At 62.8% G+C, this 56,372-nt stretch carries 53 protein-coding genes and 1 pseudogene (2 of these 54 running past the window's edge); 25 read left to right on the top strand and 29 right to left on the bottom strand.

Annotation, left to right across the window (positions count from 1 at the left end):
• The 3 genes in view from lptC to HU738_RS15800 are tightly spaced (at most 14 nt apart) and all read right to left on the bottom strand, a layout consistent with a single transcriptional unit that may run on beyond the window.
• Positions 1-160, bottom strand: partial view of an LPS export ABC transporter periplasmic protein LptC gene (lptC, locus tag HU738_RS15810; RefSeq protein ID WP_176508697.1) — the start only. 413 nt of this gene lie to the left of the window's left edge; only the first 160 of its 573 coding nucleotides appear in the window; its start codon is at positions 158-160; its stop codon lies off the left edge, out of view.
• Between the two features lie 8 nt (positions 161-168).
• The gene (locus HU738_RS15805; protein ID WP_176508696.1) at positions 169-693 is read right to left on the bottom strand and encodes a KdsC family phosphatase; all 525 of its coding nucleotides are present in this window, start codon (positions 691-693) and stop codon (positions 169-171) included.
• Positions 694-707: 14 nt separating this feature from the next.
• The gene (locus tag HU738_RS15800; RefSeq protein WP_176508695.1) at positions 708-1,682 is read right to left on the bottom strand and encodes a KpsF/GutQ family sugar-phosphate isomerase; all 975 of its coding nucleotides are present in this window, start codon (positions 1,680-1,682) and stop codon (positions 708-710) included.
• A gap of 247 nt (positions 1,683-1,929) precedes the next feature.
• Here HU738_RS15800 and HU738_RS15795 point away from each other — a divergent pair, with 247 nt between their 5' ends.
• From HU738_RS15795 to hisC, 10 genes are all read left to right on the top strand, one after another.
• A complete protein-coding gene (locus HU738_RS15795) occupies positions 1,930-2,739 on the top strand; it encodes an ATP-binding cassette domain-containing protein (RefSeq protein WP_043213285.1) in 810 nt (269 codons plus the stop codon).
• Positions 2,739-3,536 (top strand): lipid asymmetry maintenance ABC transporter permease subunit MlaE, encoded by a 798-nt coding sequence (gene mlaE / locus HU738_RS15790; RefSeq protein ID WP_054885955.1) that lies wholly within the window; start codon positions 2,739-2,741, stop codon positions 3,534-3,536. The genes HU738_RS15795 and mlaE overlap by 1 nt, the downstream gene beginning before the upstream one ends.
• A complete protein-coding gene (mlaD, locus tag HU738_RS15785) occupies positions 3,536-4,021 on the top strand; it encodes an outer membrane lipid asymmetry maintenance protein MlaD (RefSeq protein ID WP_054885956.1) in 486 nt (161 codons plus the stop codon). Before mlaE ends, mlaD begins: the two co-directional genes overlap by 1 nt.
• A 9-nt stretch (positions 4,022-4,030) precedes the next feature.
• Entirely contained in the window at positions 4,031-4,678 is a 648-nt protein-coding gene (locus HU738_RS15780) for an MlaC/ttg2D family ABC transporter substrate-binding protein (RefSeq protein ID WP_176508694.1), read from the top strand.
• Positions 4,675-4,977 carry an STAS domain-containing protein gene (locus HU738_RS15775; RefSeq protein ID WP_176508693.1) on the top strand — a complete coding sequence of 101 codons (303 nt, stop codon included), beginning with the start codon at positions 4,675-4,677 and terminating at the stop codon, positions 4,975-4,977. Before HU738_RS15780 ends, HU738_RS15775 begins: the two co-directional genes overlap by 4 nt.
• Positions 4,978-5,095: 118 nt before the next feature.
• Positions 5,096-5,335, top strand: coding sequence for a BolA family protein (locus HU738_RS15770; RefSeq protein ID WP_003255121.1), 240 nt, complete (start codon positions 5,096-5,098; stop codon positions 5,333-5,335).
• 23 nt (positions 5,336-5,358) lie between these two features.
• A complete protein-coding gene (gene murA / locus HU738_RS15765) occupies positions 5,359-6,624 on the top strand; it encodes a UDP-N-acetylglucosamine 1-carboxyvinyltransferase (RefSeq protein ID WP_054885959.1) in 1,266 nt (421 codons plus the stop codon).
• Positions 6,625-6,786: 162 nt separating this feature from the next.
• A complete protein-coding gene (gene hisG / locus HU738_RS15760; RefSeq protein ID WP_054885960.1) occupies positions 6,787-7,422 on the top strand; it encodes an ATP phosphoribosyltransferase in 636 nt (211 codons plus the stop codon).
• Positions 7,423-7,556: 134 nt separating this feature from the next.
• On the top strand, positions 7,557-8,882 hold the full coding sequence (gene hisD / locus HU738_RS15755) for a histidinol dehydrogenase (RefSeq protein WP_054885961.1): 1,326 nt from the start codon (positions 7,557-7,559) through the stop codon (positions 8,880-8,882).
• A gap of 2 nt (positions 8,883-8,884) precedes the next feature.
• Positions 8,885-9,934: a histidinol-phosphate transaminase gene (hisC, locus tag HU738_RS15750; protein ID WP_186603600.1), complete on the top strand. Its 1,050-nt coding sequence runs from the start codon at positions 8,885-8,887 to the stop codon at positions 9,932-9,934.
• Positions 9,935-9,987: 53 nt separating this feature from the next.
• Here hisC and HU738_RS15745 read toward each other — a convergent pair whose 3' ends face one another.
• Positions 9,988-11,151 (bottom strand): alkaline phosphatase family protein, encoded by a 1,164-nt coding sequence (locus HU738_RS15745; protein WP_437182031.1) that lies wholly within the window; start codon positions 11,149-11,151, stop codon positions 9,988-9,990.
• Positions 11,152-11,323: 172 nt separating this feature from the next.
• On the opposite strand from HU738_RS15745, the gene HU738_RS15740 reads away from it, so the two are divergent.
• From HU738_RS15740 to HU738_RS15725, 4 genes are all read left to right on the top strand, one after another.
• Positions 11,324-11,974: a FadR/GntR family transcriptional regulator gene (locus HU738_RS15740; protein ID WP_186603602.1), complete on the top strand. Its 651-nt coding sequence runs from the start codon at positions 11,324-11,326 to the stop codon at positions 11,972-11,974.
• 13 nt (positions 11,975-11,987) lie between these two features.
• A complete protein-coding gene (locus HU738_RS15735; RefSeq protein WP_186603603.1) occupies positions 11,988-13,268 on the top strand; it encodes a CynX/NimT family MFS transporter in 1,281 nt (426 codons plus the stop codon).
• Positions 13,269-13,377: 109 nt separating this feature from the next.
• Complete coding sequence (locus HU738_RS15730) at positions 13,378-13,848, top strand: nuclear transport factor 2 family protein (RefSeq protein ID WP_186603604.1); 471 nt, start codon at positions 13,378-13,380, stop codon at positions 13,846-13,848.
• Between the two features lie 18 nt (positions 13,849-13,866).
• On the top strand, positions 13,867-14,160 hold the full coding sequence (locus HU738_RS15725) for a GIY-YIG nuclease family protein (protein WP_186603605.1): 294 nt from the start codon (positions 13,867-13,869) through the stop codon (positions 14,158-14,160).
• Here HU738_RS15725 and yejK read toward each other — a convergent pair whose 3' ends face one another.
• Complete coding sequence (gene yejK / locus HU738_RS15720; protein WP_176508685.1) at positions 14,161-15,168, bottom strand: nucleoid-associated protein YejK; 1,008 nt, start codon at positions 15,166-15,168, stop codon at positions 14,161-14,163. It lies immediately after the preceding gene.
• A 391-nt stretch (positions 15,169-15,559) separates the two neighbouring features.
• Here yejK and HU738_RS15715 point away from each other — a divergent pair, with 391 nt between their 5' ends.
• Complete coding sequence (locus HU738_RS15715; RefSeq protein WP_176508684.1) at positions 15,560-15,841, top strand: HU family DNA-binding protein; 282 nt, start codon at positions 15,560-15,562, stop codon at positions 15,839-15,841.
• Between the two features lie 51 nt (positions 15,842-15,892).
• On the opposite strand, the gene rlmF is transcribed toward HU738_RS15715, so the two are convergent.
• From rlmF to HU738_RS15690, 5 genes are all read right to left on the bottom strand, one after another.
• On the bottom strand, positions 15,893-16,846 hold the full coding sequence (gene rlmF, locus HU738_RS15710) for a 23S rRNA (adenine(1618)-N(6))-methyltransferase RlmF (RefSeq protein WP_186603606.1): 954 nt from the start codon (positions 16,844-16,846) through the stop codon (positions 15,893-15,895).
• 157 nt (positions 16,847-17,003) lie between these two features.
• A complete protein-coding gene (locus HU738_RS15705) occupies positions 17,004-19,850 on the bottom strand; it encodes a valine--tRNA ligase (protein WP_186603607.1) in 2,847 nt (948 codons plus the stop codon).
• A 188-nt stretch (positions 19,851-20,038) separates the two neighbouring features.
• Complete coding sequence (locus tag HU738_RS15700) at positions 20,039-20,410, bottom strand: DNA polymerase III subunit chi (protein ID WP_176508681.1); 372 nt, start codon at positions 20,408-20,410, stop codon at positions 20,039-20,041.
• 5 nt (positions 20,411-20,415) lie between these two features.
• Entirely contained in the window at positions 20,416-20,844 is a 429-nt protein-coding gene (locus tag HU738_RS15695; RefSeq protein ID WP_176508680.1) for a DNA polymerase III subunit chi, read from the bottom strand.
• A 50-nt stretch (positions 20,845-20,894) separates the two neighbouring features.
• Positions 20,895-22,388, bottom strand: coding sequence for a leucyl aminopeptidase (locus tag HU738_RS15690; protein ID WP_186603608.1), 1,494 nt, complete (start codon positions 22,386-22,388; stop codon positions 20,895-20,897).
• A 289-nt stretch (positions 22,389-22,677) separates the two neighbouring features.
• Here HU738_RS15690 and lptF point away from each other — a divergent pair, with 289 nt between their 5' ends.
• Complete coding sequence (gene lptF / locus HU738_RS15685; protein ID WP_176508678.1) at positions 22,678-23,793, top strand: LPS export ABC transporter permease LptF; 1,116 nt, start codon at positions 22,678-22,680, stop codon at positions 23,791-23,793.
• A complete protein-coding gene (gene lptG, locus HU738_RS15680; protein WP_176508677.1) occupies positions 23,786-24,847 on the top strand; it encodes an LPS export ABC transporter permease LptG in 1,062 nt (353 codons plus the stop codon). Before lptF ends, lptG begins: the two co-directional genes overlap by 8 nt.
• A gap of 48 nt (positions 24,848-24,895) precedes the next feature.
• On the opposite strand, the gene HU738_RS15675 is transcribed toward lptG, so the two are convergent.
• From HU738_RS15675 to gcvH, 6 genes are all read right to left on the bottom strand, one after another.
• The gene (locus tag HU738_RS15675; protein ID WP_186603609.1) at positions 24,896-25,384 is read right to left on the bottom strand and encodes an RDD family protein; all 489 of its coding nucleotides are present in this window, start codon (positions 25,382-25,384) and stop codon (positions 24,896-24,898) included.
• A gap of 91 nt (positions 25,385-25,475) precedes the next feature.
• Positions 25,476-25,685, bottom strand: a complete 210-nt coding sequence (locus tag HU738_RS15670) for a cold-shock protein (protein WP_054885976.1) — start codon at positions 25,683-25,685, stop codon at positions 25,476-25,478.
• A gap of 356 nt (positions 25,686-26,041) precedes the next feature.
• Positions 26,042-27,163, bottom strand: coding sequence for a glycine cleavage system aminomethyltransferase GcvT (gene gcvT / locus HU738_RS15665; protein WP_186603610.1), 1,122 nt, complete (start codon positions 27,161-27,163; stop codon positions 26,042-26,044).
• A gap of 27 nt (positions 27,164-27,190) precedes the next feature.
• Positions 27,191-28,567, bottom strand: coding sequence for an L-serine ammonia-lyase (locus HU738_RS15660; RefSeq protein ID WP_186603611.1), 1,377 nt, complete (start codon positions 28,565-28,567; stop codon positions 27,191-27,193).
• A gap of 94 nt (positions 28,568-28,661) precedes the next feature.
• Complete coding sequence (gcvP, locus tag HU738_RS15655) at positions 28,662-31,517, bottom strand: aminomethyl-transferring glycine dehydrogenase (protein WP_186603612.1); 2,856 nt, start codon at positions 31,515-31,517, stop codon at positions 28,662-28,664.
• An 11-nt stretch (positions 31,518-31,528) separates the two neighbouring features.
• Positions 31,529-31,912, bottom strand: a complete 384-nt coding sequence (gene gcvH / locus HU738_RS15650; RefSeq protein WP_176508672.1) for a glycine cleavage system protein GcvH — start codon at positions 31,910-31,912, stop codon at positions 31,529-31,531.
• A gap of 348 nt (positions 31,913-32,260) precedes the next feature.
• Here gcvH and HU738_RS15645 point away from each other — a divergent pair, with 348 nt between their 5' ends.
• The gene (locus tag HU738_RS15645) at positions 32,261-32,650 is read left to right on the top strand and encodes a c-type cytochrome (protein WP_186603613.1); all 390 of its coding nucleotides are present in this window, start codon (positions 32,261-32,263) and stop codon (positions 32,648-32,650) included.
• A gap of 23 nt (positions 32,651-32,673) precedes the next feature.
• Here the strand turns inward: HU738_RS15645 and HU738_RS15640 are convergent.
• Positions 32,674-32,961, bottom strand: a pseudogene (locus HU738_RS15640) (sodium/glutamate symporter); the annotation flags it as partial.
• Positions 32,962-33,402: 441 nt separating this feature from the next.
• Between HU738_RS15640 and HU738_RS15635 the strand changes: the two are divergent.
• A complete protein-coding gene (locus HU738_RS15635) occupies positions 33,403-36,225 on the top strand; it encodes a pyocin-S2/colicin E7-DNase domain-containing protein (RefSeq protein WP_217871466.1) in 2,823 nt (940 codons plus the stop codon).
• Positions 36,222-36,497: a bacteriocin immunity protein gene (locus HU738_RS15630; RefSeq protein ID WP_186603929.1), complete on the top strand. Its 276-nt coding sequence runs from the start codon at positions 36,222-36,224 to the stop codon at positions 36,495-36,497. Before HU738_RS15635 ends, HU738_RS15630 begins: the two co-directional genes overlap by 4 nt.
• An 80-nt stretch (positions 36,498-36,577) precedes the next feature.
• Here HU738_RS15630 and gcsR read toward each other — a convergent pair whose 3' ends face one another.
• The 6 genes from gcsR to arcD (HU738_RS15600) form a co-directional block, all read right to left on the bottom strand.
• Entirely contained in the window at positions 36,578-38,089 is a 1,512-nt protein-coding gene (gene gcsR, locus HU738_RS15625; protein ID WP_186603930.1) for a transcriptional regulator GcsR, read from the bottom strand.
• An 84-nt stretch (positions 38,090-38,173) separates the two neighbouring features.
• On the bottom strand, positions 38,174-38,542 hold the full coding sequence (locus tag HU738_RS15620) for a DUF5064 family protein (protein WP_176508670.1): 369 nt from the start codon (positions 38,540-38,542) through the stop codon (positions 38,174-38,176).
• A gap of 53 nt (positions 38,543-38,595) precedes the next feature.
• Positions 38,596-39,525: a carbamate kinase gene (gene arcC, locus HU738_RS15615; RefSeq protein WP_054885982.1), complete on the bottom strand. Its 930-nt coding sequence runs from the start codon at positions 39,523-39,525 to the stop codon at positions 38,596-38,598.
• A gap of 61 nt (positions 39,526-39,586) precedes the next feature.
• Positions 39,587-40,597: an ornithine carbamoyltransferase gene (locus HU738_RS15610; RefSeq protein WP_176508669.1), complete on the bottom strand. Its 1,011-nt coding sequence runs from the start codon at positions 40,595-40,597 to the stop codon at positions 39,587-39,589.
• A 228-nt stretch (positions 40,598-40,825) separates the two neighbouring features.
• Positions 40,826-42,079 (bottom strand): arginine deiminase, encoded by a 1,254-nt coding sequence (arcA, locus tag HU738_RS15605; RefSeq protein WP_176508668.1) that lies wholly within the window; start codon positions 42,077-42,079, stop codon positions 40,826-40,828.
• Positions 42,080-42,112: 33 nt separating this feature from the next.
• Positions 42,113-43,540 carry an arginine-ornithine antiporter gene (gene arcD / locus HU738_RS15600; protein WP_176508667.1) on the bottom strand — a complete coding sequence of 476 codons (1,428 nt, stop codon included), beginning with the start codon at positions 43,538-43,540 and terminating at the stop codon, positions 42,113-42,115.
• A gap of 432 nt (positions 43,541-43,972) precedes the next feature.
• Here arcD (HU738_RS15600) and arcD (HU738_RS15595) point away from each other — a divergent pair, with 432 nt between their 5' ends.
• Positions 43,973-45,400, top strand: a complete 1,428-nt coding sequence (arcD, locus tag HU738_RS15595; RefSeq protein WP_186603931.1) for an arginine-ornithine antiporter — start codon at positions 43,973-43,975, stop codon at positions 45,398-45,400.
• On the opposite strand, the gene HU738_RS15590 is transcribed toward arcD (HU738_RS15595), so the two are convergent.
• From HU738_RS15590 to gap, 6 genes are all read right to left on the bottom strand, one after another.
• Positions 45,380-45,793 carry a YbaN family protein gene (locus tag HU738_RS15590; protein WP_054885987.1) on the bottom strand — a complete coding sequence of 138 codons (414 nt, stop codon included), beginning with the start codon at positions 45,791-45,793 and terminating at the stop codon, positions 45,380-45,382. The genes arcD (HU738_RS15595) and HU738_RS15590 overlap by 21 nt on opposite strands.
• Before the next feature lie 52 nt (positions 45,794-45,845).
• Positions 45,846-46,439, bottom strand: coding sequence for a biliverdin-producing heme oxygenase (locus tag HU738_RS15585; protein ID WP_176508665.1), 594 nt, complete (start codon positions 46,437-46,439; stop codon positions 45,846-45,848).
• Positions 46,440-46,603: 164 nt separating this feature from the next.
• Complete coding sequence (locus HU738_RS15580; protein WP_186603932.1) at positions 46,604-49,189, bottom strand: TonB-dependent receptor; 2,586 nt, start codon at positions 49,187-49,189, stop codon at positions 46,604-46,606.
• Between the two features lie 125 nt (positions 49,190-49,314).
• Positions 49,315-50,277 (bottom strand): FecR family protein, encoded by a 963-nt coding sequence (locus HU738_RS15575; RefSeq protein ID WP_186603933.1) that lies wholly within the window; start codon positions 50,275-50,277, stop codon positions 49,315-49,317.
• A gap of 90 nt (positions 50,278-50,367) precedes the next feature.
• A complete protein-coding gene (locus HU738_RS15570; protein ID WP_176508662.1) occupies positions 50,368-50,880 on the bottom strand; it encodes an RNA polymerase sigma factor in 513 nt (170 codons plus the stop codon).
• 196 nt (positions 50,881-51,076) lie between these two features.
• Positions 51,077-52,078, bottom strand: a complete 1,002-nt coding sequence (gene gap / locus HU738_RS15565) for a type I glyceraldehyde-3-phosphate dehydrogenase (protein WP_099814325.1) — start codon at positions 52,076-52,078, stop codon at positions 51,077-51,079.
• A 265-nt stretch (positions 52,079-52,343) separates the two neighbouring features.
• Between gap and edd the strand changes: the two genes are divergently transcribed.
• From edd to HU738_RS15545, 4 genes are all read left to right on the top strand, one after another.
• A complete protein-coding gene (gene edd / locus HU738_RS15560; protein WP_186603934.1) occupies positions 52,344-54,170 on the top strand; it encodes a phosphogluconate dehydratase in 1,827 nt (608 codons plus the stop codon).
• Positions 54,167-55,126, top strand: a complete 960-nt coding sequence (locus tag HU738_RS15555; protein WP_186603935.1) for a glucokinase — start codon at positions 54,167-54,169, stop codon at positions 55,124-55,126. The genes edd and HU738_RS15555 overlap by 4 nt, the downstream gene beginning before the upstream one ends.
• 64 nt (positions 55,127-55,190) lie before the next feature.
• Positions 55,191-55,916, top strand: coding sequence for a two-component system response regulator GltR (gene gltR / locus HU738_RS15550; protein ID WP_186603936.1), 726 nt, complete (start codon positions 55,191-55,193; stop codon positions 55,914-55,916).
• Positions 55,897-56,372 carry the 5' end (the start) of an ATP-binding protein gene (locus HU738_RS15545; RefSeq protein ID WP_176510219.1) on the top strand. 979 nt of this gene lie beyond the right edge of the window, so 476 of the gene's 1,455 nt are visible here — the first part of the coding sequence; its start codon is at positions 55,897-55,899; the stop codon falls past the right edge of the window. Before gltR ends, HU738_RS15545 begins: the two co-directional genes overlap by 20 nt.

The following is a 56,372-nucleotide window of genomic DNA, read 5'->3' as shown; positions in this document are numbered from 1 at the left end:
TATGAGCGTTGATCGCGTAATAGTCGATGGCGCTTTCGTCAACCTGGGCGACTGGCTTGTCGAGGAAGCTTTCAGGGCTGACATTCCAGTAGCCGATTGCCGCAAGCAGGGCGGCAATCACCGCGAGCAGCGCAATATTGCGGGCTTTCTTGCTGAACATGGGCAGCCTTAAAGGTAGTTGGCGTTGGCAGCGTCCAGGGTGCCCTGGGCGTGCATGATCAGTTCACAGAACTCGCGTGCAGCACCTTCGCCACCGCGTGCCCGGGTGACGCCGTGGGCGTGCTGGCGAACGAACGGTGCGGCGTTGGCTACGGCAATCCCCAGGCCTACCCGGCGGATTACCGGCAGGTCGGGCAGGTCGTCGCCCAGATAGGCGACCTGTTCATAGCTTAGGCCCAGTTCGGCGAGCAGGCCGTCGAGCACGACCAATTTGTCTTCACGGCCCTGGTAAAGATGAGGGATACCGAGGTTTTTCGCCCGGCGCTCGACGACCGGGGTCTTGCGTCCGCTGATGATCGCCGTGGTTACGCCCGAGGCCATGAGCATCTTGATGCCTTGGCCATCCAGGGTATTGAAGGTCTTGAATTCGCTGCCATCTTCAAGAAAGTACAGGCGGCCATCGGTCAGTACGCCGTCGACGTCGAAAACGGCCAGTTTGATCGCCTTGCCGCGTTGCATGAGATCTTCAGTCATCGGTTCGTTCTCCTTTACATCACGCCGGCGCGCAGCAGGTCGTGCATGTTCAGGGCGCCGGTCGGGCGCTCGTCCTTGTCCACGACCACCAGGGCGCTGATCTTGTGGTCCTCCATGATCTTCAGGGCCTCTGCCGCCAGCATCTCGGCGCGAGCCGTCTTGCCGTGCACGGTCATGACCTGGTCGATCAGTGTGGTGTGCACATCAATGTTGCGGTCCAGGCTGCGGCGCAGGTCGCCATCGGTGAAGATCCCGGCCAGCTTGCCATCGCTGCCCACGATAACAGTCATGCCCAAACCTTTGCGGGACATTTCAAGGAGCGCGTCCTTGAGCAGTGTGCCGCACTGTACCTGGGGCAATTCGTCACCGGCATGCATGACATTCTCGACCTTGAGCAGCAGGCGGCGACCCAGGGCGCCGCCAGGGTGCGAAAAGGCGAAGTCCTCGGCGGTGAAGCCACGCGCTTCGAGCAGGGCGATCGCCAGCGCATCACCCAGTACCAGTGCGGCAGTGGTAGAGGAGGTGGGGGCGAGGTTCAGCGGGCAGGCTTCCTGAGTGACGCTGGCGTCGAGATTCACCTCGGCGGCCTGGGCCAGGGGCGAGTCCGGGTTGCCGGTCATGCTGATCAGCTGGATCCCAAGGCGCTTGATCAGCGGCAGCAGGGTCACGATCTCGGCAGTGCTGCCAGAGTTGGACAGGGCCAGGATGACGTCGTCGCGGGTGATCATGCCCATGTCGCCATGGCTGGCTTCGGCCGGATGCACGAAGAATGCTGGCGTGCCGGTGCTGGCCAGGGTGGCGGCGATCTTGTTGCCGATATGCCCCGATTTGCCCATGCCGACCACCACGACCCGGCCCTTGCTCGCCAGGATCAGCTCGCAGGCCTTGACGAAATTGGCGTCGATGCGGGCCACCAGGCCTTGAACGGCCTCGAGTTCCAGGCGCAGGGTGCGCTGGGCGGAGTGGATCAGCTCGCTGGATTGGCTCATGTCGAAAAGCAATGCCTGATTAAAAGGCGGCGATTATAGCCGCAATACAAAAAAGCCTCATCCTTTCGATTGCTTTCTCAAATGTCGTCAATGCCTGTCGATGGCCTGAACGACCTGTTCCATGCCCTTGGGGGCGTGAGGTCAGCAGTGCTATAGTTCGCCGCTATTCGGCCTGCCAGGGGCGCGTGTGCCTTCACGATGAGGGCCAGCGTCCATAAGTGCGAGGCTGCATCAGCAAGGAGTCCAGATGAGTGTGGATAGCGCCTACGCGGTCGAGTTGAAGGGAGTCACCTTCAAGCGCGGTTCGCGCAGCATTTTCAGCAATGTCGACATCCGTATCCCGCGTGGCAAGGTCACCGGGATCATGGGGCCGTCGGGTTGCGGCAAGACCACGCTGCTGCGCCTGATGGGCGCGCAGCTACGGCCGTCGAGCGGAGAAGTGTGGGTGGCCGGGCAGAACCTGCCGAGCCTCTCGCGCAGCGACCTGTTCGACGCCCGCAAGCAGATGGGCGTACTGTTCCAGAGCGGTGCGTTGTTCACCGATCTCGATGTGTTCGAGAACGTCGCCTTTCCTTTGCGCGTGCATACCCAGCTTTCGGACGAAATGATCCGTGACATCGTGTTGATGAAGCTGCAGGCGGTTGGCCTGCGCGGTGCCATCGACCTGATGCCGGACGAATTGTCCGGCGGCATGAAGCGTCGGGTGGCGCTGGCCCGGGCGATTGCCCTGGACCCGCAGATCCTCATGTACGACGAACCATTCGTCGGCCAGGACCCGATCGCCATGGGTGTGCTCGTGCGGTTGATCCGTCTGCTCAATGATGCCTTGGGCATCACCAGCATCGTGGTCTCCCATGACCTCGCCGAAACCGCGAGTATCGCCGATTACATCTATGTGGTCGGTGATGGCCAGGTGCTGGGCCAGGGGACGCCTGACGAGCTGATGGGCTCGGACAACCCGCGCATTCGCCAGTTCATGAAAGGCGACCCGGACGGCCCGGTGCCATTCCACTTTCCCGCGCCTGACTACCGCGCCGATTTGCTGGGGGCGCGGTGATGCGCAGAAAATCCTTACTCGAACGTATTCGCCTGCTCGGGCGCTCGGCGATCGACGTGCTGGCCGTGCTCGGGCGCTCGTGCCTGTTCCTGTTCCATGCACTGATCGGCCGTGGCGGCATTGGTGGCGGTTTCCAGTTGCTGACCAAGCAGCTCTACTCGGTGGGTGTGCTGTCGCTGGCGATCATTGTCGTTTCCGGCGTGTTCATCGGCATGGTGCTTGCCCTGCAGGGCTACAGCATCCTGACCAAGTACGGTTCCGAGCAGGCGGTCGGGCAAATGGTCGCCCTGACCCTGCTGCGTGAGCTCGGCCCGGTGGTCACTGCGCTGCTGTTCGCTGGCCGCGCCGGTTCCGCGCTGACCGCCGAAATCGGCAACATGAAGTCCACCGAGCAGTTGTCGAGCCTGGAAATGATCGGCGTCGACCCGCTCAAGTACATTGTTGCGCCACGCCTGTGGGCCGGTTTCATCTCGCTGCCGCTGCTGGCGCTGATCTTCAGCGTGGTCGGCATCTGGGGCGGTTCGTGGGTCGCGGTCGACTGGCTGGGCGTCTACGAAGGCTCGTTCTGGGGCAACATGCAGAACAGTGTTTCCTTTACCGACGACGTGCTCAACGGGCTGATCAAGAGCCTGGTGTTTGCCTTCGTCACGACCTGGATTGCCGTATTCCAGGGGTACGACTGCGAACCCACCTCAGAGGGGATCAGCCGCGCCACCACCAAGACCGTGGTCTATGCCTCATTGGCAGTACTGGGTCTGGACTTTATTTTGACCGCCTTGATGTTTGGAGATTTCTGATGCAAAACCGCACCCTGGAAATCGGTGTCGGCCTGTTCCTCCTGGCCGGGATCCTGGCGCTGCTGCTGCTGGCCCTGCGTGTCAGCGGGCTGTCGGCCAGCCCGAGCAGCGATACCTATAAAGTTTATGCGTACTTCGACAATATCGCGGGTTTGACGGTCAGAGCTAAAGTGACCATGGCCGGTGTCACCATCGGCAAGGTCACCGCCATCGATCTGGACCGTGATTCCTACACCGGTCGTGTGACGCTGCAGCTGGACAAGGCGGTCAACAACTTGCCGACCGACTCCACTGCTTCGATCCTGACCGCCGGCTTGCTTGGCGAGAAGTACATCGGTATCAGCGTGGGCGGTGAAGAAGACGTGCTCAAGGATGGCTCGACCATCCATGACACACAGTCGGCGCTGGTGCTGGAAGATCTGATTGGCAAGTTCCTGCTCAACTCCGTTGGCAAGGAACCAAAAGAAGCGCAACCGGCTAATTAAGGAGTTTCCATGATTTCGATCCTGCGACGTGGCCTGCTGGTGCTGCTGGCGGCCTTCCCCCTGATGGCCCTGGCCGCGCAGTCGCCGCACGACGTGGTTCAGAGCACCACCACTGAGCTGCTCAGCGACCTCAAAGCCAACAAAGAGCAGTACAAGACCAACCCGAATGCCTTCTACGATGCGCTCAACCGCATTCTCGGTCCGGTAGTGGATGCCGAAGGCATCTCGAAAAGCATCATGACCGTCAAGTACTCGCGCAAGGCCACCCCTGCGCAGATTCAGCGCTTCCAGGAGAACTTCAAGCGCAGCCTGTTCCAGTTCTATGGCAACGCGCTGCTGGAATACAACAACCAGGGCATCAGCGTCGACCCGGCCAAGGCTGACGACGGCAAGCGCGCCAGTGTGGGCATGAAGGTGACCGGCAACAACGGTGCGGTCTATCCGGTGCAGTACACCCTGGAGAACCTGGGCGGCGAGTGGAAGGTACGCAACGTCATCGTCAACGGCATCAACATCGGCAAGCTGTTCCGCGACCAGTTCGCCGATGCCATGCAGCGTAATGGCAACGATCTGGACAAGACCATCGACGGCTGGGCCGGCGAAGTGGCCAAGGCCAAGGAAGCTGCCGACAACTCGCCAGAGAAGACCGTCAAATGAGCGAGGCCGCTGTAACCATGGCCGAGCCGGGCGTGCTATGCCTGGCCGGCGAACTGGATTACCGCAGCGGGCCAGCCCTGCGCAAGCAGGGTAAGGCGCTGATCGGCGCCTGCCGTGAATCGCGTCTGCTGCTGGACTGCTCGGCCGTGGCGCGCTCCACCAGCGTTGGCCTGTCGCTGCTGCTGGCGTTCATTCGTGACGCCCAGGCTGCCGGCAAGGCCGTCGAGGTGCGCGGCATGCCTGACGACATGCGGGAAATCGCCGGGGTCTATGACCTCGATGAGGTGCTGGCAAGCTGATGGCTTGGCAGTGATGAGAGGCCCCTCGGTCGCGCGCCCTTTCGTTGGGCTTCGCAGGCGAGGGGCTTTTTTGTATGATGGCCGACCCGTGCGCATCGGGCGCCGATTGAGGTTGAGCATGCAGGCCGTAGAAGTTAAGAGCTTCCTTGAAGAGAAATTGCCGGGATCCCGGGTCGAAGTTGAAGGCGAAGGCTGCAACTTCCAGTTGAACGTGATCAGCGACGAGTTGGCTGGCCTGAGCCCGGTCAAACGTCAGCAGGCGATCTATGCTCACCTGAATCCGTGGATCGCCAATGGCAGCATCCATGCGGTAACCATGAAATTTTTCAGCAGCGCAGCCTGGGCTGAGCGCACCTGAGCCAACGTGGCGGCGAGACACCAATGGACAAACTGATTATTACTGGCGGCGCTCGTCTCGACGGCGAGATCCGCATTTCCGGCGCGAAGAACGCGGCCCTGCCGATCCTGGCAGCGACCCTGCTTGCCGATGGCCCGGTCACCGTGGGCAACCTGCCGCACCTGCACGACATCACCACCATGATCGAGCTGTTCGGGCGCATGGGCATCGAGCCTGTGATCGACGAAAAGCTGGCGGTGGAAATCGACCCGCGTACCATCAAGACCCTGGTAGCCCCTTACGAGCTGGTCAAGACCATGCGCGCCTCGATCCTGGTGCTCGGCCCCATGGTGGCGCGTTTCGGTGAAGCCGAAGTGGCCCTGCCAGGTGGCTGTGCCATCGGTTCGCGCCCGGTCGACCTGCACATCCGCGGGCTCGAGGCCATGGGCGCGAAGATCGAAGTCGAAGGCGGTTACATCAAGGCCAAGGCGCCTGAAGGCGGCCTGCGCGGCGCGCACTTCTTCTTCGACACCGTCAGCGTGACCGGTACCGAGAACATCATGATGGCTGCTGCCCTGGCCAAAGGCCGCAGCGTGCTGCAAAACGCCGCGCGTGAGCCTGAGGTGGTCGACCTGGCCAACTTCATCAACGCCATGGGCGGCAAGGTCCAGGGCGCCGGTACCGACACTATCACCATCGATGGCGTCGAGCGCCTGGCGTCGGCACACTACCGCGTCATGCCTGACCGTATCGAGACCGGCACCTACCTGGTCGCCGCTGCCGTGACCGGCGGTCGCGTCAAGGTCAAGGACACCGACCCGACCATCCTCGAAGCCGTGCTGGAGAAGCTGAAGGAAGCGGGCGCCGACCTCACCACCGGTGAAGACTGGATCGAGCTGGACATGCACGGCAAGCGGCCGAAGGCCGTCAACCTGCGTACCGCGCCGTACCCGGCTTTCCCGACCGACATGCAGGCGCAGTTCATCTCGCTGAACGCCATCGCCGAAGGCACCGGTGCGGTCATCGAGACGATCTTCGAAAACCGCTTCATGCACGTGTACGAAATGCACCGCATGGGTGCGCAGATCCAGGTTGAAGGCAATACCGCGATCGTCACCGGCGTGCCGGCACTCAAGGGTGCACCGGTCATGGCCACCGACCTGCGTGCTTCCGCCAGCCTGGTACTGTCGGCGCTGGTCGCCGAAGGCGATACCCTGATCGACCGCATCTACCACATCGACCGTGGTTACGAGTGCATCGAAGAAAAACTGCAGATGCTCGGCGCAAAAATCCGCCGCGTACCGGGCTGATAGTCTGCATGTGGGAGCGGGCTTGTTCCGCGAAGAAGCCACCGCGTTGCATGGCACCGGCTTTGCCGGTGTTCGCGGGGCAAGCCCGCTCCCACAACGAATTGAATGCGGTCGGGCTGTCGCAGCCCGGCCGGCAGTAGCCGCTTAAGGACCGACGTTCCAATGTTGACCATCGCGCTTTCCAAAGGCCGTATTCTCGACGATACCCTGCCGTTGCTGGCCGAGGCCGGTATCGTGCCGACCGAGAACCCGGACAAGAGCCGCAAGCTGATCATCCCTACCACGCAGGACGACGTGCGCCTGCTGATCGTGCGTGCCACCGACGTGCCGACCTATGTCGAGCACGGTGCCGCCGACCTCGGTGTGGCTGGCAAGGACGTGCTGATGGAGTACGGCGGCCAGGGCCTGTATGAGCCGCTGGACCTGCAGATCGCCAAGTGCAAGCTGATGACCGCCGGTGCGGTCGGTGCACCCGAGCCGAAGGGCCGCCTGCGCGTCGCCACCAAGTTCGTCAATGTCGCCAAGCGTTATTACGCCGAGCAGGGCCGCCAGGTCGACATCATCAAGCTGTACGGCTCGATGGAACTGGCACCGCTGATCAATCTTGCCGACAAGATCATCGACGTGGTCGACACTGGCAACACCTTGCGCGCCAACGGCCTGGAGCCTCAGGAACTGATCGCTACGATCAGCTCGCGCCTGGTGGTCAACAAAGCTTCCATGAAGATGCAGCACGCCCGCATCCAGAGCCTGATCGACACGCTGCGCGGAGCGGTCGAATCGCGACACCGCGGCTAATTCTCTACCTACTGCGCGCGGCTTCGGCTGTCGCGCCCGTCTATCCGCGTCATAGCCATTTTTCTCGGGTGCCCGCGCGGATGGACTGGTAGCCTAGGGCGCCTGAGCATTCGCTAATAATCGAGGCCCTCGCCATGACCGTGTCCACTGCAATTGCCCGTCTCAACGCCGCTGATCCGGATTTCGCCCGACATCTGGATCATCTGCTGAGCTGGGAAAGTGTGTCCGATGACGCGGTCAACCAGCGCGTGCTCGACATCATCAAGGCGGTGCGTGAGCGCGGTGACGCCGCGCTGGTTGAATTCACCCAGCGCTTCGACGGTGTTGACGCCAAAAGCATCGATGACCTGATCCTTGGCCGCGAGCGCCTGGAACTGGCCCTGACCCGCATCACCGACAGCCAGCGTGAAGCCCTGGAGAAGGCCGCCAATCGCGTACGCATGTACCACGAACGGCAGAAGCAGGACTCCTGGCAGTACACCGAAGCCGACGGCACCGTGCTCGGCCAGAAGGTCACCCCGCTGGACCGTGCCGGCCTGTACGTACCCGGCGGCAAGGCGTCGTACCCCTCGTCGGTGCTGATGAACGCGATTCCGGCCAAGGTCGCCGGCGTCACCGAAGTGGTGATGGTGGTGCCGACCCCGCGTGGCGAGGTCAATGAACTGGTGCTGGCCGCTGCCTGCATCGCCGGCGTCGACCGCGTGTTCACCGTCGGTGGAGCGCAGGCCGTTGCCGCGCTGGCCTATGGCACCGAAAGCGTGCCGCAGGTAGACAAGATCGTCGGCCCTGGCAACATCTATGTGGCTACCGCCAAGCGCCACGTGTTCGGCCAGGTCGGTATCGACATGATCGCCGGCCCGTCGGAAATCCTCGTGGTGTGCGACGGCCAGACCGACCCGGACTGGATCGCCATGGACCTGTTCTCTCAGGCTGAGCACGACGAAGACGCACAGGCCATCCTGGTCAGCCCGGATGCCGCTTTCCTCGACCGCGTGGCCGCCAGCATCGACAAGCTGCTGCCGACCATGGAACGCGCCGAGATCATCGAGAAGTCGGTCAACGGCCGTGGGGCGCTGATCCAGGTGCGCGACATGCAGCAGGCCATCGAAGTGGCCAACCGCATCGCGCCCGAGCACCTGGAGCTGTCGGTTGCCGACCCGCAGGCCTGGCTGCCTCAGATTCGCCACGCGGGCGCGATCTTCATGGGTCGCCACACCAGCGAAGCACTGGGCGATTACTGCGCCGGCCCCAACCACGTGTTGCCGACTTCCGGCACCGCACGCTTCTCGTCACCGCTCGGGGTGTATGACTTCCAGAAGCGTTCGTCGATCATCTTCTGTTCCGAACAGGGCGCATCCGAGCTTGGCCACACCGCCTCGGTCCTGGCCCGTGGCGAGTCGCTGACCGCCCATGCCCGCAGCGCTGAATACCGTATCCTGACCCAAGACAAGGGGAACTGAACATGAGTCGATTCTGGAGTCCCTTCGTCAAGGCGCTGGTGCCTTACGTGCCGGGCGAACAGCCAAAGCTGGCCCGTCTGGTCAAGCTGAACACCAACGAGAACCCTTATGGCCCGTCGCCCAGGGCGCTGGAGGCCATGCGCGGCGAGTTGAACGATAACCTGCGTCTGTATCCGGACCCGAACAGCGACCGGCTCAAGCAGGCCGTGGCCGAGTATTACGGCGTCACCCCGGCCCAGGTCTTCGTCGGCAACGGCTCGGACGAGGTGCTGGCCCACATCTTCCACGGTCTGTTCCAGCACGATCGCGGCCCACTGCTGTTCCCGGATGTCAGCTACAGCTTCTATCCGGTCTATTGCGGCCTGTACGGCATTGCCTTCGAGCAGGTGGCGCTGGATGAGCAGTTCCAGATCCGCATCGCCGATTACGCCAAGCCCAATGCCGGGATCATCTTCCCCAACCCTAACGCACCCACCGGCTGCCTGCTGCCGCTGCAAGCGATCGAACAGCTGCTGCAAGCCAACCGTGACTCGGTGGTGGTTGTGGATGAGGCTTACATCGACTTTGGCGGCGAGACTGCCATCAGCCTGGTCGATCGCTACGACAACCTGCTGGTCACCCAGACCTTGTCCAAGTCGCGTTCGCTGGCTGGACTCCGAGTGGGCCTGGCCGTCGGCCATCCGGACCTGATCGAGGCGCTGGAGCGGATCAAGAACAGCTTCAACTCCTATCCGCTCGACCGCATGGCCATCGTGGGGGCAGCGGCGGCGTTCGAAGATCAGGCCTACTTCGAGGAAACCTGCCGCAAGGTGATCGCCAGCCGTGAAGCGTTGGTGGAGCAGCTGGTTGCAAAGGGCTTCGAGGTGCTGCCATCGGCGGCCAACTTCATCTTTGCCCGTCACCCGCAGCAGGATGCCGCGCAGTTGGCGGCGCGCCTGCGTGAACAAGGGGTGATCGTGCGTCACTTCAAGCAGGAGCGGATTGCCCAGTTCCTGCGTATCACCATCGGCACGCCAGAGATGAACCAGGCGTTGGTCGACGCGCTGGACTGAACGCGGCGACCGGCAGGGCGGGTGAGCTCGTTCCTGCCGGCCACGCCCGCACATCAGTCGCTGCTGTCCGGTTCGCTGAGTGGCCGGGTGCGCACCGCCACGGGTGTGTCATCCAGTTGCAGCACGTAATCGTTGACCTGGCGCATACCTTCCGGGTCAGTCCATTGCTGCAGGTAGGCCTGCACATTCGCCACTACCTGACCATTTCTGTGAATGATAACGGTGCCTTGTGAGTCGCTGTTCCACAGCAGCTTGGCGTCGCCTTCGATGGCCCGTGCCTTGCGCACGCCGGTAGCGCCCAGCAGTGGGGTGCCGTCAAGCTTCCATTCCGGCAATACGTCGAGCCCCATGTGCCTGAGCACGGTCGGGGCCACGGAGGTCTGCGCCGCGTAGCCATACAGGTTGTTCGGGCCTGGGTTGTCGTATGGAATGCTCGGCTGGTGCAGCTCTTCGTTCAAAGGCTTGTTGCTGGCAATGAAGACCGTCTTTTCCTGCTCGGTTATCCCGCCATGGCCTGAACCCCAATAATCGCGTCCGTGGTCAGTGCAGACGATCACCAGCCAGTCCTCCTGTGGGTGCTTGTAGGCACGCTCCTCGACTTTGTCCAGCAGGCGCCCCAGCTTGTCATCGGCTTCACGCAGGGCGAACTGGTAGGCAGGGCCGAAGCCACTGGCGTGCCCGGCTTCGTCGGGTTCGTCGAGCTGGATGAAGGTAAAGTCGGCAGGTGTGTTATCGAGGATGTCCAGGGTTCGCGCGGTCACCTGTTCATCGCTCAGACCGCTTTCACGCACATTGTTGCCTTGCGCGTCCTCCAGCAGGAAAGCCGTGTTGATCGGCGACCAGTTGCCGACGCTGGAGAGGTAGGCGTTCGGCAGAGCATCACGTAGCCGCTTGAATAGGCTGGGGAACTCAGGGTCGACCCGCAAGGATTCGTTATTGGAAACCACCCCATGCTTGTTGGCCCATACGCCGGTGAGCAAGGTCATCCAGCCAGGCCCGCTGATCGTAGCCTGTTCACTGGCGCGGCCGTTTATGCCTCCTGCATAGGCTTTGCCGTAGAACAGGCGCTTCTGCAGGTGGGTATCGCTGCCCAGTTGTTCATAGTGCTGCAGTTGAACACCGTCCATGCCGATGATCAGCGTCTTGGGTTGGAGTGGCGGTTGTCTGGCGTCGCACCCTTTGAAGAACAGTGCGACTAGCTGGCCGGCTGCAATCAGGGGAATCAGCCGCAGTACTTTTTGCAGGGACATTGATGGGGCCTTGAGAGAGTCGTGGCAAGCGTTGCAACAAGGCGCTCTGCTGACAACTGGTAGAAATGCCAGTTGATTTGATGTCTGGAAGGCGTTCCATTAAGCTCTGCAAATTCATCGGATGATTGGTTGAATTGAAATGAGCAGCGAATTGACCAAGCGCTCCCTGGTCGAACTGGCAGTCGAACGCATGCGTGAGCGCATCCTGCAAGGCGACTGGCACGTCGGGCAGCGTCTGCCGACCGAACCGGAACTGGCACTGGAGTTGGGCATCAGCCGTAATACCGTGCGTGAAGCCATGCGCGTGCTGGCATTCAGCGGCCTGGTGGAAGTCCGCCAGGGTGACGGCAGCTACCTGCGCACCTGCCAGGACCCGCTACAGGCCGTGCAGGCCATGTCGCGCTGCACGCTGGAGCAGGCCCGCGAAACCCGGCACATCCTCGAGTCCGAGGCTATCGGCCTGGCGGCGTTGCGCCGTACCGACGAGGACCTGCAGGGCCTGCGCGCTGCACTGGCAGGCAGTGCCGGGCATTTTCACGGGGATGTCGATGCCTATGTCAGCTGCGACCTGGTGTTTCACCAACGCCTGATCGACGCCGCGCACAACCCGGCACTGAGCGAACTGTATCGCTACTTTTCCGGTGTGGTGGCCGCAGCGCTGCAACACAACATGGCGACCGTGCCACGCAGCCAGGCGACCTTCGACCTGCACGGGCAGATCCTCGACGCCATCGAACAACGCGATCCGGAGCGGGCCAAGGCCCTGAGCCGGACGCTTATTGAATCTTGAAGACGAGAAGGCCATGGCTGAACCATTGACCCGAGACGCGCCTGCCCGCGGGTGTGAACCGGAAGAACTACTGATCGACGCCGAGGCCGACGATGCCCTGGTGCAACAACAACCGCCGATGATCAAGCGCCCGTGGCTGTTGCTGCTGGGCCTGGTGCTGGTGGCATTGAACCTGCGCCCGGCATTGTCGAGCATGGCGCCGGTGCTCGGGCAGGTCTCTGCAGGGCTGGGCCTGAATGCCTCCGAGGCCGGCCTGCTGACCACCTTGCCGGTACTCTGCCTCGGGCTGTTTGCACCCCTGGCACCCGTGCTGGCGCGCCGCTTCGGCAGCGAGCGGGTGATCCTCGGCATCCTGTTGACCCTGGCGCTGGGTATCGTGGTGCGCAGCGCCCTGGGGGCGGTCGGTGTATTCGTCGGCAGCATTCTGGCCGGGGCCAGCATCGGTATCATCGGTGTGCTGTTGCCCGGTATCGTCAAGCGCGATTTCCCGCAGCACGCGGGCACCTTGACCGGGGTCTATACCATGGCCCTGTGCCTGGGTGCGGCCATGGCGGCAGGGGCTACCGTGCCGCTGACGCAGCACTTCGATGGCAGCTGGGCCCTTGGCCTGGGCTTCTGGATGCTACCGGCGCTGCTGGCCATGCTCGTCTGGACACCGCAAGCCCGCCAGGGCCACGGCCTGCACAAGGTCGCCTACCGCGTACGCGGGCTGTGGCGTGACCCGCTGGCGTGGCAGGTAACACTGTACATGGGGCTGCAGTCGTCGCTGGCGTACATCGTCTTCGGCTGGTTGCCGTCGATCCTCATTGGGCGTGGCCTGAGCCCGACCGAAGCAGGCCTGGTACTGTCCGGCTCGGTCATCGTGCAGCTGATCAGCTCGCTGAGCGCCCCGTGGTTGGCGACCCGGGGCAAGGACCAGCGGCTGGCCATCGTGATGGTCATGCTGGTCACCTTGGCGGGGCTGTTCGGTTGCCTGTATGCCCCCCTCGACGGGCTGTGGGGTTGGGCAGTGCTGCTGGGGCTGGGGCAGGGCGGCACGTTCGCCCTGGCCCTGACGTTGATCGTGCTGCGCTCGAAGGATGCCCATGTGGCGGCGAACCTGTCGAGCATGGCTCAGGGCGTGGGTTATACGCTGGCATCCATGGGCCCGTTTGCGGTCGGCCTGGTGCATGACCTGACCGGAGGCTGGGCGGCGGTGGGGTGGATTTTTGCGGTGCTTGGCATCGGCGCCATCGTATTCGGGCTTGGCGCCGGGCGGGCGTTGCATGTGCAGGTGACCAGCGAAAAACGCTGAAGGCGGTGCTCGCCGCTTTGCGGGTGAACCCGCGAAGCGGCGAGCACTGGCGAAAGAAAGCGGTGCAGATTATCGTGCAGCTTCCCTTTCCCAGGACGGACCTGCTCCCATGACTGACGCCAACCGCGACCTGATCACTCGCTTCTATCAGGCCTTCCAGCGCCTTGACGCCGAGGCGATGGTGGCCTGCTACAGCGACGACATCGTCTTCAGCGACCCGGTGTTCGGCACGCTGCGCGGCCGTGACGCGGGTGACATGTGGCGCATGCTGACCAGCCGTGCCAAGGATTTCTCGCTGACCTTCGACCAAGTCCGTGCCGATGAGCGCAGCGGCTGTGCGCACTGGGTGGCCACTTACCTGTTCAGCCAGACTGGCCGTACCGTGGTCAATGATATCCAGGCGCGCTTCGTCATTCGCGATGGGCTGATCTGCCAGCACGACGACAGCTTCGACCTGTGGCGCTGGTCGCGTCAGGCGCTCGGAGCACCAGGGGTGTTGCTGGGCTGGTCGCCGATGCTGCAGAACAAGGTGCGCCAGCAGGCGTTCAACGGGCTGCGAGCGTTCCAGCAAGCGAGGTGAGCAGTTAAGCTGTCGGCCATGAGCATCGTCAACGAAGTCGCCGAAACCCCGCAGTGCAAACCGTGGTACGTATACCTGGTGCGGGCGGCCAATGGCTCGCTGTACTGCGGTATCAGTGATAACCCGCAACGGCGTTTCGCTGCCCACCAGAAAGGCCAGGGTGCCCGCTATTTCAAGACTAGCCCGGCGCAGGCGCTGGTCTATGTCGAGCAGTGGCCGGACAAAGGCGAGGCGCTGCGCCAGGAACGCCTGGTGAAGAAGTTGCGCAAGTCGGCCAAGGAGGCGCTGGTGGCCTCCTATATGGCCGACTGATCAGTCCTTGCGGCGCTTGAGCTGGTCCACCAGCGTGGTCGGCAGGCCTTTGATGATCAGGGTGCCGGCGGCCTCGTCATACTCCACCTTGTCACCCAGCAGGTGCGCTTCGAAGCTGATCGACAGGCCTTCGGCACGCCCGGTGAAGCGGCGGAACTGGTTGAGGGTGCGCTTGTCAGCGGGGATTTCCGGCGACAGCCCGTAGTCCTTGTTGCGGATGTGGTCGTAGAACGCCTTCGGGCGGTCTTCATCGATAAGGCTCGACAGCTCTTCCAGGGTCACCGGTTCGCCCAGCTTGGTCTGGGTGGTGGCGTATTCGACCAGGGTCTGGGTCTTCTCGCGGGCGGCTTCTTCCGGCAGGTCCTCGCTTTCCACGAAGTCGCTGAAGGCCTTGAGCAGGGTGCGCGTTTCGCCCGGGCCGTCGACGCCTTCCTGGCAGCCGATGAAGTCGCGGAAGTAATCCGACACCTTCTTGCCGTTCTTGCCCTTGATGAACGAGATGTATTGCCTGGAGTTCTGGTTGTTCTTCCACTCGGACAGGTTGATGCGCGCTGCCAGGTGCAACTGGCCAAGGTCGAGGTGGCGCGACGGCGTCACGTCCAGCTCGGCGTTGACCGCCACGCCCTCGCTGTGGTGCAGCAGGGCGATGGCCAGGTAGTCGGTCATGCCTTGCTGGTAGTGGGCGAACAGGATGTGGCCGCCCGTGGAGAGATTGGACTCTTCCATCAGTTTCTGCAGGTGCTCGACCGCCGTCCGGCTGAACGCGGTGAAGTCCTTTTCGTCTTCCAGGTACTGTTTCAACCAGCCGCTCAGCGGGTAGGCGCCGGACTCGCCGTGGAAGAAGCCCCAGGCCTTGCCTTGCTTGGCGTTGTAGCTTTCGTTGAGGTCGGCCAGGAGGTTTTCGATGGCGTCCGATGCGCCCAGCTCGGTATCCCGTGCATGGAGCACGGCGGGGCTGCCATCGGGCTTCTTGTCGATCAGGTGAACGATGCAATGACGGATTGGCATGGAATTCTCGGTGAGTCTGGGGCGGCCACAGGCCGCGCTGCAAAAGTCGTCCAGTTTACCCCAGAGAACAGGCGCTGCAGTGGCCGGATGTTGGCGGAAATGCCGGTTGTTCGTTTTTTGTCCAAATTTAGGGGGTTTCGGCTGAAACCCCCGAAAAACCTGCACTAAATCGAAGCGGGTAGCGGATATTTATCCATTCCTGTGGTAGCTTTGCGCCGTCTTGCGCCCCTCATGTGGCGCATTGCTGGCAGCGTGCTCATGCCGTGTCGAACCAAACGCCGATTTACGTATCTACATTCGCGATTGGCGCGGCCCTCCAGAACACAGGGGCTGGCCCGATAACGTCGTAGCACGCCGCATAACTACTGAATGATAGGGAAGGAACACCACCATGGCATTGACCAAAGACCAACTGATTGCCGATATCGCCGAAGCCATCGACGCGCCAAAAACCACCGCTCGTAACGCGCTGGAACAGCTGGGCCAGATCGTTGCCGACCAACTGGAAAACGGCGCCGAAATCACCCTGCCAGGCATCGGCAAGCTGAAAGTCTCCGAGCGTCCTGCCCGTACCGGTCGCAACCCTTCGACTGGCGCCGCCATCGAAATCGCTGCCAAGAAAGTCGTCAAGTTCGTTCCGGCCAAAGCCCTGACCGACACCGTCAACAAGTGATCTGTTGACGCATTGACGAAACCGCGCCCGGCTTGCTCGGGCGCGGTTTTTTCATGCCTGCGATTTGCGCCTGGCATGCCAGGCGTGGCGTGCGCTGTCGTCGTGGAAGCTCCAGGCGACCATGCGGCTTTGCTTCTGGCCCTGGCCCATCTCGGCGATGCGCACGGCCTTGGCGCCGGCCTTCTTCAGCGCTGCCTCGATGCCAGGCAGGTTGCTGGCCTTGGACACCAGGCTGGTGAACCACAGGACCTGTCGTGCGTACTGCGCGCTTTCGTCGACCAGCTGGGTGACGAAGCGGATCTCACCGCCCTCACACCACAGTTCGTTGTTCTGCCCGCCGAAGTTGAGCACCGGCAACTTGCGCTTGGGGTCCTGCTTGCCCAGGTTCTTCCACTTGCGCTGGCTGCCACGGGTGGCTTCTTCACGCGAGGCGTGGAAGGGCGGGTTGCACAGGGTCAGGTCGAAGCGTTCATCCGCTTGCAGCAGGCCGCTGAGGATGTGCTTGCGGTTGGCTTGCTGGCGCAAGCTGATGCCTTTGCTCAAGCCGTTGGCCTGGACGATGGCCTTGGCCGAGGCCAGCGCTACCGGATCGATGTCCGAGCCAATGAAGCGCCAACGGTAATCGCTATGGCCGAGCAGCGGGTAGATGCAGTTGGCACCCACGCCGATATCCAGCACGCGAACCTGGGCGCCTCCGGGGACCTCGCCGGCGTTGTCCTCGGCCAGCAGGTCGGCGGCCACGTGGATGTAGTCGGCGCGGCCGGGGATTGGCGGGCACAGGTAGTCGGCCGGGATGTCCCAGTGCTGGATGCCGTATTGGGCTTTGAGCAGGGCTCGGTTGAATACCCGCACGGCTTCGGGGTTGGCGAAGTCGATGCTCGGTTTGCCATGGGGGTTGGTGATGGTGAAGCGGGCCAGATCAGGGTGGGCCTTGATCAGGCCAGGGAAGTCGTAGCGGCCCTGGTGGCGGTTGCGCGGGTGCAGGGTGGGTTTGTTCGGAGTCATGGCAGTGCCCTATACGAGCCCCGGGGCTGCTGCGCAGCCCTTTCGCGACACAAGGCCGCTCCCACAGGTTAGCGGCGCCTCCAGTTTTGGCGCCGTCCTGTGGGAGCGGCCTTGTGTCGCGAAAGGGCCGCGAAGCGGCCCCAGCGGTCTCTCAGATTTACAGCGCTGCAATCCGCGCGTGCTGCTCGGTGAAGTTGGCCAAAGCCTGCTCGGACTCGGCCAGCTTGGCGCGCTCTTTCTCGATCACCGCAGGCGGTGCCTTGTCGACGAAGGCGGCGTTCGACAGTTTGCCGCCCACGCGCTGGACTTCACCTTGCAGACGCTGGATTTCCTTGCTCAGGCGAGAGAGCTCGGCGTCCTTGTCGATCAGGCCGGCCATCGGCACCAGCACCTGCAAGTCACCAACCAGTGCGGTGGCCGACAGCGGTGCTTCGTCAGCTTCGCCGAGCACGGTGAACGATTCGACCTTCGCCAGCTTCTTCAGCAGGGCTTCGTTTTCCTGCAGGCGACGCTGGTCATCGGCGTTGGCGTTCTTCAGGAACAGCGGCAGTGGCTTGCCCGGGCCGATGTTCATCTCGGCGCGGATGTTGCGCAAGCCGACCATCAGCTCCTTGAGCCATTCGATATCACCTTCGGCGGCAGCATCGATGCGGCTTTCATTGGCCACCGGCCATGGTTGCAGCATGATGGTCTTGCCTTCGATGCCGGCCAGCGGCGCGATGCGCTGCCAGATTTCTTCGGTGATGAACGGCATGAACGGGTGCGCCAGGCGCAGTGCCACTTCCAGCACGCGTACCAGGGTGCGACGGGTGCCGCGGGCGCGTTCGACCGGCGCGTTTTCGTCCCACAGTACCGGCTTGGACAGCTCCAGGTACCAGTCGCAATACTGGTTCCAGATGAACTCGTACAGCGCCTGGCTGGCCAGGTCGAAGCGGAACTGCTCGAGCTGGCGGGTCACTTCGGCTTCGGTGCGCTGCAACTGCGAGATGATCCAGCGATCAGCCAGCGACAGCTCGCAGGCTTCGCCGTTCTGGCCGCAGTCCTCGCCCTTGTCCAGCACGTAGCGGGCGGCGTTCCAGATCTTGTTGCAGAAGTTGCGGTAGCCTTCGACGCGGCCCATGTCGAACTTGATGTCGCGACCGGTGGAGGCCAGCGAGCAGAAGGTGAAGCGCAGGGCGTCGGTGCCATAGCTGGCGATGCCCTCCGGGAACTCGGCCTTGGTCTGCTTGGCGATCTTTTCGGCCAGCTTGGGCTGCATCATGCCGCTGGTGCGTTTCTCCAGCAGGGCATCGAGGGTGATACCGTCGACGATGTCCAGCGGGTCGAGCACGTTGCCCTTGGACTTGGACATCTTCTGGCCCTGGCCATCGCGCACCAGGCCGTGCACGTACACGGTCTTGAACGGTACCTGCGGAGTGCCGTCCTCGTTCTTGATCAGGTGCATGGTCAGCATGATCATGCGCGCAACCCAGAAGAAGATGATGTCGAAGCCGGTCACCAGCACGTCAGTGCTGTGGAACTTCTTCAGGAACTCGGTCTGCTCCGGCCAGCCCAGGGTCGAGAAGGTCCACAGGCCCGAGCTGAACCAGGTGTCGAGCACGTCGTCGTCCTGGCGCAGTTTCACTTCGCTGCCGAGGTTGTGCTTGGCGCGGACTTCTTCTTCATTGCGGCCGACATAGACCTGGCCGGCCTCGTCGTACCAGGCCGGAATGCGGTGGCCCCACCACAGCTGGCGGCTGATGCACCAGTCCTGGATGTCACGCATCCAGGAGAAGTACATGTTCTCGTACTGCTTGGGCACGAACTGGATGCGGCCATCTTCCACGGCTTCGATGGCCGGCTCTGCCAACGGCTTGGTGGAAACGTACCACTGGTCGGTCAGCCACGGCTCGATGACGGTACCCGAACGGTCGCCTTTCGGCACTTTCAGGGCGTGATCGTCGATGCTCACCAGCAGGCCCTGGGCGTCCAGGTCGGCCACGATCTGCTTGCGTGCGACGAAGCGGTCGAGGCCGGCGTACTGGGCCGGCAGGCTGGTATCGACCTGCTCGTTGACGCTGCCGTCGAGGTTGAAGGCCTGGGCGGCGGGCAGCACCAGGGCGTTCTTGTCGAAAATGTTCAGCAGCGGCAGGTTGTGGCGCTTGCCGACTTCGTAGTCATTGAAGTCGTGGGCAGGGGTGATCTTCACGCAGCCGGTGCCGAACTCCGGGTCGCAGTAGTCGTCGGCGATGATCGGGATGCGACGGCCAACCAGCGGCAGTTCGACGAATTTGCCGATCAGGGCCTGGTAGCGCTCGTCGGTCGGGTTGACGGCAACGGCGGCGTCACCCAGCAGGGTTTCCGGGCGGGTGGTGGCGACGACCAGGTAGTCCTTGCCTTCAGCAGTCTTGGCGCCGTCGGCAAGCGGGTAGCGCAGGTTCCACAGGTGGCCCTTCTCGTCGTGGTTTTCCACTTCGAGGTCGGAGATGGCCGTGTGCAGCTTGGTGTCCCAGTTGACCAGGCGCTTGCCGCGGTAGATCAGGCCGTCCTCATGCAGGCGCACGAAGGCTTCCTTGACTGCCTCGGACAGGCCGTCGTCCATGGTGAAGCGCTCGCGGCTCCAGTCTACCGACGAACCCAGGCGACGGATCTGGCGGCTGATATTGCCACCGGACTGATCCTTCCATTCCCAGACCTTCTCCAGGAACTTCTCGCGGCCCAGGTCGTGACGGTTCTGGCCCTTGGCCTCGAGCTGGCGCTCGACCAGCATCTGCGTGGCGATACCGGCGTGGTCGGTACCTGGCTGCCACAGGGTGTCGCGGCCTTGCATGCGGCGGAAACGGATCAGCGCGTCCATGATCGCGTTGTTGAAGCCGTGGCCCATGTGCAGGCTGCCCGTCACGTTCGGTGGCGGGATCATGATGGTGTAGGACTCGCCTGCACCTTGTGGAGCGAAATAGTTTTCGGACTCCCAGGTGTTGTACCAGGAAGTTTCGATGGCGTGCGGCTGGTAGGTCTTATCCATGCGCGGCGGGACCCTGTGCATTTATTCGGGAAAGCCGAAAAGTATAACGAAGGCACAGGGTTTAGGCGACAGGCCGGGAGCTGCTTTGCAGCCCTTTCGCGACACAAGGCCGCTCTCACGGGAGGACTGCGCTCAACCGTGGCGGCGGCCTTGTGTCGCGAAAGGGGCGCAAAGCGCCCCCAGCGATGTTATTCCGAGCGCTTGATCAAGCGTTCGATCCGCGCATCCAGGCGGCGCTTGATCTCGTTCTCGATATGCGGGGTGAAGTCGTTGATCACGTCCTGCATGATCATTTGCGCAGCGGCACGCAATTCGCTCTCCAGGTGCAGCAGCGTGTCCTGGCGGCGGGTTTGCGGGTCATCCTCGGGCTCAGCGGCTACCGGCACGGCGGCAGGTGCTGGCGCGGTGTTACCTGCGGGCACATCGAGCAACAACGGAATCTGCTCGACGGTTTCGGTCAGCAGTGGAGGTTGCAGATCGGCATCGCCGAGCAGTTGGCGAATCGACTCCAGGTCGTCCAGCAGATGAGCGGAATCGGGTAGGGCGGAAGGCTTGTCCATCGTCGTTAAAGTCGCTGTAAGCGGTGGTCTTGCAGAGCATAGCCCTGTTCACGGTAGAAACGGAACCGCTCGCGGGCCGATTGGCGAATGCCGGGCTCCTCGACCACGATCTCGGCAACCCGCTCGAACTGGCCGACGAACCCTGGCACAGCGGCACCCAGGTTGATCAGCAGGTCACGGTGCTCGCCAGCATCGTCGGCAAGGCCCAAGGCTACCGTGGCATCCGCGTGTCCTTCGGCCAGGTCGTGGGGCACGAAGGCTTCGCCCTTGAAACGCCACAGGCGTTGATCCAGTTCGGTACGCTGTTCGGCGTCCTGGCAGTGCAGGTAGACCCGGTGGCCAAGGCGCCAGGCCTTTTCGCACAGCTTGCAGGCGAAGTCCAGCCGCGCCGACAGCGAGTCGGTGGGCAGGATATAGAAATCGACTTTGCTCATGGTGTGTTCTGCCAGCCGGCGATGCCACGGGCACCGCCGGCTTCACGGCATCAGGCGCCAGCGCGGTCCAGCAGGTACTGGGTCAGCAGCGGGACCGGGCGACCGGTAGCGCCCTTGTCCTTGCCGCCACTGATCCAGGCCGTGCCGGCGATGTCCAGGTGCGCCCAGTGGTAGGCCTTGGCGAAGCGCGACAGGAAGCAGCCAGCGGTGATGGTGCCCGCCTTGGGCCCACCGATGTTGCCCATGTCAGCGAACGGGCTGTCCAGTTGTTCCTGGTACTCGTCGAACAGCGGCAGCTGCCAGGCACGGTCATCGGCACGCTTGCCGGCGTCGAGCAGTTGGCCGACCAGGTCGTCGTCGTTGCCCATGAGGCCGGAAGTGTGGCTGCCCAGGGCGACAATGCAGGCGCCGGTCAGGGTGGCGATGTCGATCACCGCCTGTGGCTTGAAGCGCTCGGCGTAGGTGAGGGTGTCGCACAGCACCAGGCGGCCTTCGGCGTCGGTGTTGAGGATTTCGACGGTCTGGCCACTCATGGTGGTGACTATGTCGCCCGGACGGGTGGCACCGCCGCTCGGCATGTTCTCGGCGCAGGCCAGCAGGCACACCAGGTTGATCGGCAGCTGCAGCTCGAGGACCGCGCGCAGGGTGCCGAACACGCTGGCCGCACCGCACATGTCGAACTTCATTTCATCCATGCCGGCGCCTGGCTTGAGGCTGATGCCGCCAGTATCGAAGGTGATGCCCTTGCCCACCAGCACGAACGGCTTGTCGGCCTTCTTGCCGCCCTGGTAGTTGAGCACGATCAGGCGTGGCGGCTGGTCGCTGCCCTGGCCCACGGCATAGAACGCGCCCATGCCCAGGTCCTTGATCTTCTTCTCGTCCAGCACTTCGACCTTCAGGCCCTTGTGCGCCTTGCCCAGTTCCTTGGCCTGCTCGGCCAGGTAGCTCGGGTGGCACAGGTTAGGTGGCAGGTTGCCCAGGTCGCGGGTGAATGCCATGCCGGTGGCAATGGCGCTGGCGTGCTTGACGGCGCGCTCGACCTCGGCCACGCCGGCCTTGTCGGCCAGCAGGGTGACCTTCTTCAGGGCGCGCGGTTCGGCCTTCTGGCTCTTGAAACGATCGAACACGTATTCGCCGTCGAGCAGGGTCTCGGCCAGCAGGCGGTACTTGCCGTAGTAGGCGTCACGGTTGTTGACCGCGATGTCGTCCAGGGCCAGCACGGCATCGCCACCGTTGAGGCCCTTCAGCACGCCGGCCACGCTGGCGACCAGCTTGCGCCATGCGCGGTCGCCGAGGGCATCGTCCTTGCCGCTGCCGACCAGCAGCACGCGCTCGGCCTTCAGGCCCGGCACGCTCTGCAGCAACAGGGTCTGGCCAGGCTTGCCGGCCAGGTCGCCACGCTTGAGTACTGCGCTGATGGCGCCTTCGCTGGCTTGGTCGACGGCCTTGGCAACGGCCCCGAGCTTGCGCCCTTCACCCACCGGTACGACCAGAGTGGCGGTTTTTACGGATGCAGCAGCTACGCTTTTTACAACCAGTTCCATGTCAGGGTCCCCGAATGATCTATGCAGTTGGCGCTATGCGTTTTCGCGCTCTGGACGGGCCTGGCCGCGTTGCCGCGGGCCAGTGGAAAAGCTGCCAGTTTGAGCCTCCCGCCAGCGTGCTGACAACCCCGATGTTGGCCTTCATGCGCAGCCAAGTGACAGGCGCGGCCAATCACAGGATAATGCGCGCACTTTACATGGAGGTTCGCCTTAGGCGAACCGGCTTTGGTCCTGGCTGTCACAGGCCAATGTTTGGCAGTCCGCCCCTGACAACCCAGGAGTGTCTGGTTTGATCGTCTTTCGTTATCTGTCCCGCGAGGTCCTGGTGACCTTGAGCGCCGTCAGCGCCGTGCTGCTGGTGATCATCATGAGCGGGCGCTTCATCAAGTACCTGGCCCAGGCGGCCCAGGGCATCCTCGACCCAAGCGTGCTGTTCCTGATCATGGGCTTCCGCATGCCAGGTTTCCTGCAGCTGATTTTGCCGTTGGGTTTGTTCCTCGGCATTCTCCTGGCCTACGGCCGGCTGTACCTGGAAAGCGAAATGACCGTGCTGTCGGCGACCGGCATGAGCCAGCAGCGTCTGCTGGCCCTGACCATGGCGCCGGCGGCACTGGTCGCGTTGCTGGTTGCCTGGCTGAGCCTGAGCCTGTCACCACTGGGCGTGGCCCAGGTGCAGAAGATCGTTGCCCAGCAAGATGCCATGACCGAGTTCGACACCTTGGTGCCGGGCCGCTTCCAGACCTTGCGCGACGGTTCGCGGGTTACCTACACCGAGCAACTGTCGGACGACCGCGTCAAGCTGGGCGGGGTGTTCATTTCCGAGAAGCGCTTCAACCAGGACAAGACCAAGGACCGTGCGCCGTCGGTGCTGGTCGCCGAAAGAGGCCATCAGGAAATCCAGGCCGATGGCAATCGCTACCTGGTGCTGGAGAACGGCTACCGCTACGACGGTAACCCGGGCCAGGCCGATTACCGTGCCATCAAGTACGACACCTATGGTGTCTTGCTGCCGAAGCCGGAAGTTGCCGAAGACGTGACCGATCGCGAAGCGATCCCGACTTTGGAGCTGTTCGGCAAGAGCGACCTGCGTGAGCGTGCCGAGCTGCAATGGCGCCTTTCGCTGCCGATCCTGGTGTTCATCGTGACCTTGATGGCGGTCCCGCTGGCCAAGGTCAACCCGCGCCAGGGCCGCTTCCTCAAACTGCTGCCGGCGATTCTTCTGTACATGGCCTACCTGACAATGCTGATTTCCGTACGCGGCGCCCTGGAGAAGGGCAAATTGCCGATTGGCCTGGGTATCTGGTGGGTGCATGGCCTGTTCCTGATGATCGGCCTGGCCCTGATGTATTGGGAACCGCTGCGCCTGAAAATGGCTGCTCGTCGTGCGGAGGTGGCCCGTGGCTAAACTCGACCGCTACATCGGCACGAGCGTACTGCTGGCCATTCTGGCCGTGCTGGGGATCATCCTCGGCCTGGCCTCGCTGTTCGCCTTCATCGACGAGATGGGTGAACTGAGCGATACCTACACCTTGCTCGACGCGGGTAATTTCGTCCTGCTGACGGCACCTCGGCGGCTGTACGAAATGCTGCCGATGGCGGCACTGATCGGCTGCCTGATCGGCCTCGGCAGCCTGGCCAGCAACAGCGAGCTGACCATCATGCGCGCTGCCGGTGTCTCCATCGGCCGCATCGTCTGGGCGGTGATGAAGCCCATGCTGGTGCTGATGCTGGTCGGCGTGCTGATTGGTGAATACGTTGCCCCGGTCACCGAGAACAAGGCCCAGGCCGACCGCTCCCTGGCCCAGGGCGGTGGTGAAGCGCAAAGCTCCAGGCATGGCATGTGGCACCGCCAGGGCGAGGAGTTCGTGCACATCAACTCGGTGCAGCCCAATGGCCTGCTGCTGGGCGTGACCCGATACACCTTCGACAACGAGCGCAAGATCCAGACGTCGAGTTTTGCCCGTCGCGCCCAGTACAACGATGACCACTGGACGCTCAGCGACATCAGCACCACGTTCTTCCGCGGTGACCACACCGAAGTGGTGAAGGCGCCGACCGAACGCTGGGACGTTTCGCTGACGCCGCAACTGCTCAACACCGTGATCATGGCCCCTGAGTCGTTGTCGATTACCGGGTTGTGGGACTACATCCACTACCTGTCCGACCAGGGCCTGAACAACGCTCGTTACTGGCTGGCGTTCTGGACCAAGGTGATGCAACCGCTGGTGACCGCAGCGCTGGTATTGATGGCAATTTCCTTCATCTTCGGCCCGCTGCGTTCGGTCACCCTTGGCCAGCGCGTGTTCACCGGTGTGCTGGTGGGCTTCGCCTTCCGCATTGGCCAGGACCTGCTGGGCCCGTCGAGCCAGGTGTTCGGCTTCCCGCCGCTGCTGGCGGTGGTGATTCCGGCAGGCATCTGTGCCCTGGCTGGCGTGTGGTTGTTGCGTCGGGCTGGTTGACGGTCTGCAACAGCTGAAAAGCCGACCTCAGGGTCGGCTTTTTTGCGCCTATTTTTTCTGCTTCGGCACCCGCACCAGCTGGGTTTCAGAATAGATGTCGTGCCAACCGCGTTTGCGCTTGTCGATCAGCGACCAGAAGAACCCCAGCCCCAGGCACAGCCAGGATGCAATCGATACCACGAAGCGCAGCAGTGCCTGCCACAGGCTGATCGCGCTGCCATCGGCATTCTGCACGCGCACGCCCCACACCTGCATGCCCAAGGTCTGACCGCCATGGGTCCAGAACTTGGCAAAGAAGCCGAACAGGGCGAACAGCAGAACGGTCGAGAGCAGTGGGTCACCGTCCAGTGCGCCGGCTTCGGTCAGTTCACGCATGCGGGCTTCGCCGATGATCGCCATCTGGATCAACTTGTAAGCCCCGGCGGTGACGATCAGCAGCGCGGTGCACAGCAGGAAGTCGTAGAACATCGCCGCCAGGCGTCGGCCCAGGCCGACCGGTGGGAAATCACCCTGGGGGGAGAGCAGAGGCTTGGACATGCAGAACAGCTCCGAATGGCGAAGCCGTTATTCTACGGGCAAAAAAAAGCCCCTGCACATGGCAGGGGCTTTTTAGGAGTCGGGCTTGTGCTTACAGAGGCTGAACCTTGTCAGCTTGCATGCCTTTCTGGCCTTGGACTGCTTCGAAGGTGACCTTCTGGCCTTCTTTCAGGCTCTTGAAGCCGTTACCTTCGATGGCACGGAAGTGCACGAACAGATCCGGACCGCTTTCTGGGGTGATGAAACCGTAACCTTTCTCGTCATTGAACCACTTGACGGTACCGTTCTGACGCTCAGCCATTGTCTTATTTCCTATGAAGCTTGAATTTTGATGACAGTTTCTTTCACGTTATATATCAGTGAAAGAGTACTGGGCTGGGTTGCAGGAAAGTAAGAGACGTCGAACGGGTTGTAGCAAATCTCGGCTACTGGCCCAGGTCACGAACTGTTGCGACCCATGCAAACACAGTGCAGTGACTCTACGCCAACTCCCGAGAAAAAAACAAGCCCTTGGTCGTATAGAAAATTCGCCTTTTGCCGATAACCGACAAATTTGTCGGAACGCCGTGGCGCCTGGCCTGGCGGCATGTTCAAAAGTTATTGGGCAGGTTCGAAATCGAATATGTAGCACCTGCCCGCACACCTCAGGCGCTACCTTCAGCCACGGTAGTAACGCTGTGCAACGAAAGGCATTTTGCTGACTTTCAAGGCAACCTTCTTGCCGCGCACCACGGCAAAGAGTGGGGTGTCGATTACAGCCAGATCACTATCGATATAACCCATTGCTACTGGGGCGCCGAGTGTCGGCCCAAAGCCGCCGCTGCATACTTTGCCTACGGGGTTATCGTTTGCATCGACAATATCCGCGCCTTCACGTACTGGCGTACGTTCCTGCGGCAACAAGCCCACACGTTTACGCGCCACGCCATCGCGCTGCTGGGCAAATATGGCCTCGGCACCCGGGAAGCCGGCGGCACGTGCGCCATCGGCACGGCGTACTTTGGAAATTGCCCACAGCAGGCTGGCTTCAACCGGGGTGGTCTCGGTGTTCATGTCGTGGCCATACAGGCACAGGCCGGCTTCCAGGCGCAACGAGTCGCGGGCACCCAGGCCGATAGGCTGTACCTCGGGTTCGGCCAGCAGGCGACGCGCCAGGGCTTCGGCAGCGCCGACCGGTACCGAGATCTCGTAGCCATCTTCGCCGGTGTAGCCCGAGCGGCTGACGAAACAGTCTTCGCCCAGCAGTTTCACCGCACGCAATTGCATGAAGGTCATGCCAGCCACTTCCGGCGCCAGGCGTTCCAGCACCTTGACCGCGGCCGGGCCCTGCAGGGCGAGCAGAGCGCGGGCCTCGAACAGCGGTTGCACGTCACATCGGGCGCCGATGTGTTTCTGCAGGTGTGCCAGGTCCTGATCCTTGCAAGCGGCATTGACTACCAGGAACAGGGTGTCGTTACCGAGGTTGGCGACCATCAGGTCGTCGAGGATGCCGCCTTGTTCGTTGGTGAACATGGCATAGCGCTGCATCCCTGCAGGCAAATCGATGATGTCCACCGGTACCAGCGACTCCAGCGCCTTGGCCGCATCGGCGCCATGCAGGATGATCTGGCCCATGTGCGAGACGTCGAACAGGCCGGCCTGCTCGCGGGTGTGCAGGTGCTCCTTGAGCACGCCCAGCGGGTACTGCACCGGCATGTCGAAGCCGGCGAACGGCACCATGCGGGCACCCAGTTCCAGGTGCAGGGCGTGCAGCGGGGTCTTTTGCAGTGTTTCGGACATCGATGACTCCTTGGTTTTTTTATCGGGTCAACATTCGATGATGTTGACGGCCAGACCGCCGCGGGCGGTCTCCTTGTATTTGCTTTTCATGTCGGCGCCGGTCTGGCGCATGGTGCGGATCACCTTGTCGAGCGACACGTAGTGCTGCCCGTCGCCGCGCAGGGCCATGCGCACGGCATTGATGGCTTTCACCGAGCCCATGGCATTGCGCTCGATGCAGGGCACCTGAACCAGGCCGCCGATCGGGTCGCAGGTCAGGCCCAGGTTGTGCTCCATGCCGATTTCAGCGGCGTTTTCCACTTGTTGCGGGGTACCGCCCATCACTTCGCACAGGGCGCCTGCGGCCATCGAACAAGCCACGCCGACCTCGCCCTGGCAGCCGACCTCGGCCCCGGAAATCGAGGCGTTCTCCTTGTACAGGATGCCGATCGCCGCAGCGGTAAGCAGGAACCGCACAACGCCATCCTCGCTGGCACCCGGGACGAAGCGCATGTAGTAGTGCAGCACTGCGGGGACGATGCCCGCCGCGCCGTTGGTCGGTGCAGTGACCACACGCCCGCCGGAGGCGTTTTCCTCATTGACCGCCAGCGCGTAGAGATTGACCCAGTCGAGTACCGACAGGGCATCGCGCAGGCTGGCTTCCGGGTGACGGCTCAGCTGGCGGTACAACGCCGGAGCGCGGCGCTTGACCTTGAGCCCGCCGGGCAAGATGCCCTCATGGCGGCAGCCGGCCTCGACGCAGTCCTGCATGACTTGCCAGATGCGCAGCAGCCCGGCGCGGGTCTCGGCTTCCGGGCGCCAGGCGGCCTCGTTGGCCAGCATCATCTGGCTGATCGACAGCTGCTGCGCGGTGCAATGGCCGAGCAGTTCCTTGGCGGTCTTGAACGGGTAGGCCAGCTGCGTGCTGTCCTCGACGATGCGGTCCTGGCCGGCAGCGTCCTCGTCGACCACGAAGCCGCCACCCACCGAGTAGTACTCGCGGCTGCGGATTTGCAACCCGGCGTCATCGAATGCCCGAAAGATCATGCCGTTGGGGTGGTAGGCCAGGGGCTTGCGGATCATCGCCAGGTGCTGCTTCTCATTGAAGGCGATGGTCTGCTCACCGAGCAGGCTGAGTTCGCCGCTGGCGCGGATGGCCTGCAGGCGTGCGGGGATGGATTCGGTGTCTACGGTATCAGGATGTTCGCCTTGCAAACCGAGCAATACCGCCTTGTCGCTGCCGTGGCCTTTGCCGGTGGCTCCGAGGGAGCCATACAGCTCGGCCTTGACGCAAACGGTACTGGCCAGCAGGCCATCGCGGCGCAGCCCTTCGGCAAAGCGTGCAGCGGCGCGCATCGGGCCGACCGTGTGGGAGCTGGAGGGGCCGATGCCGATCTTGAACAGGTCGAAGACGCTCAGTGACATGGTGACCTCCTGCCAGGTTCTTGGGGCGGACGGTGAACCCAGCGGGAGCGGGTAAACCCGCTCCTGCAAGGGCAGACGGCAAGCCTGGGAGCTATCAGGCGTCCTGATAGCTCTCGATCGACGGGCAGGCGCAGACCAGGTTGCGGTCGCCGAACACGTTGTCGACCCGGCCGACCGGCGGCCAGTACTTGCCTTCCACCAGGCTCGGCAGCGGGTACACCGCCTGCTCGCGGCTGTAGCCATGGGCCCATTCGCCAACCAGCTCGGCCGCGGTGTGCGGGGCGTTCTTCAGCGGGTTGTCGTCCTTGTCCAGGCTGCCGTTTTCCACCGCGCGAATCTCTTCGCGGATCTGGATCATCGCATCGCAGAAACGATCCAGTTCTTCCTTGGACTCGCTTTCGGTCGGTTCGATCATCAGCGTGCCGGCCACCGGGAATGACATGGTCGGGGCATGGAAACCGAAGTCGATCAGGCGCTTGGCCACGTCATCGACGCTGATGCCGCTGGTGTCCTTGAGCGGGCGCAGGTCGAGGATGCATTCGTGGGCGACCAGGCCGTTGCCACCGGTGTACAGGACAGGATAGTGCTCTTCCAGGCGGCGGGCGATGTAGTTGGCGTTGAGGATCGCCATTTGCGAAGCACGCTTGAGGCCGGCACCGCCCATCATGCGAATGTACATCCAGGTGATCGGCAGGATGCTCGCGCTGCCGAACGGCGCGGCACACACCGCGCCCTCGGTGTTTGCCAGCGCTGCGTGGCCTGGCAGGAATGGCGCCAGGTGCGACTTGACGCCGATCGGGCCGACGCCCGGGCCGCCGCCGCCGTGCGGGATGCAGAAGGTCTTGTGCAGGTTCAGGTGCGACACGTCGCCGCCGAACTTGCCTGGGGCGCAGAGGCCGACCATGGCATTCATGTTGGCGCCGTCGATGTAAACCTGGCCGCCGTTGTCGTGAATGATCGCGCAGATTTCGCCGATCGCTTCCTCGAACACGCCATGGGTCGAAGGGTAGGTGATCATGATCGCGGCCAGGCGCTCGCGGTGCTCGATGGCCTTGGCCCGCAGGTCCTCGACATCGACGTTGCCACGGGCGTCACAGGCGGTGACCACCACGCGCATGCCGGCCATGTGCGCGGTCGCCGGGTTGGTGCCGTGCGCCGAAGACGGGATCAGGCAGATGTCGCGGTGGCCTTCGCCACGGCTGCGGTGGTAGGCACGGATGGCCAAGAGGCCTGCGTACTCACCCTGGGAGCCGGCGTTGGGCTGCAGCGACACGGCGTCGTAGCCGGTGGCGGCGCAGAGCATGGCCTCCAGCTCGTTGGTCATCTGCAGGTAGCCCTGGCTCTGCGCGGCCGGGGCGAACGGGTGCAGGTTGCCGAATTCGGCCCAGGTCACCGGGATCATTTCGCTGGCAGCGTTGAGCTTCATGGTGCACGAGCCCAGCGGGATCATGCTGCGGTCCAGCGCCAGGTCCTTGTCGGCCAGGCGGCGCAGGTAGCGCATCAGCTCGGTTTCGCTGTGGTAGCGGTTGAACACCGGGTGTTCGAGGATTGCCGACTGGCGCAGCAGCGCGGCCGGCAGGCGCGAGCCGGTGCTGGCGGCCAGGGCGGTGAAGTCAGGCTGGGCCTGGTCAGCGCCGAACAGTTGCCAGAGCGCCTCGACGTCGGCCTGGGTGCTGGTTTCGTCGAGCGACAGGCCAAGGTGAGCGGCGTCGATCTGGCGCAGGTTGATGCGCTGGGCGCGGGCCTTGTCGTGCAGGCTGGCGGTGGCGCTGCCGGTGGCCAGGGTCAGGGTGTCGAAGGCGGTTTCGCCAACCACTTCCAGGCCCAGGGCTTTGAGGCCGGCGGCCAGAATCGCAGTCAGGGCGTGGGTGCGTTCGGCAATGCGCTTGAGGCCGGCCGGGCCGTGGTACACGGCGAACATGCTGGCGATGTTGGCCAGCAGCACCTGGGCGGTGCAGATGTTGCTGGTGGCCTTCTCACGGCGAATGTGCTGTTCGCGGGTTTGCATGGCCAGGCGCAGGGCGGTCTTGCCGAAGCGGTCGATCGACACACCGACCAGGCGGCCCGGCATGTCGCGCTTGAAGGCATCACGCGTGGCGAAATACGCCGCGTGCGGGCCACCGAAGCCCAGTGGCACGCCGAAGCGTTGGGCGCTGCCGATGGCCACGTCGGCGTTGAATTCGCCCGGCGGGGTCAGCAGGGTCAGGGCCAGCAGGTCGGCGGCAACCGCGACCAGGGCGTTGGCGGCGTGGAAACGCTCGACCACTGCGCGGTAGTCGAACACTTCGCCGTTGCTGGCCGGGTATTGCAGCAGGGCGCCGAAGAAGGCACTGACATCGCCCAGTTCACGTTCGTCGCCGACCACGATCTCGATGCCCAGCGGCTCGGCACGGGTGCGCAGCACGTCGAGGGTCTGCGGGTGGCAGTGCACGGAGGCGAAGAACGCGTGGCTGGCCTTGTTCTTCGACAGGCGTTTGCAGAAGGTCATGGCTTCGGCAGCGGCAGTCGCTTCGTCGAGCAAGGATGCGTTGGCGATCGGCAGGCCGGTGAGGTCGCTGATCAGGGTCTGGAAGTTCAGCAGCGCTTCCAGGCGGCCCTGGGAGATTTCGGGCTGGTACGGGGTGTAGGCGGTGTACCAGGCTGGGTTTTCCAGCAGGTTGCGCAGGATCGGTGCCGGGGTATGGGTGTTGTAGTAGCCCTGGCCGATGTAGCTCTTGAACAGCTCGTTCTTGCCGGCGATGGCTTTGAGCGCAGCGAGGGCATCGGCCTCGCTCTGGCCGTCTTCCGAGCCGAGCACGCTGGTGCCCTTGATGCTGTCTGGGATGACGGCGGCGCTCATGGCTTCCAGCGAGTCGAAGCCCAGGGTGGCGAGCATGGCTTGCTCGTCAGCGGCGCGCGGGCCGATGTGACGGGCGATGAATTCGTTGGCGGTGCCGAGGTTGATGGTCATGGTCGGATTCCTCAGGCGTCGTCGTTGGCTTTGATCAGCCGGTCGTAGGCGTCCTGGTCGAGCAGGGCTTCGACTTCAGCCATGTCGGCAGGCTTGAAGCGGAAGAACCAGCCGTCGCCCAGCGGGTCTTCGTTGACCAGCTCGGGGCTGTCATTGAGGCCTTCGTTGACTTCGAGCACTTCGCCGGTCAGGGGCATGTACACGCCGCTGGCAGCTTTTACCGACTCGACGGTGGACGCTTCGCTGCCTTTTTCATACTGCTGCAACTCAGGCAGTTGCACGAAAACCACATCGCCAAGGGCGTTCTGGGCGTAGGCGGTGATGCCCACGGTGACGCTGCCGTCGGCTTCGACGCGCAGCCATTCGTGATCTTCGGTGAAACGCAACTCGCTCATGGGGAATCCTCGGAAAGCAGGGCGTTGGGCGCGGTGGGTCCGCGCTCTTGGGTTGAGGAATCCATAGCAATAATGCGGCCAATTCAAATAAAGCCATTAAAATCAATGAGTTAAGATATTTTGGTGACAGGCTCTTCATTCATTTGTAATGAAAACGCTACAGAGGCCGGGGCGCAGAAAAGGTTTTGCGGATCAAACCCTTGCTTTGCTGCGCTGAAACGGGTGTGTATTGATATCGGTACAGTGTATTTAAATCAATACAGAGGTGCCGGGCATGGCATTGACAGTTTCGGAAGCCCTCATTGATAGTGCTTCGGATAAACAATGATAAATGCTCAAGGGATTAGCATGCTTCGAACCGCAGTCATTAAAACCCCCGCCATTGCAGGGCTGCTCGCCCTTGGCCTGGCAGGCCCTTGCGTTGCCGACGATGTGAACGGCAAGAAGATTTTTCAGGCGCGCTGTGCCATCTGCCACGGTGCCAATCTCAAGAGCACCGGGCCGCTGGCCAACAAAAGCAACCCGCCCACGCCAGACCTCACCACTTCCGCTTTCAGGCAAAGGCTCAACGATTACCCGGGTGTCATCGTTTCGTCGGTCATCCTGCGTCCCAATGGTGATCTGATTCCCAGGACGCTGCGCGAGAATGACGTGAAGATGCCGCCGTTTGCCTGGAGCGTTCAGGACTTTCGCGATTTGAACCACTACATAAGTGGCATCATTTCAAAGCAGCCCTAGTTTGAACGCTCGACCTCGATTGATCAGCTCACGGCAAAAAACGGCAACGCCAGATACAGCTTGATCACCACGACGTTGATGATGTCGATGAAGAACGCCCCCACCATCGGCACCACCAGAAACGCCAGCTGCGAAGGCCCGAAACGGTGTGTCAAGGCCTGCATGTTAGCGATGGCGGTCGGCGTGGCGCCCAGGTCAATCCCACAATGCCCGGGCGCCAGTACCGCGGCACCGTAGTTGCTGCCCATGACCCGGAAGGTGATGAAGATCGCGAACAGCGCCATGAGCAAGGTTTGCGCCGCCAGAAAAACGGACGGGCGATCAAACCCTTGTAAGTACGCACTACATGATCACGGATCAAAAATCCACGGTGTACCGACATCGATACGCTCAAACTCTTCATACGTTTGATTAAGTGTAGGATGGATAGAGGGCGAGCCGATGCAGTTTCTCCATGCTATGGGCGGTACCTGTTTTTAATAAGTGCTGGTTACGGGAAAGTACTTGTATGTCAGTTGATTGATCCTCGCTTGTAGGATTTGTCTATTTTTAATGGGTCATCTCTTTTTTCTCGGCTGTTGTATTAGGCTGAGTGTTCCGGCGTAGCAGTGATTTGCATTTTGTTTAAAACGGTAGGGGAGTGGGCTAAGCCACTCTTCTAGGTTTCGCTCATCTTGAAACTTATCAATGTAGATCGCGTTTGTTGTGGCCGGCGCGCACGAAGCTAATGAGAAATTCTCAAGGAGATAGATATGGCCCGAAAAAAAAGACAAGTCATATTGCCACCAACCTTTGTCGGGGCACAACCTTCAAACCCTGGGGCGTCTGCACCCGGGGGGAGTGTGGCCAATCATGTAGGGCCGATTCTGGAAGGGTTCACGGTATCAGCCGCTGGCGCGATGAAAATAGCTGATGATGCGGCCAGGGTCGCCTATCTGGGAAGCTTGTCTGCACTGGCAGGGATACTTGAACAAGAAGCCATTACTGTACGTAATGAACGAGGTGGCGCTCAGGGATCACACATCGAAAGTCTCCAGGAAGATATCGCTGCTCGGTCAGTCTTGCTGGGTCGAAAAACAGCTGATCTGGAGCTGCAGCAAACGCTGGCGAATAGTTACTACGGGTCTTCTCCGTTTGGAAAGAGCGCTCAGGAGTATGCCCATTCTACTTTCAAGAATATTGCAACTGGCCTTATTAAAATCACGAGTGCTCAAGAGGCTCTCAATGCTGCATACCGTGCCGCTTATATGGTGCAGCTGCGAGAAGCCGAGATACAGATGCTTCAAGCGCAAATAGCCGCACTGCAACAGGCTCTCAACACCGCGCAAGAGCAACTCAGAGCGGAAGCAGAGGCCCAGGCTCGTGCCCAGGCGGAGGCAGAAGCTGCGGCTCGTGCCCAGGCGGAGGCAGAAGCTGCGGCTCGTGCCCAGGCGGAGGCAGAAGCTGCGGCTCGTGCCCAGGCGGAGGCAGAAGCTGCGGCTCGTGCCCAGGCGGAGGCAGAAGCTGCGGCTCGTGCCCAGGCGGAGGCAGAAGCTGCGGCTCGTGCCCAGGCGGAGGCAGAAGCTGCGGCTCGTGCCCAGGCGGAGGCAGAAGCTGCGGCTCGTGCCCAGGCGGAGGCAGAAGCTGCGGCTCGTGCCCAGGCGGAGGCAGAAGCTGCGGCTCGTGCCCAGGCGGAGGCAGAAGCTGCGGCTCGTGCCCAGGCGGAGGCAGAAGCTGCGGCTCGTGCCCAGGCGGAGGCAGAAGCTGCGGCTCGTGCCCAGGCGGAGGCAGAAGCTGCGGCTCGTGCCCAGGCGGAGGCAGAAGCTGCGGCTCGTGCCCAGGCGGAGGCAGAAGCTGCGGCTCGTGCCCAGGCGGAGGCAGAAGCTGCGGCTCGTGCCCAGGCGGAGGCAGAAGCTGCGGCTCGTGCCCAGGCGGAGGCAGAAGCTGCGGCTCGTGCCCAGGCGGAGGCAGAAGCTGCGGCTCGTGCCCAGGCGGAGGCAGAAGCTGCGGCTCGTGCCCAGGCGGAGGCAGAAGCTGCGGCTCGTGCCCAGGCGGAGGCAGAAGCTGCGGCTCGTGCCCAGGCGGAGGCAGAAGCTGCGGCTCGTGCCCAGGCGGAGGCAGAAGCTGCGGCTCGTGCCCAGGCGGAGGCAGAAGCTGCGGCTCGTGCCCAGGCGGAGGCAGAAGCTGCGGCTCGTGCCCAGGCGGAGGCAGAAGCTGCGGCTCGTGCCCAGGCGGAGGCAGAAGCTGCGGCTCGTGCCCAGGCGGAGGCAGAAGCTGCGGCTCGTGCCCAGGCGGAGGCAGAAGCTGCGGCTCGTGCCCAGGCGGAGGCAGAAGCTGCGGCTCGTGCCCAGGCGGAGGCAGAAGCTGCGGCTCGTGCCCAGGCGGAGGCAGAAGCTGCGGCTCGTGCCCAGGCGGAGGCAGAAGCTGCGGCTCGTGCCCAGGCGGAGGCAGAAGCTGCGGCTCAAGCCCAAGCGGAGGCGGAAGCTGCCCGCCTGGCGAACACTTTTACCATGTCTGGTGCCAGCGCCATTGGGGGGCCGCTCGTCGTTACCACTCTGGGGCATGTTGTTTCAACAGGCTTGAACGTTTCTCTGTCAGTTTCAATGGGGGCAGCATTGGCGGCTCTTCGCGGTGCTGCTGGTGTAGCAGTCCCGTTTGTCGCTGGTGCTGCCGCTCTGTTGTACTCATCTCGTCTTGGCAACGGTGAACTACCGGGTCGCTACGTCCTGCAAATGCCTCTGGTGACGCTGGATCCTCAGTTGAGTTTGGCATTGGCACCCGGTGTTGCGATTGGCAGCCATGCTGAACTCCCCTATCGCTTCAGCTCTCAAACCACCGAGGCAGGTGACTCGGAAATACTGGTCGTCAAAACCGACGGACAGGTCGTGCCCTCGAAAGTGCGTGTCCTCGCTGCTACCCATGATCAACAGAGCAATCTCTATAGCGCTGCCACCGCAGATGTGCCACCTCGGACCTTTACCTGGACACCTATCGCACAAGCGGATAATGCTTCAACTAGCTTGCCAGCCGAGCAGTCGGAGTTAGCGGTATACGACGGGGCGACGCTAACACCAGCTGAGGTGAGGGTCGACGGCTATCCAGAAGTCGCCGATGCGAGCCTGGATGACTACATCATTGTTTTTCCGGCAGACTCAGGGTTGCCGCCGCTTTATGTGATGTTCAGGGATCGGCGGGAGGAGCCCGGCACGATGTCTGGATTCGGGCAACCCGATGCGACTGTCTGGCTGGCAGGTGCCAATCAAGGCCTGGGAGTTGCCATTCCGCCTCGCATTGCTGACAAATTAAGAGGAAGAAATTTTAGTAACTGGAGGCGTGCACGTGAAGCAATATGGACTGCAGTCAGCGAAGATTCTGTCCTGATGGATCAGTTCAGCAAATCTAATCAGACCCTCTTGCGCAATGGCTACTCGCCGAGCGCAATACCCAGCGAGCACGCTGGATCAAATAGGGTCTTTGAAATTCATCACGTGATTCCTTTGAAAGATGGTGGTGCAGTTTACGATATCGACAATCTTAGAATTACAACCCCAAAAAATCACGTGCGGATACACAGGAATAAAGGTGCCGATCAATGATTCTCAAGAACAAAATTGAAGAATATTCAGAAGCTGAATTCACTGAGTTTCTGAATGAGTTTTTCGAAAACCCTAGCCAGCTCAAAGGCGACGCACTGGGGGCGCATATCCATCGATTGACCGATCACTTTGAAAGCCTCATCGACCACCCTGACAAAAGCGGTCTGATATTCTATCCTGCGGAGGGAGTAGAAGACAGCCCCGCCGGAGTGATTTCAGTTTTGAAGGCGTGGTTAGCCGCAAATGGAAAGCCCGGGTTTCGCGAGAACTGAGTAACCTCTGAATCTGCCTCGGTGATTCACTTGAAAATCCCCCTTTGCGGAGTAGCTTGCGAAGGGGGATAGTTGCATCGTTATAGTTTCGTTTGGGGAATCCCATATTTCCGCAACCGCTGTGCAATCGCGGTATGCGACGTCTGCAGACGCCCCGCCAATTGCCGGGTCGAGGGGTAACTGGCATATAACCGTTGCAGCAGTTCACGCTCGAAATCGCCCACCGCCTGCTCCAGGCTCGCCACGTCGCCGTCCTGCCCACGCGCCACCGAAGTCCCGGCAATGTCCAGGTCTCCGATATCCACCAGATTGCTCTCGCAGATCGCCGCCGCGCGGAAAATCACGTTCTGCAGTTGCCGCACGTTGCCGGGCCAAGGGTTGGCCAGCAGCGCCGCATGGGTGGCCGGGGTGAGGCGGCAAGGTGGGCGCTGAATCTGCGTGCAGGCCTGCTGCATGAAGTAATGCGCCAGCATGAGGATGTCCTGGCCACGATCACGCAGCGGCGGTACCTGCAGGTTGAGCACATTCAGCCGGTAGAACAGGTCTTCACGGAAGGTGCCTTCGGCAACCATGCGTTCCAGGTCACGGTGGGTGGCGCTGATGATGCGCACGTCCACCTTCACCTCGCGGTCGCCACCTACCCGGCGGAAGCTGCCATCGCTGAGAAAACGCAGCAGCTTGGCCTGCAGGTAGGGCGACATCTCGCCAATCTCATCGAGAAACACCGTGCCCTGGTTGGCCAGCTCCATCAACCCCGGCTTGCCACCGCGCTGGGCGCCGGTGAAGGCGCCTGGGGCGTAGCCGAACAGTTCGCTCTCGGCCAGGCTTTCGGGCAGCGCAGCGCAGTTCAGGGCGAGGAATGGCGCTGCCTGACGGCTGCTGATGGCATGGCAGGCGCGGGCCACCAGTTCCTTGCCGGTACCGGTTTCGCCGTGCACCAGCAGCGGCGCGTCGAGGGCTGCCACGCGCAGGGCGCGGGCCTTGAGGGTGCGGATCGCCGGGGATTCGCCCAGCAGCGCATCGAAACCTTCGGCGTGGTCATGGTGCAGGGCCGACAGGCGCTCGCCCATGCGGTTGGGCGGGTAGAGGGTCAGCAGGCCTCCGGCGTTGGTGATCGGCGAGGCGTCCAGCAACAGGCTCTGGCCGTTGAGCTGCATCTCGCGCATCGGCAGGTGGAAGTTGTTGTCCAGCAGCGCCTGCAGCAGACCGGGGTCGCCGAACAGCTCACTCACGGAACGCCCGGCGGACTCGCGACCGCACAGGGCGATCAGCGCCGGGTTGGCCAGCAGCACCTTGCCGGCGCTGTCGACCGCCAGCACCGGGTCGCTCATGGCGGCCAGCAAGGCGTCGAGTTGCAGGTGGCGGCGCTGGCCGGGGAGGATGTCGACCACCTCAACCGACTGCACGCCACGGACTTCGAACAGCGCGTCATGAAGTTCTTCGAGGACTGCCGGGCTGAGGGTCGGGGCGTCGATGTAGACGTTTGGCGGGACCATTTCCACGGCGTCCAGGTTGAGGTTGCGGGCGCCGAGCAGAGCGAGGACTTCCTGGGTGATGCCGACGCGGTCGATGAAGCTGACGTGGATGCGCATGGGGGAGGCGAGGGTTGTGGCCGGGGAGGGCAGTAGTATGCCTTAACATCGCCGGGGCCGCCTTGCGGCCCCAGGATCCTGCATTCACTCGAGGTGTTCAGGCTTGATCGGATCGCCCGATTTTACGTCCAGCTTCTGGCGAATGTCTTCGAACATGGCGTCGTACAGCTTGTGAGGCGAACCCAGCGTTTCGAACTTCTGGTGCGGCGCGAGATAGGACTGGGCCTTGCGCGAGGCGACCATGAGGAAGCTTGGTAGCACCTGGTCCTTGGCCAGGAAGAACTGTTCATCGACGGTCTTGCCCTCGATGCTGCCATGCATGCGGAACTGGATGCCTCTGCCTTCCTTAGGGTCTGAAAACGCTTCGTACTCGATGTTGAGATCGTAACTGTGGTCGTTCTTGGTCAGCGCAGTGCGCTCGATATGTACATGACCGGGGTGGAACTGGGCCATGGCAAACTCCTCCGGAAGGTAAATGGCGGGCCCCGTCAGCCCGCCCACTGCAATCAACGGTAGCTGATACCTGGCTTTTCGGTGCTCACACGGGTGCCGGCGGTGCCTTTGACGATGCCTTCAATATTTTCCAGCGAGCTGATCACCGCCACTTTGCCAGTGTGACGGGCAAAGTCGCAGGCTGCTTGCACTTTAGGCCCCATGGAACCGGCCGCAAAGCCAAGGCGTTCGAGCTCGTCGGGGTGGGCCTGGGCGATGGCTTTCTGCGTCGGCTTGCCCCAGTCAATGTAGGCGCCATCGACGTCGGTGGCGATTACCAGAAGGTCGGCTTCCAGCTGTTCGGCCAGCAGCGCCGAGCACAGGTCCTTGTCGATCACTGCCTCGATGCCTTTGAGCTTCTTGTTTTCGTCGTACATGGTGGGGATGCCGCCACCGCCGGCGCAGATCACGATGCTGCTCTTTTCCAGCAGCCACTTGATCGGACGGATTTCGAAGATGCGCTTGGGTTTCGGGCTGGCGACCACGCGGCGGTACTTGTCGCCGTCGGCCTTGACCACCCAGCCTTTTTCCTTGGCCAGGCGCTCGGCCTCTTCCTTGCTGTAGACCGGGCCGATGAACTTGCTCGGGTCCTTGAAGGCTGGGTCGTTGGCATCCACTTCCACTTGGGTCAGGAGGGTGGCGAACGGCACTTCGAAGTCCAGCAGGTTGCCCAGCTCCTGTTCGATCATGTAGCCGATCATGCCTTCGGTCTCGGCGCCGAGCACGTCCAGCGGGTAGGCCTCGTCGGGCTTGTACGACAGGCCTTGCAGGGCCAGCAGGCCGACCTGCGGGCCGTTGCCGTGGGCGATGACCAGTTCGTTGCCAGGATGGATCTTGGCGATCTGTTCGGTGGCCGTGCGGATATTGGCGCGCTGGTTGTCAGCGGTCATGGGTTCGCCACGGCGCAGGAGGGCGTTGCCGCCCAGTGCAACAACGATACGCATGGGAATGTCCTTTAACGAAGAGGGAAGGGCGCCGCCCCATGGGCAGGGCGGCGCGGCCGGCTTAAAGGTCAGCCAGAGTCGAAACCAGGATCGCCTTGATGGTGTGCATGCGGTTTTCCGCTTGCTCGAAGGCAATGCACGCCGGCGACTCGAACACGTCATCGGTCACTTCGATGCCGTTGGCCAGGTCCGGATACTGTTCGGCGATCTGCTTGCCGACCTTGGTCTCGGAGTTGTGGAATGCCGGCAGGCAATGCATGAACTTGGTCCGTGGGTTGCCGCTGGCTTTCATCAGCTCCTTGTTCACCTGGTAGGGCTTGAGCTGCTTGATGCGCTCGCCCCAGGCTTCGATCGGCTCGCCCATCGATACCCAGACGTCGGTGTGGATGAAGTCGACGCCCTTGACCGCAGCCTTGGGATCTTCGGTCAGGGTAATGCGCGCGCCGCTCTCTTCGGCATACTTGTGGCAACGCTCGACCAGGTCTTCATGTGGCCACAGCGCCTTGGGCGCGGCGATGCGCACGTCCATGCCAAGCTTGGCGCCTATCAACAGCAGCGAGTTGCCCATGTTGTTGCGCGCATCGCCCAGGTAGGCGTAGCTGATGTCGTGCAGTGGCTTGTCGCTGTGCTCGCGCATGGTCAGCACGTCGGCGATCATCTGGGTCGGGTGGTATTCATCGGTCAGGCCGTTGAACACCGGCACGCCAGCGAACTTGGCCAGTTCTTCGACGATTTCCTGCTTGAAGCCGCGGTATTCGATGGCGTCGTACATGCGCCCGAGTACGCGGGCGGTGTCCTTCATGCTTTCCTTGTGGCCGATCTGCGAGGAGGTGGGGTCGATGTAGGTGACGTTGGCGCCCTGGTCATAGGCGGCGACTTCGAAGGCGCAGCGGGTACGGGTGGAGGTCTTCTCGAAGATCAGGGCGATGTTGTTGCCCTTCAGGTGCTGCTGCTCGGTGCCAGTGTACTTGGCGCGCTTGAGGTCGCGGGACAGGTCCAGCAGGTACTTCAGCTCGCGGGTGGTGTGGTGTTCGAGGCTGAGCAGGTTGCGGTTGTGAATGTTGAACGCCATGACTTTTCTCCTTGAATTCGGTGATGTCCCGGCCGCTGCTTCGTGAGTGCGGCCGGGTGTAATGGGCTAGTGGCCTGTACGGCTGATTCGTTTGCTCAATTTCGAGTCCAAGGGTTTGCCAGGCAAGGCGCCACGACGAGTCGTAGCCAAGCTACGGCGAGGAGTGGCAACGCAGCATGGCGAAGCCTTGGGCCGAAGTTGAGTAATCGAATCAGCCACACAGGCCACCTAGTAGTCGATGGGGTCGCGCACGATCGGGCAGGTCATGCAATGGCCGCCGCCACGGCCCCGGCCCAGTTCGCCGGCGCTGATGGTGATGACCTCGATGCCGGCCTTGCGCAGCAGGGTGTTGGTGTAGGTGTTGCGGTCGTAGCCAATGACCACGCCGGGTTCGATGGCCACCACGTTGTTGCCGTCATCCCACTGTTCGCGCTCGGCGGCGAAGCTGTTGCCGCCGGTCTCGACCACTCGCAACTTGACGCCCAGCTGCTCGCCCACCACCTCGATGAACGACTTGTCGATGCGCCGCACGTCCATGCCGTAGGGCTTGCTCTCGTCCGGGCGGATGATGAACGGCACGATCTCTTTCACCACTTCCGGGAAGACCGTGACCAGGTCGCGGTCGCAGAAGCTGAACACGGTGTCCAGGTGCATGGCGGCACGCGACTTCGGCAGGCCGGCGACGATGACTTCCTTGACCGCGCCCTTGGCGAACAGGTTGCGTGCCAGTTGGCCGATGGCCTGGCGCGAGGTGCGCTCGCCCATGCCGATCAGCACGATCCCCTTGCCGATCGGCATCACGTCCCCCCCTTCGAGGGTGGATTGGCCGTGGTCCTTGTCCGGATCGCCGTACCACACCTGGAAATCGGCGTTGGTGAATTCCTTGTGGAACTTGTAGATGGCGGTGGTCAGCAGGGTTTCCTGGCGTCGCGCCGGCCAGTACATCGGGTTGAGGGTCACCCCGCCGTAGATCCAGCAGGTGGTATCACGGGTGAACTGGGTGTTGGGCAGCGGAGGCAGGATGAAACTGGAATGGCCCAGGTAGTCGTTGTACATCTTGACCACGTCGGCACCTGCGCTCTGTGGCAGGTCCTGGCCGGCCACGCCGCCGATCAGGAACTCGGCCAGGTGGCGGGGCTCCTGGCCTTCGAGCCAGCTGCGTACCTCGTTGTTCAGGCCCACGCCCACGGTGTCATCGGTGATCTTGCGGTCGAGGATCCACTTCAGGGCTTCGGGCTGCTGGACGATGTCGGTCAGCAGGTTGTGCATCTCCAGCACATCGACGCCACGCTCGCGCATCTTGGTGACGAAGTCGAAATGGTCACGCTTGGCCTGGTCGACCCAGATCACGTCATCGAACAGCAACTCGTCACAGTTGCTTGGCGTCAGCCGCTTGTGCGCCAGGCCGGGGGCGCAAACCATTACCTTGCGCAGCTTGCCGGCTTCGGAGTGGACACCGTACTTCTGTTTTTCAGCGGACATGGTTTCATTCCTCCAATTGAACGAAGACGTGGGTCAAAGGGTCAGGAAGCCGTCATACAGGCCGAAGGCTGCCACCAGGGCACCGATGACCACGGCTGCGAAGATCAGTTTTTCCACGTTGGTGAAGATGGGTTGGCCCACCTCGCGCTTGGCCTTGGCGAACAGGATCGCGCCAGGGGCATAGAGCAGGGCCGAGAGCAGCAGGTATTTCACGCCGCCGGCATACAGCAGCCAAATGGCGTACAGCAGCGCGATGCCGCCGATGATCAGGTCCTTCTGCCGCTCGGCAAGGGCCTGCTCGTAGGTTTCGCTGCGCAGTGCCAGCAGGAAGGCATAAGCCGCCGACCACAGGTAAGGCACCAGGATCATCGAGGTGGCGAGGTAGATCAGCGACAGGTAGGTACTGTTGGAGAACAGGGTGATGACCAGGAAAATCTGCACCATGGCGTTGGTCAGCCACAGGGCGTTGGCCGGCACATGGTTGGCGTTCTCGCGGCGCAGGAACTCCGGCATGGTGTGGTCCTTGGCGGCGGCGAACATGATCTCGGCGCACAGCAGCACCCACGAGAGCAGGGCCCCGAGCAGCGAGATGATCAGGCCGACGCTGATCAGTACCGCGCCCCAGTGGCCGACCACGTGTTCAAGCACTGCGGCCATCGACGGGTTCTGCAGCTTGGCCAGTTCCGGTTGGGTCATGATGCCCAGCGACAGCACGTTGACCAGCACCAGGAACAGCAACACGGTGACGAAGCCGATGACCGTGGCCTTGCCCACGTCGGAGCGTTTTTCCGCCCGGGACGAGAAGATGCTTGCGCCCTCGATGCCGATGAACACCCACACGGTGACCAGCATCATGTTGCGCACTTGGTTCATCACGCTGCCCAGGTCTGGTGTGCCCACCGCCCAGATGTCGGCGGTGAAGATGTCGAGTTTGAAGGCGAACAGGCAGATCAAGGCGAACAGCAACAGCGGTACGACCTTGGCCACGGTGGTGATCAGGTTGATGAACGCTGCTTCCTTGATGCCACGCAGTACCAGGAAGTGAACGGCCCAGAGCAGCACCGAGGCGCCGATGATCGCCGCCGGGGTGTTGCCTTCGCCGAAGATCGGGAAGAAGTAGCCCAGGGTGCTGAACAGCAGCACGAAGTAACCGACGTTGCCCAGCCAGGCACTGATCCAGTAGCCCCAGGCTGAAGAGAAGCCCATGTAATCGCCGAAGCCGGCCTTGGCATAGGCGTACACACCGCCATCCAGGTCAGGCTTGCGGTTGGCCAGGGTCTGGAACACGAACGCAAGGGTCAGCATGCCGACCGCCGTGATCGCCCAGCCGATCAGGACTGCACCCACGCCAGCACTGGCGGCCATGTTTTGCGGCAGCGAGAAGATCCCGCCGCCAATCATCGAGCCGACCACAAGTGCAACTAACGCGCCGAGCTTTAGTTTTCCGGATGAATCAGACATTTAACAACTCCTGCCAGGAGAAAGTTGACGACAGAATAAATCCGACGCCGGGGCCACGACCTGACTTGCGTCAGTTCTTGGCTACGCGAGGGTAGGAAATTTCCTTCGCGCGGCTCCTGGAAGTGCCGATAGCTATGCTGCAGGCCTTGCGAGCTGGCACCTCCATGTACGACTAGAGCAAACGCTCTGTTTAGCCTGCGATTTTTGAAGCTAGCCGCTTTTACCGCTTTCGCAAATTTTTCACGAAAATATCGAGTTTTATCAGATGCTTTGCTAGTTGCTTGGCAGGTGCTAGTTTTTAAGGACGCAGATTGATAGACATTGTGGTTATGAGTGCAACAGGTCTAAGGGTTTTAGCCATATAAGTAACCGTGTTTATATGGCGCCCATGTCTGTTGCAAACGCATGACAGCTCGAAAAAAAGGGAGCCCCATGAGCGAACCGGGACAAAAGCTGCGTCTGGGTGCACTGATCGCACTGGTGGTCGGCTCGATGATTGGCGGCGGGATCTTCTCGCTGCCGCAGAACATGGCAGCACGCGCCGACGTCGGAGCCGTGCTGATCGGCTGGGCGATCACTGCGGTGGGCATGCTGGCACTGGCGTTCGTGTTCCAGACCCTGGCCAACCGCAAGCCTGAACTGGATTCGGGGGTCTACGCCTACGCCAAGGCCGGGTTCGGCGAATACATGGGGTTCTCCTCGGCCTGGGGTTACTGGATCAGTGCCTGGCTGGGCAACGTCGGCTACTTCGTGCTGCTGTTCAGCACCCTGGGCTTCTACTTTCCGGTGTTTGGCGAAGGCAACACGCCGATTGCCATCGGCTGCGCCTCGTTGTTGTTGTGGGCAGTGCATTTTCTGGTGCTGCGTGGCATCAAGGAAGCGGCGTTCATCAACCAGGTGACCACCGTGGCCAAGGTGGTGCCGCTGCTGATCTTCGTGGTCATCGCCGCCTTTGCTTTCCGCGCAGACATCTTTACCCGTGATATCTGGGGCATGAGCAACCCAGAGTTCGGCAATGTGCTGGACCAGGTGCGCAACATGATGCTGGTCACGGTGTTCGTGTTCATCGGTATCGAAGGTGCCAGTGTGTATTCCGGGCGGGCGCAGCGCCGTTCCGACGTCGGCAAGGCCACGGTGATCGGCTTTCTCGGCGTGCTGGCGCTGCTGGTGCTGGTCAACGTGCTGTCGCTGGGCGTGATGACCCAGCCGGAGCTGGCCGGGTTGCAGAATCCGTCGTTGGCCTCGGTGCTGGAGCATATCGTCGGCCCTTGGGGCGGCCTGTTGATCAGCCTCGGCCTGGCCGTGTCGTTGCTGGGGGCGTTGCTCTCTTGGGCACTGTTGTGTGCCGAGATCCTCTATGCCACCGCACGCGACAAGACCATGCCGCGCTTCCTGGCCAAGGAAAACGCCAACCACGTGCCGGCCAATGCCCTGTGGCTGACGAACTGCATGATCCAGGGCTTCCTGCTGATCACGCTGGTTTCAGCGGGGACTTACACGAGCCTGATCTACCTGGCGTCGTCGATGATTCTGGTGCCCTACCTGTGGTCGGCGGCGTACGCGGTGCTGCTGGCCTGGCGCGGGGAAAGCTACGAAGGGCAGGCAGGGCTGCGGCGCAAGGACCTGCTGGTGGCAGCGCTGGCGTTGCTCTACGCGGTGTGGCTGTTGTATGCGGGCGGCCTCAAGTACTTGCTGCTGTCGGCACTGCTCTACGCCCCAGGGGTCATCCTGTTTGCCCGGGCCAAGCACGAGCAAGGGCAGGCGCTGTTCACCGCCTGGGAAAAGCTGATTTTCGCGGCAGTGCTGGCGGGTGCGGCACTGGCTGCCTACCTGCTGTATTCAGGGCTGTTGAGCCTGTGAAGCAGCGGGGCAGGGCTGCTCCGGGCGCGACCAGATCCACAGGTTGCCCAGGGTCATGCCGGCAATTGCCAGAAACACTGGCCAGTGGTGATCGAGGAAGACCAGCATCAGGCCCGCGCACAGCAGCATGCTGACGGTAGCACTGACCTTGGCACGGCGCTGGATCACCTTGCCATTGCGCCAGTTGTACAGGATCGGCCCGAACAGGCGGTGGTTCTCCAGCCAGGCGGACAGGCGCGGCGAGCTGCGCGTCGCCGCCCAGGCAGCCAGCAGGATGAACTCGGTGGTCGGCAGGCCGGGGATGACGATGGCGACCAGGCCTATCCCCAAGCTTACGTAAGCCAGGATGCCATACAGCAGGCGGGACAGTTTGGAGCGGGCGGGTCGGGTCATGGTCTCACTGCATGAACGTCCGGCTACCGGGGAGGTAGCCGGTTGATGCGTCTCAAGCCAGCGCGGCATCGGCGGCGTAGGCATGTTTAAGCAGTTCGGTGAAGCGCTCGAAGGCGGCAACCGCAGCGCGCTCGGCGGCGGCATCTTGCTCGGCTGACAACGCCAGGCCATCGAGGATGCGGGTGAACTGCTTCCAGCCTTCGGCGCGGCCACCGGCCGGCTCGCCGAGGTGGCGGGCACCGAAACTGTCGGACAATCCCAGGGCCACGGCACGCTTGATCAAAAACGCAGCGCCAAGTTTGGAGCCTTCCGAGACGAAGATCCAGCCCATGGCTTCACCCAGGCTCGGATCGCGCAGGGCGCCGGGCACTGCGGCCGGGATTTCGGTATTCAGGTCGGCCAGGTCCAGGCGGGCCTGATCGGCGCGGCAGCGCTCGGCCAGATCGGGGACGATGGCGTTCAGTTGCGGGTCGTTGTACAGCGCTTGCAGTTCGGCCTGGAACAGGTACTGGGCGACGACGAAGCGGGCGAAGCTCTCTCGGCTGTCGAACGGCGCGTGGGACTTGACCAGGGCGTCGAGCTCGCTGTGTGGAGCGTGGGTGGCCTGGTTCAGGCGTTGCGAGCGCAGGGCAGGGCGATCGGTCATGGGCGTGTCCTTGGTGAATGAGGGCGTCTAGTGACAAGACGAAACAGCGGGGCTGGGACAGTAAAAAAAATGGCACTGTGGTGATTTTTTGCAGCGCCTGTGAGATCGAGCGCCGCGCGGGCGGCGCTCGGTCTCACAGGCGCAACAATGCTCAAGCCGTACCGTCAGATATCCCACACCACATTGACGGCGAAATTGCGCCCCGGCATGGTCAGGCGGTCGAGGTTGGCCGGCTGGGTCACGCCCGCTTCACCCTGGCCGTCGTAGCCACGCACCGAATCCCATTGCCAGTATTTCTTGTCGGTCAGGTTGTACAGCCCGGCGTTGACGGTCACGTCGTTGGTCACTTTGTAGAAGCCGCTCAGGTCGAGCACGCCGTAGCCCGGGGTGCGGAACTGCGAGCTCTGACCGTCCGGAGCGAAGAAGGTGGTGTCGTCGACGCGGGTCTTGCGCTTGACCAGGGTCCAGCTCAGCAGGCCGCCATAGTTGGACTGCTCGTAGCCCAAACCGAACACGCCGGTCAGCGGGTTGACGCTGTTCAGCGGTTGACCGTTGTCATCGTTGCGGCCCTGGGCATAGGCGATCGAGGCCTGGGTATACAGACCCTGCGGCGCACCGAAGTGGTCGAGGTTCAGGCGGCCCTTGAGTTCGGCGCCCTTGATGGTGGCGTGCTTGATGTTGTTGGCCTGGAACGTGGTTTCCAGGTTGGCCGACTGCACGGCGTCTTCGTCGATGAAGTCGCGGTACTTGTTGTAGAACACCGCCACGTCGAAGTTGCCGGCGTCGAAGTTGCCACGCAGGCCGGTTTCGTAGCTCTTGCTCTTTTCCGGCTCGAGCCCGGGGTTGCCCTGCACGCTGTAGCCCAAGGTCGGGTTTTCGAAGCGCCCGTACATCGACTTGGCCGTCGGGGTGCGGAACCCTTCGGCGTACTGGCCGTACCAGGTGTAGTTGTCGTTGAAGGCGTAGGCCAGGCCGAACTTGGGCGAGACGCGGTGCCATTTCTTGTCCGAGTCGTCGAGGCTGCTCGGGGCGGTGCCTGAGCCCTGGATGCCACGCAGGAACTCCTCGGTGAACTTCGGCTCCATGCGCGTGTAGTCGTAGCGCGCGCCGGGCATGAAGGTCCAGTTGTTCCAGCGGATTTCATCCTGCACGAACAGGCTGTAGGTGTTCACGGTCGGGTCCGGGAAGTCGCTGACCAGCGCCTGGGCATCGCTGGTGCTGACCTGGCCGATGGTGCGGCAGGTGCCACCGACTGCCAGGCAGGTGCCGGTACCGCTACGCGAACCGGTGACCTTCTCGTGCTTGAGGGTGGTGCCGTAGGTCAGCAGGTGGTCGGTGGCGCCGATGCTGAAGGCCTTGTCCAACTGGGCGTCGAACACCCACTGGCGGTCCTTGTAGGTGGTGTCGCGGGTGCGCAGCACGGTGCGGCTGAACGGGAAGTAGACTTCCTCGGTGCTCTGGTCGGTCTTGGCCACCTGGTAGTTCAAGCTCCACTTGATGTGGTCTGCGACCAGCGAGTCCAGGCCGAACTCATGGTTGATGCCGAAGCGCTCGCGGGTCACCGTGTCGTTGCCGCTGCGGCTGCGGTACATGCCCAGGCCGGTGCCGTTGGTGAACGGGCCACCGACGGCGCTGAGGATGTTCTGGTCGCGGTCATCCTTGTAACGCTCGTAGGTCAGCCCCAGGCGGGCATCGTCGGCGTAATTCCAGCCCAGCTTGGCCAGCACGTTGGTGGTGCGCACGTCTTCCGGGTTGGCCTCGGTGCGCGACAGGCCGGTACCGCCGTGGCTACCGTAGGATTCGGTCTCGTGCCCGTTGCGCTGGCTCAGGTGCAGCAGGCCGTCGAAATCACCCGTGCGGCCTGCCACCGTTGCCGAGGTCAGCCAGCTGTCATCGGCCGAGCTGTAGCCGGTCTTCAGGCGCGCGCCCACATCCTTGCCAGGCTTGATGATGTCGTCCGGGTCGAGGGTGAAGTAGCTCACCGCGCCGCCGATGGCGTTGCTGCCGTACAGCACAGAAGCCGGGCCGCGAAGGATTTCCACACGCTTGACGATTTCGGGGTCGACGTAATTGCGCTGGGTCTGGGCGTAGGGACCGTAGAAAAAGCTGTCGGGGATCGACACGCCGTCGACCTGGGTGAGCACGCGCTCGCCATCGATGCCGCGGATGTTGTAGCCGTTCAGGCCACTGCGCTGCCCGGTGCCCCCTACCGACACACCCGGTTCGTAACGTACCAGCTCCTGGATGTTGTTGACGTTTTGCCGGTCCAGTTGCTCGCGGGTCTGCACGGTCACGGTGCTCGGTACCTGGCTCACCTCCTGGGCGTTTCGGGTGGCGCTGACGGTCATCTGCTGCAGGGCGATGACGTTGCCCGCCGTCTGGCGTTCGAGCACCACGTTACCGTTGCTGATCTTGCGGAAGCTCAGGCCCGTGCCCTGGAGCAGGCGCTTGAGTGCGGCTTCCGCTGGCAGCGCCCCCTGCACGCCCGGCGATGCCACGCCGTCGGCCAGTTCGGCGCTGAAGCCAACCTGCCAACCGGTGACCTTGCTGAAGGCATTGATGGCTTCGACCAAAGGCTGCTGGGCAATGCTGAAGCGGTAATCGCCCATGCGTGGGCTGCTGGCCTGGGCCGGTTCGGCGGCCAGCGCCGGCAGGCTGCAGGCACCGCTGGCGAGTAGCGCCAGGGTCAGCAGCGACAGTTGACCGGTACGGCGAGGACGTGTGGACGGGCGAGATGGACCTGTGAACATCGAAAGCGCTCCCTGACGCGCGAACTGCTATAGGTGATGACCGTTCTTGTTCTCAAACAAGAATCAGTTGCATTGGCTATAACGAGACGGGCGGGGTTGCGCGATGGCGTAAAAAAACTTGTCGGTCAGTTGATGATCACGACGGCGGGGAATTCGTGCAGCTGCGCAGACGTGATATGGGCCAGGGCGCGTAGCGTTTCCAGCGGCTGGTCGAGACGGTAGTTGCCGGTCACCGCCAGGTCGCCGAGGTGGTCGTTGCGGTTGATGATCCAGCCGGGGTAATAGCGCCGCACTTCCGCCAGCACCTGGCTCAACGGGCAGTTCTCGAAGACCAGGCGGCCGTCGACCCAGGCCAGGTCCTTGTGCATGTCCGGGCGCTGGCGCTGGCCGAAACCGTGCGGGCCGACACTGATGCTGTCGCCGGCACTGAGGCGAATGCGCTGGTCGCTGGCGGCTTGCAGGTCGACGTCGCCGCGCTGCACGCGAACCTGAGCCTCGCCATCGAGGTAGCGCACGGCGAAATCGGTGTCGCGCACGTGCGCACGCACGGGCCCCGCCTGCACTTCCAGCGGCAGCTTGGCGCCACCGGGCACCTGGAAGTACGCCTCGCCTTGCAGCAGGCGTGCGACCTGGCGGCCGCCCTGTTGGTCGCTGGCGAAGGCGGAATTGGTGTTGAGCAGGACCTTGGCACCGTCATCCAGCTCCAGGCGCTGGCGCTCGCCGACCACGGTCAGGTGGTCCGCCTGCAGGCGCACCGGCAGGTTGCCGAACGTGAACAGCCCGACCAGCAGCACGGCGGCGGTCGCCAGTGGCTTCCAGTGCGCACGCAGGCGCCCACGCAGCGAGCGGCGTTGATGCTGGTGCAGGTGCAGGGCAGCCTGGCGCAGCGGGGTGCCGTTCCACAAGGCTTCGGCCTCGACGTAGGCTGCGGCGTTTTCCGCTGCTGCACTGAGCCATTGTTCGAAGGCGAGGGTATCGGCCTCGCTGGCGCATTGCAGGCGCACGAGCCAGTCAAGCGCCTCGTCCAGCGCACGGGCGCGGGCGTCGGGCCCGGTAGCTGACGAGCGAGTGACGGGGCTGTCGGTCACGGTGGGTCCTTGCAGCAATTTTTGCGAATGATCAAGGCTGGGGCGAAGCATGGCAAGGATTACGCCACATTCTGCACGCCTGCGGTCGGCTCATTTGAGCCGATCGGCCACGCCCATGCAGATCGCCATGATCAGTTTCAGTTCCTTCTGAACGGTGCTGGCCGAGACGTGCAGTTGTTCGGCGATCTCCAGGTAGCTGGCGCCGTGCAGGCGGCTGAGGATGAAGATGCGCTGCTGGCGCTCAGTCAGTTGGTTGAGGCTGACGCTCAGGTGCTTGAGCAGTTGTTCGGCGTGGGCGGCGTCTTCGCTGCTCCCGTGTGCAGAGGCGACATTGTGCAGCACCTCGTCGGGCACATCGTCGACCAGCATGCGCGACCGCACCCGCTGCGTGCGCAGGTGGTCCAGCGCGAGGTTGCGGGCGGTCTGGAACACAAAGGGCTCGAGATGTTCGATCGGGCGCTCGCCCAGGGCACGGGATACCCGCAGGTAGGTTTCCTGCAGCAGGTCCTCGGCGGTGCTGGGGTTGCCCACCATGCGCTGCAGGGTGCGCAGCAGGGAAAGACGCTGGACGAGGAAGACGGAGTTGAACCGGGACTGACTCACGGGGGGACCTGGCCGACGAATGGTGAAATGATAATGCTTATCATCTACTGGTCAGGTCAAGCTTGGAATTGTAGGAAAAGGTAAAGCTTGTGTGTGGGCGGGGTGTTTGGCTTGGGATTTTCAGCGCCTGTGAGACCGAGCGCCGCGCGGGCGGCGCTCGGTCTCACAGGCGGCAAAAATCTGCAGTCAGGCCCCCTCAGCGCGCACTAGCCAACGCCAAACAATTGTCCAGCATGCGGTTGGAGAACCCCCACTCGTTGTCATACCAGGCCAGCACCTTGAGCATCCGCCCGTTGGCCCGGGTATGGTTGGCATCGAAGATCGACGACAGCGGGTTATGGTTGAAGTCGCACGACACCAGCGGCAGCGCGTTGTAGCCGAGCACCTTGGAGTGCCGGCTGGCTTCAAGGAACAGCTGGTTGACCTGTTCGACCGTGGCTTCGCGCTTGAGGTTTACGGTCAGGTCGACCAGCGACACATTGATCACCGGTACCCGCACGGCCATGCCGGTGAGCTTGCCGGCCAGCTCCGGCAGCACCAGGCCCACGGCCTCGGCGGCGCCGGTCTTGCTCGGTATCATCGACTGGGTGGCTGAACGGGCACGGTACGGGTCGCTGTGATAGACGTCGGTCAACACCTGATCGTTGGTGTAGGCGTGAATGGTGGTCATCAGCCCCTGTTCGATGCCGAACTCGCGGTGCAGCACCTGGGCGATCGGCGCCAGGCAGTTGGTGGTGCACGAGGCGTTGGAGATGATCTGGTGCGAAGCCCGCAGGATATCGTGGTTGACCCCGTAGACCACGGTGGCATCGACGCCCTTGCCCGGCGCCGAGACGATCACCTTGCCGGCGCCCGCAGCTAGGTGCGCGGCGGCCTTGGCGCGGTCGGTGAACAGCCCGGTGCATTCGAACACCACGTCGATCGCTTCGGCCTTCCAGGGCAGTTCGGCCGGGTTGCGGATGGCACTGACCGCGATACGGTCACCATTGACGGTCAGGCTTTCATGGTCGGCCTCGACCTGCGCATCGAATGTGCCGTGCACGCTGTCATATTTGAGCAGGTGGGCGTTCATCGCGCTGTCACCCAGGTCGTTGATGGCGACGACCTGCAGGTCCTGGCGGTAGCCTTGGGTATACAGTGCGCGCAGGACATTGCGCCCGATGCGGCCGAATCCATTGATGGCGATACGTAGGGTCATGGCAGTACCTCTGGCGGTCCGAGTGAAACCTGTGGCAAAAAGGAGCTTCACTGAAACGGTTTTGTTGTTGGAATTACAAGATTATTCACTGGGCGATAGAAAACAAGCCTTTTTGATGGCAGTATTTTGTTTAAACATACAACGAGTGGTTGTGCGCAGTGCCTCCCCCGATATCGCGAGCCCCTCTGCCTTGAGCCTAGGCCGCAATCGTTTGGAGGGGAAACGCCCGGTAAACCGCCCTTACAATTAGCCTGGAGTCCAGTACATGCATCCGCGCATCCTTGAGGTCACCCAGCGGCTGATCGAACGCAGCCGTGCCACCCGCGAACGCTACTTGCAGCTGATTCGTGGCGCGGCCAGTGACGGGCCCATGCGTGCCAGCCTGCAATGCGCCAACTTCGCCCATGGCGTGGCCGGTTGCGGTGCCGAGGACAAGCAGACCCTGCGGTTGATGAACGCGGCCAACGTCGCCATCGTTTCGTCGTACAACGACATGCTCTCGGCGCACCAGCCGTATCTGCATTTCCCTGATCAGATCAAGCAGGCCCTGCGCGAGGTCGGCTCGGTCGGCCAGTTCGCCGGCGGTGTGCCGGCCATGTGCGATGGCGTGACCCAGGGCGAGCCGGGCATGGAACTGGCGATCGCCAGCCGCGAAGTCATCGCCATGTCCACGGCGGTAGCGCTGTCGCACAACATGTTCGACGCTGCACTGATGCTCGGCATCTGCGACAAGATCGTCCCTGGCCTGATGATGGGGGCGCTGCGCTTCGGCCACCTGCCCACCATCTTCGTCCCGGGTGGGCCGATGGTTTCCGGTATTTCCAACAAAGAGAAGGCCGACGTGCGTCAGCGCTATGCCGAAGGCAAGGCCAGCCGCGAGGAGCTGCTGGAGTCGGAAATGAAGTCCTACCACAGCCCCGGCACCTGTACCTTCTATGGCACCGCCAACACCAACCAACTGGTGATGGAGGTCATGGGCCTGCACCTGCCCGGCGCCTCGTTCGTCAACCCGTACACACCGCTGCGCGATGCCCTCACCGCCGAGGCGGCGCAACAGGTCACGCGCATGACCAAGGCCAGCGGCAGCTTCATGCCACTGGGCGAGATCGTCGACGAGAAGGCACTGGTCAACTCGATCGTGGCCCTTCACGCCACCGGTGGCTCGACCAACCACACCCTGCACATACCGGCAATCGCCCAGGCGGCGGGCATCCAGCTGACCTGGCAGGACATGGCCGACCTTTCCGAGGTGGTGCCGACCCTGTCCCACGTCTACCCCAACGGCAAGGCCGACATCAACCACTTCCAGGCCGCTGGCGGCATGGCCTTCCTGATTCGTGAGCTGCTCGACGCCGGCCTGCTGCACGAGGACGTCAACACCGTGGCTGGCCACGGTCTGCGCCGCTACACCCAGGAACCGTTCCTCGACGACGGCAAGCTGGTATGGCGCGAAGGGCCGCAGCAGAGCCTGGACGAGAGCATCCTGCGCCCGGTGGCGCGGCCATTCTCGGCCGAAGGTGGCCTACGGGTGATGGAAGGTAACCTCGGCCGTGGCGTGATGAAGGTGTCGGCCGTTGCGCCTGAGCATCGGGTAGTCGAAGCACCGGCGCGCGTGTTCCATGACCAGCAGTCGCTGGCCGATGCCTTCAAGGCCGGTGAACTGGAGTGCGATTTCGTTGCCGTGGTGCGCTTCCAGGGCCCGCGTTGCAACGGCATGCCCGAACTGCACAAGCTGACGCCGTTCCTCGGCGTGCTGCAGGACCGGGGTTACAAGGTCGCGCTGGTGACCGACGGGCGCATGTCGGGGGCCTCGGGCAAGATCCCGGCCGCCATCCACGTCTGCCCCGAAGCGTTCGATGGTGGCCCGCTGGCACGCGTGCAAGACGGTGATATCGTGCGTGTCGATGGCGTCGAAGGCACGTTGCGGGTGATGGTGTCGGCAGAAGAACTGGCCAGCCGTGACCTGCCGCCCGCGCCCCAGGGCAACGACCTGGGCTGCGGCCGTGAGCTGTTCGGCTTCATGCGCATGGCCTTCAGCCCGGCAGAGCAGGGCGCGAGTGCCTTCACCTCCGCCCTGGAGAACCTCAAATGAAAGACCTGCTGGTTGGCGACATCGGTGGCACCAATGCCCGTTTTGCGTTGTGGCGTGACAACCAGCTGTGCCAGGTGAAGGTCTTCGCCGCGGCCGACTACACCAGCCCGGAGCAGGCCATCGAGGCTTACCTGGAATGCCACGGCATTGCCCGTGGCGGCCTGGCAGCGGTGTGCCTGGCGGTGGCCGGGCCGGTCGATGGCGATGAATTCCGCTTCACCAACAACCATTGGCGGCTCAGTCACAAGGCGTTTTGCCAGACCTTGCAGGTCGAGCGGCTGCTGCTGATCAACGACTTTTCTGCTCAGGCGTTGGGTATGACCCGCCTGCAACCCGGTGAGTACCGTGAGGTCTGCGCAGGCCGGGCGGACCCGATGCGGCCGGCGCTGGTGATTGGCCCGGGCACTGGCCTGGGCGTCGGCAGCCTGTTGCGCCTGGGCGAGCAGCACTGGCTGGCGTTGCCGGGTGAGGGCGGGCATGTCGACCTGCCGGTGGGCAATGCCCGGGAGGCGGCGATCCATCAGCAGATACACGGCCAGATCGGCCACGTCAGCGCCGAGACCGTACTCAGCGGCGGTGGCCTGGTGCGCTTGTACCAGGCCATGTGCTCGCTGGACGGCGACACGCCCCGATACACATCCCCGGCACAGATCACCGATGCCGCGCTGGGTGGCGAACCACGGGCGCTGGCGGTGATCGAGCAGTTCTGCCGGTTCCTCGGGCGGGTGGCAGGTAACAATGTGCTGACCCTGGGCGCGCGCGGTGGGGTTTATATTGTCGGCGGCGTGATTCCGCGCTTTGCCGAGCTGTTCCTGCGCAGTGGTTTTGCCACCAGCTTTGCCGACAAGGGCTGCATGAGTGGTTACTTCGCAGGGGTGCCCGTGTGGCTGGTGACGGCGGAATTCTCTGGACTGCTGGGGGCTGGAGTGGCATTACAGCAGGAGCTGGCACACTGACCGGGGCGTGAAGCGGCCCCAACAGCAGGCGAAAGACCTGTGACAACAATGAGGGCGGGATACCTTGAGCACTGCCGGAAAATCCATCCTGATGGTCGACGACGATCAGGAAATTCGCGAACTGCTGCAAACCTACCTGAGCCGCGCCGGCTTCCAGGTCCACGCCGAGGCTGACGGCCAGGGCTTTCGCCGCGCCCTGGAAAGCATCCCCTGCGACCTGGTGATCCTCGACGTCATGCTGCCCGACGAAGACGGCTTCAGCCTGTGCCGCTGGGTGCGTCAACACCCGCGCCAGGCACGGGTACCGATCATCATGCTGACCGCCAGCTCCGATGAAGCCGACCGCGTCATCGGCCTGGAACTGGGCGCCGATGACTACCTGGGCAAGCCGTTCAGCCCCCGTGAACTGCAGGCGCGCATCAAGGCCCTGTTGCGCCGCAGCGAGTTCGGCCAGGCCGCACCGGCCAGTACCGTGCTGGCCTTCGACGACTGGCGTCTGGATACCATCAGCCATCGCCTGTTCCACCGCGACGGTGAAGAGGTGATTCTGTCGGGGGCCGATTTCGCCCTGCTCAAGCTGTTTCTCGACCATCCGCAGCAGATTCTGGACCGCGACACCATCGGCAACGCCACCCGAGGCCGCGAGCCGATGCCGCTGGACCGCATCGTCGACATGGCCGTCAGCCGCCTGCGCCAGCGCTTGCGCGACACCGACAAGCCACCGCGGCTGATCCGTACCGTGCGTGGCAGCGGTTACCTGCTGGCGGCCCATGTCTGCTGCGCTTCCTGAGCGGCGCTGGCGCCTGCTGCCGCGCTCGCTGCTGGGGCGCATGCTGCTGCTGACCCTGCTGGTGGTGCTGTTGGCACAGGGCCTGTCGAGCCTGATCTGGGTCGCCCAGTTGCGTGCCAGCCAGTTGCAGGGCCTGCGCGCCAGTGCCTCGAGCCTGGCCCACTCCATGAGCGCCAGCGTCAGCTACTTCCGCTCGCTGCCGGTGGCCTATCGGCCAATGGTGCTCGATCAACTGCGCAGCATGGGGGGGACGCGTTTTTTCGTGTCGCTCAATGACAAGCCACTGGATATGCCGGTATTGCCCATCACGCCGCGCAAGCAGGTGGTGATCGACGTGTTCCGGCAAGTGCTGCACGAACGCCTCGGCGAGCAGATGGAGATTTCTGTCGAGTTCGTCGCCCCCGATGACCTGCGCATCTTCAACAGCGGCCTGAAGCTCGATGAACTGCCGCGCTC

The sequence above is a fragment of the Pseudomonas vlassakiae genome, assembly GCF_014269035.2.
Classification (GTDB): domain Bacteria; phylum Pseudomonadota; class Gammaproteobacteria; order Pseudomonadales; family Pseudomonadaceae; genus Aquipseudomonas; species Aquipseudomonas vlassakiae.
This window is presented reverse-complemented; position numbering and strand designations above follow the sequence as displayed.

Bases quoted from the DNA above. Each gene is read 5' to 3' on its own strand.
- HU738_RS15805 (WP_176508696.1), bottom strand. From the start codon at position 693: ATGACTGAAGATCTCATGCAACGCGGCAAGGCGATCAAACTGGCCGTT.
- HU738_RS15800 (WP_176508695.1), bottom strand. From the start codon at position 1,682: ATGAGCCAATCCAGCGAGCTGATCCACTCCGCCCAGCGCACCCTGCGC.
- HU738_RS15795 (WP_043213285.1), top strand. From the start codon at position 1,930: ATGAGTGTGGATAGCGCCTACGCGGTCGAGTTGAAGGGAGTCACCTTC.
- mlaE (WP_054885955.1), top strand. From the start codon at position 2,739: ATGCGCAGAAAATCCTTACTCGAACGTATTCGCCTGCTCGGGCGCTCG.
- mlaD (WP_054885956.1), top strand. From the start codon at position 3,536: ATGCAAAACCGCACCCTGGAAATCGGTGTCGGCCTGTTCCTCCTGGCC.
- HU738_RS15780 (WP_176508694.1), top strand. From the start codon at position 4,031: ATGATTTCGATCCTGCGACGTGGCCTGCTGGTGCTGCTGGCGGCCTTC.
- HU738_RS15775 (WP_176508693.1), top strand. From the start codon at position 4,675: ATGAGCGAGGCCGCTGTAACCATGGCCGAGCCGGGCGTGCTATGCCTG.
- HU738_RS15770 (WP_003255121.1), top strand. From the start codon at position 5,096: ATGCAGGCCGTAGAAGTTAAGAGCTTCCTTGAAGAGAAATTGCCGGGA.
- murA (WP_054885959.1), top strand. From the start codon at position 5,359: ATGGACAAACTGATTATTACTGGCGGCGCTCGTCTCGACGGCGAGATC.
- hisG (WP_054885960.1), top strand. From the start codon at position 6,787: ATGTTGACCATCGCGCTTTCCAAAGGCCGTATTCTCGACGATACCCTG.
- hisD (WP_054885961.1), top strand. From the start codon at position 7,557: ATGACCGTGTCCACTGCAATTGCCCGTCTCAACGCCGCTGATCCGGAT.
- hisC (WP_186603600.1), top strand. From the start codon at position 8,885: ATGAGTCGATTCTGGAGTCCCTTCGTCAAGGCGCTGGTGCCTTACGTG.
- HU738_RS15740 (WP_186603602.1), top strand. From the start codon at position 11,324: ATGAGCAGCGAATTGACCAAGCGCTCCCTGGTCGAACTGGCAGTCGAA.
- HU738_RS15735 (WP_186603603.1), top strand. From the start codon at position 11,988: ATGGCTGAACCATTGACCCGAGACGCGCCTGCCCGCGGGTGTGAACCG.
- HU738_RS15730 (WP_186603604.1), top strand. From the start codon at position 13,378: ATGACTGACGCCAACCGCGACCTGATCACTCGCTTCTATCAGGCCTTC.
- HU738_RS15725 (WP_186603605.1), top strand. From the start codon at position 13,867: ATGAGCATCGTCAACGAAGTCGCCGAAACCCCGCAGTGCAAACCGTGG.
- yejK (WP_176508685.1), bottom strand. From the start codon at position 15,168: ATGCCAATCCGTCATTGCATCGTTCACCTGATCGACAAGAAGCCCGAT.
- HU738_RS15715 (WP_176508684.1), top strand. From the start codon at position 15,560: ATGGCATTGACCAAAGACCAACTGATTGCCGATATCGCCGAAGCCATC.
- rlmF (WP_186603606.1), bottom strand. From the start codon at position 16,846: ATGACTCCGAACAAACCCACCCTGCACCCGCGCAACCGCCACCAGGGC.
- HU738_RS15705 (WP_186603607.1), bottom strand. From the start codon at position 19,850: ATGGATAAGACCTACCAGCCGCACGCCATCGAAACTTCCTGGTACAAC.
- HU738_RS15700 (WP_176508681.1), bottom strand. From the start codon at position 20,410: ATGGACAAGCCTTCCGCCCTACCCGATTCCGCTCATCTGCTGGACGAC.
- HU738_RS15695 (WP_176508680.1), bottom strand. From the start codon at position 20,844: ATGAGCAAAGTCGATTTCTATATCCTGCCCACCGACTCGCTGTCGGCG.
- HU738_RS15690 (WP_186603608.1), bottom strand. From the start codon at position 22,388: ATGGAACTGGTTGTAAAAAGCGTAGCTGCTGCATCCGTAAAAACCGCC.
- HU738_RS15675 (WP_186603609.1), bottom strand. From the start codon at position 25,384: ATGTCCAAGCCTCTGCTCTCCCCCCAGGGTGATTTCCCACCGGTCGGC.
- HU738_RS15670 (WP_054885976.1), bottom strand. From the start codon at position 25,685: ATGGCTGAGCGTCAGAACGGTACCGTCAAGTGGTTCAATGACGAGAAA.
- gcvT (WP_186603610.1), bottom strand. From the start codon at position 27,163: ATGTCCGAAACACTGCAAAAGACCCCGCTGCACGCCCTGCACCTGGAA.
- HU738_RS15660 (WP_186603611.1), bottom strand. From the start codon at position 28,567: ATGTCACTGAGCGTCTTCGACCTGTTCAAGATCGGCATCGGCCCCTCC.
- gcvP (WP_186603612.1), bottom strand. From the start codon at position 31,517: ATGACCATCAACCTCGGCACCGCCAACGAATTCATCGCCCGTCACATC.
- gcvH (WP_176508672.1), bottom strand. From the start codon at position 31,912: ATGAGCGAGTTGCGTTTCACCGAAGATCACGAATGGCTGCGCGTCGAA.
- HU738_RS15645 (WP_186603613.1), top strand. From the start codon at position 32,261: ATGCTTCGAACCGCAGTCATTAAAACCCCCGCCATTGCAGGGCTGCTC.
- HU738_RS15635 (WP_217871466.1), top strand. From the start codon at position 33,403: ATGGCCCGAAAAAAAAGACAAGTCATATTGCCACCAACCTTTGTCGGG.
- HU738_RS15630 (WP_186603929.1), top strand. From the start codon at position 36,222: ATGATTCTCAAGAACAAAATTGAAGAATATTCAGAAGCTGAATTCACT.
- gcsR (WP_186603930.1), bottom strand. From the start codon at position 38,089: ATGCGCATCCACGTCAGCTTCATCGACCGCGTCGGCATCACCCAGGAA.
- HU738_RS15620 (WP_176508670.1), bottom strand. From the start codon at position 38,542: ATGGCCCAGTTCCACCCCGGTCATGTACATATCGAGCGCACTGCGCTG.
- arcC (WP_054885982.1), bottom strand. From the start codon at position 39,525: ATGCGTATCGTTGTTGCACTGGGCGGCAACGCCCTCCTGCGCCGTGGC.
- HU738_RS15610 (WP_176508669.1), bottom strand. From the start codon at position 40,597: ATGGCGTTCAACATTCACAACCGCAACCTGCTCAGCCTCGAACACCAC.
- arcA (WP_176508668.1), bottom strand. From the start codon at position 42,079: ATGTCCGCTGAAAAACAGAAGTACGGTGTCCACTCCGAAGCCGGCAAG.
- arcD (WP_176508667.1), bottom strand. From the start codon at position 43,540: ATGTCTGATTCATCCGGAAAACTAAAGCTCGGCGCGTTAGTTGCACTT.
- arcD (WP_186603931.1), top strand. From the start codon at position 43,973: ATGAGCGAACCGGGACAAAAGCTGCGTCTGGGTGCACTGATCGCACTG.
- HU738_RS15590 (WP_054885987.1), bottom strand. From the start codon at position 45,793: ATGACCCGACCCGCCCGCTCCAAACTGTCCCGCCTGCTGTATGGCATC.
- HU738_RS15585 (WP_176508665.1), bottom strand. From the start codon at position 46,439: ATGACCGATCGCCCTGCCCTGCGCTCGCAACGCCTGAACCAGGCCACC.
- HU738_RS15580 (WP_186603932.1), bottom strand. From the start codon at position 49,189: ATGTTCACAGGTCCATCTCGCCCGTCCACACGTCCTCGCCGTACCGGT.
- gap (WP_099814325.1), bottom strand. From the start codon at position 52,078: ATGACCCTACGTATCGCCATCAATGGATTCGGCCGCATCGGGCGCAAT.
- edd (WP_186603934.1), top strand. From the start codon at position 52,344: ATGCATCCGCGCATCCTTGAGGTCACCCAGCGGCTGATCGAACGCAGC.
- HU738_RS15555 (WP_186603935.1), top strand. From the start codon at position 54,167: ATGAAAGACCTGCTGGTTGGCGACATCGGTGGCACCAATGCCCGTTTT.